The organism is Arthrobacter sp. TWP1-1 (assembly GCF_049897845.1).
GTDB lineage: Bacteria > Actinomycetota > Actinomycetes > Actinomycetales > Micrococcaceae > Specibacter.
The window spans coordinates 391,808-448,279 of sequence record NZ_JAFCXC010000001.1; the positions used below are offsets into that span (position 1 = coordinate 391,808).

Sequence of the window (56,472 nt, forward strand, 5' to 3'; positions counted from 1 at the left end):
CGGGAACGCGCAGTCCATCAATTCCAGAACAGTGCCCTCTGCCGCCTTGGCCGCCTGAGGAACCTCAAGGAGATTCAGCTTGACCGGGACATCAGGGCCCAGCATGGCGCCCGAGGCAATCCGGAACAGCAGCGCGTAACCAATTTGGCCTGCGGCCCCGGTGACCGTGACGGTGACGGGGGCTGGAGCATGTGCGTTCATGCAGCCAGTCTAGTCCCGCCGGTAGAATTGCTGGCGGGCTGCCGGGGGAGTGCAGTAACTACCAAAGGGGACTGGATGTCGCAGAGTCAGGAAACGCAGAGTCAGGGATCAATGGGTCAGGGATCCAAACGCACGTGGGGCGGCCGCGCCCGTGCCGTACCCGGCATATTGGCCAAGGCGCCATGGTGGGTTGTACTCCTAGCGGGCGTTCTGTGCGTCTGGTTGGGATTCACACTGGCCACCAAGCCGCTCTCTTCCTTGGGTGCCCTGACGTTCTATGTCGGCGCCAGCTTCATCGTCTCCGGAGTCTCCGACCTGATAGAAACTGAAAAATCCGGTTCCGGGGGCATCCGGATGGTGCTGGGTTGGGGATGGGTTGCCGCCGGCCTCGTGGTCCTGTTCTGGGCAGGTGGCGCCATGGCAGTGCTGCCCGTTTTCATCGCCGCCTCACTAATAGTCTCCGGCGTGATCCGCGGTATTGGCGCCATCCGCGGCAAAGGGCGCCCGGCCGATGAACGTGTCTCGGCAATCATCCTTGCGCTCGCAGACCTGATCTTTGGCGTGGTGGCGCTGGCCTGGCCGGACGTGACACTGCTCCTGGTAGCCGTCCTCTTTGGCGCCCGCACCCTGCTCTTTGGGCTGGGCCGCATGTGGAACGCCCTCGCCGAGGCTATAACGCTCTCGCGAGCACGACGGCGCACGGCCGCCGCTCCTGCTGTGGGAACCACTCCCGCCGTGGGAACTACCAGACCCAAGCCGTTCCGGCGCTGGATGCGAGTCATCGGTGCCGTGTTGTCGCTGGTCCTCGCCATAGCCGTAGCCGGACTTGGCGCGCAGCTGCGCAGTGGTGCGCCCAGCGTGGACGCGTTTTATGACGCCCCGGCCACGGTTCCCGATAAGCCCGGCCAGTTGCTCAAGAGCGAACCCTTCACCACGGGTGTCCCGGAGAACGCCAAGGCATGGCGGATTCTGTACACCACCACCCGCGACGACTCCACGCCGGCCGTGGCCAGCGCCGTCGTACTTACATCGCTGAAGCCCGCCAGCGGGCCGCGTCCCGTCATCACGTGGGCGCATGGCACCACAGGCTATTCAGAGCCGTGTGCGCCATCGAACCTGTCGGCATCCTTCGACTCGGGCGCCCTGCCAGCACTTGATCACGTTGTTGAGAACGGGTGGGTGCTCGTCACTACCGACTATGCGGGCCTGGGCACCAAGGGGCCGCAGCCCTATTTGATCGGTCAGGGTGAGGCCCGGTCAGTGTTGGATTCGGTACGGGCGGCGAAGGCGCTCGACGCCGAACAGGCCGAGTTGAGCATGGCCGAAGAAACTGTCGTGTGGGGCCATTCGCAGGGTGGTCAGGCCGCATTGTGGACCGGCGGATTGGCCACGAGCTACGCCCCCGATGTGAAGATCAGCGGTGTGGCGGCCATGGCCCCGGCCAGCGACGCCATCGGCTTGGTGGAAAACATGCCCAACATTGCCGGCGGCAGCGTGTTTGCCTCCTATGTTGCTGCTGCCTATGCCGACAGCTATCCAGACGTTTCCTTCAACGAATACATCACGCCGGTGGCCAGAACGTTTGTGCGTGAAATGTCCACACGTTGCTTGTCGGAGCCTGGGGTCTTGGTGTCCTTGATCAACGCCATTGCCATCGACAAAGACAAAACCATCTTCGCCAAGGACCCCACCACCGGCGCCATGGGGGAGCGGCTGCGCGAGAACACACCTGTGCTGGCCATTTCGGCGCCCTTGTTCATAGCCCAGGGCGCCGCTGATACTCTCGTGATTCCGGATGTGCAGGACGCCTACGTTGCCGCACGGTGCAAGGCCGGGCAGGAACTCGAATACAAGAAGTATGCCGGCAAGGACCACATGGGAGTTGTGTCCCCTGATTCGCCTCTGATCGGCGATCTGTTGTCCTGGACTCAGGACCGCATCGACGGTAAGCCTGCCACCAGCGATTGCGCGGACTTGCCCTAGAGCGCCAGTCTGCCCTAGAACGCCACCCTGATGCATAACGCCAGCGGGGCCCACCAAGGTGAATTGATGGGCCCCGCTGTAGCTTTAGCTGTGGGTTCAGCGGACGCCGGGAGCCTTTCCTCCGATGTTGATTTCGGCGCCGCCGGCAAATGCGTTGCCCGCAATGGAGTTCAATGCTGTGAGCTTCACGTAGCGGCCGACTTTCCCACCGGAAATAGCGGTGATCTGTGAACCGGTCACATCAAGGAACGTTCCGGAGGTAACCTTGGCGCCAAACTCGGTGGGGCTGTCGGATACGTAGAGTTCGAAGTCCTTGATCTTGCCATTGGAGTTGGACTGGCGCTGAGTGTATTCAAAGCCGGTGACAGCGTAGCTCTTGCCCAAGTCAATGACGACGCTGTGCGGGAACGGTGTGGTGCTGCCCTGCCACTGGGTGTGCCAGTAGCTGTCAATCTTGCCGTCCAACAAAGCCGTAGCTGGGCCGCTCGGTGCGGTTTCACCCGTGAGTTCCTCCGAGGTTACCGATGCAATACTGAGCTCGCTCTGGGGGATCTTGTTATCGAGCGGAACGAGCTTTGATTTGACCTTCAGACTGTCCTTGGCAGTACGTGTCCCGGTCGAGGAGACCTGGGTGGCGACGACGTCGAACTTACCGCTATACGTTGCGGGGTACACCGGCATCTGGAAGGTGAGCTTGCCTTCGGCGTCCGGCAGAACCGAGCCCACGCGGCTGCCGTCAAGGGTCAGCACTACATACTTTCCGGGCTCGAAGCCGCTTAGCGTGGTTTTGGCACGGTAACCGGCCTTGGTCGTGGCATTTGTGACGGCCAAAAGCGGCGTTTGGGAAGAGTCCCAAACAGCCGGCGTTGCAGGGTCGGCCGTGCCGACGGCGACAGCCACGGTGAAGCTCGCCGTCGTCCCGTTGCTTGCCGTCAGCGTTCCCGTGTAACTTCCCGCATCGGCGTAGGAATGCGTGCCTTGCAGCTGATACAGGCTGCCAGCGGCAAGTGAGTGACGTGCCTCGAGTGCAACGATCGTCGCCGGGGTGGCGGCGCTACCGTCGCCCCAGTCAACGCTCACGCCGAGGTTGCCGAGAATGCTTGAGGCGCTCACACCGTCAGCGTCATCAACGGTGTCGACAGCAATGGTCGAGCCGTCGGCGGATGCCTTCGTACCGGGGGCCGCCAGCTGGCCAACGTTGAGGGTCAGGTTCTTGCCCGGGGCAACGGCCACGGGCAGTCCGGCCATGGAGGAGCGCCATTTAGCCTGGTTGCCGTCGTAGAAGTTGGTGCCGGTGGCAAGCATGCGCTGACCCATGGAGGCCATCCGCACCTTGAAATCGTTCACGTTGCGCTGCGCCTGCGGGGTCCAGCCAATTTCGGCAAAGGAGACAACACGTGGGAACGCCATGAACTCAGCTTGAATCCCGCCGCGGATGGTCTCGGACCACTGGGCCGCTTCCACACCGAGCAGTGCCGAATCGGGCAGCTTGACCCCGGCATCCTTGACGGTTCCGGCCGGATCCCAGTCGTAGTACTTAGGGAAGTCCCCGGTGCCGGCCCAGGTCAGGCCGATCGGTGTCTTGGCGTTGTACTTCATGTCGATGTAGGAAGTGGAGCCGTTGGAGACCATGAGCTTGGCGCCCTTGTTCTTGATGGCGTTGAGGGTATCCGCCGTGCCGCCGGTCCAGTATTGGATGCCATCTCCTGCGGTGAGCCCACCAATGGCGGACTCATTCCAGCCGATCGGCTTCTTGCCCAGGTCGTGAATAATCTGCACGGTCTTGGTAACGAACTCGACGTAGTTGTCGTGGCCGGTCACGTGGGACTCGTCGCCGCCGATGTGGACGTAATCGCTGGTGGTCATGCCGGCGATCTGGCCGAACACGTGCTCCAAGAACGTCCAGGTCACGGGTGCGGCAACGTCAAGGGTGGAACCGCCCACGTTGCCGGTGCCGTCTGCGGGGACAACGCCCCACTCGTCCACGCCGGGCTTGGTTCCGGCGGTGTTCAACTCCGGGATGGCGTGGAGGATTGCGGAGGTGTGCCCGGGGACATCTATTTCCGGAATGATTTCAATGTGGCGCGAGGCCGCATAGGCCACGATGTCTTTGTATTCTTTCTGGGTGTAGAAACCGGTATGCCCGAGTTCATCCTGGTAACTGAGATTCTTCGTCACAGCCGTCTTGCCGGAGATGCCGGTCAGCAGTTCGTAGTCAATCGTGTCGCCCGCCGCCCTGCCGTCGTTGGTGATCTGGATGCGCCAGCCTTGATCGTCGGCCAGATGCATGTGGAGCGTGGAAATCTTGTAGGCGGCCAGGGAATCGATGATGTTCTTGACTTCGTCGGGGCGCTTGAAATCGCGGGCCACGTCAAGCATCATGCCGCGTTTGTCGAAGCGCGGTGCGTCAGAAATTTCGACGGCGGGTGCGCTCCAGTCCGCGATGACCTTCTGCTTGGATTCAATGAAGGCTGGGAATAGTTGGCGCAGCGTCTGGATGCCGTTGAAGACCCCGTCGCTGGTTGGCGAGGTGATCTTGACTCCTGTGGCGGCGTCCACCGTGAGCTTGTAGGCCTCGGACTGCAGCTGGGCACCGAGGTTGGGGATCTCGCCCGGTGTCTGAAGAAGCACGACGTCGTCCGCGTCACCTGAGGTGCCTGTCACCACTGGCAGCGCCAGCCCGGTGGAGGTGCGGAAAATCGCGGCCAAGTAGTCGGCGGTCTTCTTCGTCTCAGCGTTGTTCGCCACGATCCGGGAGCCGACGCCCAGCGTGAAGGGTGCCTCGTCCGGAGTTGCTAGATTGACCGGAAGCGGAATGAGATTCACGCCTTCGGAGGGTACCGGTGCAGCGGCTTCCGGCCCATCCCAAACCTCAAATTCCCACATGGACATACCGTACTTGATGCCGCCGATCGGCGTGCGGTCAATGCCCTGCATCCGGACGTATTGGTACGGTGTGGACGCGAGCGAGGCGAAGAGCTTCTGGGTGTCACGTGCGTCGCACGTAGGGGAAATGACGTCGGTGGCGTCCACAAAGGTGATTCCGTCGGTGGACACCTGAAGCTTGTATTTCGCTGCACACGCCGTTTCCCACTCGATACTGACATGGTCAATCACCGTTGGGGCCGCAAGCTTGAGAGTGATCCGGGCGTCGTTTGCCGCGTTGGAGGACCAACGCGTGGCGGGGTCGCCGTCGGTCGCCAAGGCTGTGCCGTTGCGTCCGGGCGTCTCATCGCCGGAGGAGGTGACGGCCGTGCCGGCCGAGGCCAGCGCAACATTCCTTGCGACGGGATTGCTTGCGACGGCGTTGTTTGCGACAGGATCGCTGGGGGCGGCCATCGACGGAGGCGCCGCCATCGTCAGCAGCATGGCCGGAGCCACCACCGCCATCGCTAAGGTCTTCTTCAACGGCGTCTTCCACGAGGAGTGCATGTGTTCATCCTTTTTCGAAATGAGGGATCTAGGTCACACTGCGCTCATGTTATCCATATCACACCCTTATGGGAAGGTTATTAACTGCCCGGCGGGCTCGTAGTACGGCGCCACAGCTTGAGCGTGGCATCTGAAATGGACGGCGGAGAGCGTCGGAGCCGTGAAAAAGCGCCATGCCATTACGCGGGTGATCGGCGCCCGGCGGTGCCGTTCGTGGATTGGGTACGCAAAAGCGCGCTGCCCTTCGTGAAAAACGAGGACAGCGCGCTTGCGAGAAGAGCAGTCCGCAGTCAGAGCTGCTGGACTGGAAAACAGTGGAACAGATTTACAACGTTACGGTGGCCAGGTCGAAGTCCAAGCGGTGCAGACGGTCGTGGGTGCTGGGCTGGCCGGCCGGCTTGCCCAGGTTGATCACCATGAAGGACTTGTGGGTGGAATCTGCGTTGAACTCGGCGTCAACACCGGCGGGGTTGAAGCCTGTCATGGGGCCAACTGCCAAACCTGCGGCGCGGGCTGCCAAGATGAAGTAGCCGGCCTGCACATGTGCGTTGTTGTTGCCCATTGTGGTGCGGCTTTCAGCGTTTGCCTCGAACATGGGCATCAGCATGTCGGCCATGTGCGGCGCCGTGGTGGGCAGCAGGGAGTGCCATTCGGTGTTGAAGCTCAACACTGCCACCATGTGAGCCGTCAGGGTCTTGGCCTTGTTGCCGTCCATCATGTGCTCAGCCAAGCGCTCGCGAGCCTCGGCCGATCGAACCCAGGTTATGCGCAGGGGCTGGGCGTTGAATGCGGTGGGTCCCATCTTGGTCAGGGCGTAAACGGCCTGCAGGGTTTCGTCTGAAATCTCCTCATCGGACCAGCTATTGGCCGTGCGGGCATCCAGGAACAGTGCCGCCGTGGCGTCGCTGTCGAGGGTGAGCTGCGAGTCAAGATCGATTTCGGTGGTGATGTCAATGCTCATGAGCCGGCTTTCTGTTGCTGAAGATGTTGTTCTCATAGATGCACAGCGTTGAAGAGCTCCCGCTTGTTTCCGCTTTAGGTGTGAGTTTCGGCACGGTCAAAGGGCGGACCTTGCTGGGCGGGCTCGCCGCACTATGTCATGATGCAGTGACGGGGCGAGGGTGCCGTGACGTGGTTAGCGCAAAGGAGCGGCAATTACATGACAGCTTGGATCATCCGTGATTTTCACCCGCAGGATGTTGAGGGCATCCTCCAGCTGTGGCAGTCGTTGCGAGAAAATGGTGTGGAACCCGTCTATGATCTGGCCGAGGTTCTAGCTTCCTGCGAAAAGGACCATGCCGTGGTGGCGGTGCAGGGCGAGTACGTTATTGGCGCCGCAGTAGGTAGGGCGGCCCACGATCAGGGTTGGATCGTTTTCCTAGCAACCCTGCCCGAGTTCCGGGGCAACGGCATTGGCACCTTGTTGCTGGCCGCCGTGGAAAACCGGATGGCCGCGCACGGCCTAAACAAACTCTCGGCACTCATGCCGGAGACGGAAACCCGTGTTGAGGCCTTCAGTAACCGCGGCTTCGTGGTGAAAAAGAACTTGCGCTATTTTGAGCGCCGCATCCCCGTCCAGCGAGCCGAACTCGCCGCGCTGGAGGAGCTGGGTGGCAGGCTTTTGCCCCGCGACCTCTGGGATCGGGTGGCCGGCATGGCCGCCGAAAAGGAACTCCTTGAGCGGCGCCTCGTCATGCCTCTGGCCGAGTCCACGCTGGCGGAAGAATTCGGTGTGGTGCCGCCCCGCGCCGTCGTACTTTTTGGCCCTCCCGGAACGGGAAAGACAACCTTTGCCAAAGCGATTGCCTCGCGTCTGGAGTGGCCGTTTGTTGAGGTGTTCCCATCGCGGTTGGCCGGAGAGCCCGGCGGCTTGGCCGGGGCCCTGCGCCGAACCTTCCTAGAAATTGCGGAACTGGAGCACGCCGTGGTGTTCATCGACGAGGTCGAGGAGATCGCTTCGCAGCGTTCGGGGGACCAGCCATCCCCCATGCAAGGCGTCACGAACGAGCTCCTGAAGATCATTCCGGCGTTTCGCGAGCAACCCGGGCGGCTGCTGGTGTGCGCCACGAACTTCATCCGCTCATTGGACTCGGCGTTCCTGCGGCACGGCCGCTTTGACTACGTCATCCCTATTGGACTGCCCGACGACGAGGCGCGCACAGCCATGTGGAACCGTTTCATTCCCGCGCACGTGCTGGAAAATATTGACGTGGCGACGTTGGTCAAGGCCAGTGGCGGGTTCTCACCTGCCGACATTGAGTTTGCGGCCCGCAGTGCGTCCCAACGTGCGTTGGAAAAGGCCATGTTCGACGGCGGTGACCCCGCCGGCCTCGCCAGTCGCCGATCAACAGTCCGAGGTCCGGTGACGGCCGATTACCTTGAGACCATTGCCGAGACGAAGGCAACCGTCAGCGATGCGGTGGCCGCGGACTTCCTGGAGGATATCGCCGCACTGGCTAGGACCTAGCCTGAATAGACCTAGCCTGAATAGACTTAGCCTGCGTAACAGCTAGAGCCAGGTCTTCCTCTTGAAGATGATGTACATGCCCAAGCCGACGAGGAACATCAGGGCCAAGGCGAAGGGGTAACCGAACGCCCAATGAAGCTCGGGCATGTGATCAAAATTCATGCCGTAGATGGATCCAACAAAAGACGGTGCGAACAAGATGGCGGCCCAGGAGGAGATTTTCTTCATCTGTTGGTTCTCTGCGGCACTCGCCTCGTTTTGACGGTTGGTAGTCAGTGTTCCGTCGACCGTTAGCGCGTTTTGCAACAACTGCCGAAACGAGTCTGCCCTGGCGGTCACTGATTCAACATGGTCTTCGACGTCGCGAAGGTAGCGCTGGAGCTCAACGTTGACCTGATACTTGGCGAAGCCGCCCTTGAGCCGCTCGAGCATGTCGCGCAGTGGATGGATGGCCCGCTGGAATTGGATGACCTCGCGGGAAAGTTGGTAGATGCGGCGGGAGACGTTGGGATCGCCGGCAAAGAGCTGGTCCTCGATCTCATCAATGTCATTTTCCAGGCCGTTGACCACCGGCTGGTAGTCATCGACCACTTGGTCCACGATCGCATAAAGCACAGCTTCGGGACCCATAGCCAAGAGTGCCGGATCGGCTTCGAGCCTGGTCCTGGTGGAGGAGAGACCAGGGGTTTCAGCGTGGCGAATCGTGACCACAAAGTCCTTGCCGGTGAAGATGTGTAGTTCGCCAAACTCCACCGTTTCATCCTCATCGATGTATCTGGCGGGCCGAAGCACGGTGAAGAGGACGTCGTCGTACCTCTCCAGCTTGGGACGCTGGTGAGCCATGATGGTGTCCTCAACCGCCAGCTCATGAAGCGAAAACTCGGCGGCGAGGGACTTCATCTCGGCAGCATCCGGGCGGAACATGCCGATCCAGGCCATTCCGCCGCAGGAGTCCATCACCTCATATGTCTGCTCGAGGCTGTGCGGGTTAGCGAAGCGCAAGCCGTCCACGTACACGGCATTATCAATGATGGTCACCTGCCCATTATGGATGAGCCGGGGCGAAAACGTGTGCGACGGCTCGGCGCCGCTTCGTCGAGTCAGTCCAGCGGGCCGGTGTGTCCCGGAATGTGCTTGAACACCAGGGTGGTTTCGGTGTGACCCACCACTGGATCGGTTGTCAGGTTATCCAAAACCCAATCGCGCAGGGCATCGGTGTCGCGGACGGCAATGTGCAGCAGGTAGTCCACGGATCCTGAGGTGTGAAAAGTGGAAAGCACCTCGGGCAGCAGGGGAACGCGTGCGGTAAAGGTATCGATCTGGTCCCTGTCGTGGGCGCGCAGCCGCACGGCGATCAGGGCCTGCACCGCCCTGCCAATCGAGGCAAGATTCAGCTTGGCCTCAAAGCCCTCGATGGCCCCGCGTTCCATGAGCGCGCGCGTGCGCATCAACGCGGTCGACGGCGCGATCCCCACAGCGTCCGCCAGGTCCCGGTTCGTGATGCGGGCATCCGAAACCAATGTGTCGATAATCTGGCGGTCGACGGCGTCCAGCGTCTCGGGTGTTTGGGGCCCCTGAGGCTGTTCTCGCCGAACGTTCTTCGTCGCTGATGCCATGGGATCCTCCAAGATTCATGATGATGCTGTCCATCTCCGCCGAGCGTGGCAGTCGATAGTTCGCCATACTAGCAAATTACCGAATAACCGAACAATGCGGGGCGGGTTCAGGGAATCTTAGAGGCCCTGCAGGAATTCCTTGATCACATCTGCTGCGGGCCCGCTTTGGGCGGACTTCCAGCCCGAACCTGCCCAAAGATTCAGGGCTCGCGGGTCCTGTGCGGCGGAAGCAGCCGCGCGCAAGGGAGCCGTCAGGAAATGTACTTCCGGGTAGGCGTGCGGTGCGGATTCTGAATGGTCGCGGACAAACTCATTGACAAGTGCGCGGGCCGGCTTGCCCGTGAAGGCTCGCGTCATGGCAGTGCGAGTGTAGAGAGGATCCGCCAGTGCGTCCTTGTGAAGGGGGCGTGCACCGCTTTCAGCTGTACGGATCAGGGCCGTGCCGATGGCTGCAGCCTCGGCACCAGCTGCCAAGACAGCCTTCACATCCGCTGCGCTGGCAATGCCGCCGGCGCCAACCAGAGGAAGCGTCACTGCGGCCCGGACGGCCGCAACGAGCTCCGGCAAGGTGGCGGTATCGGCCGCGCCTGCGCCCGGGAGAAACGCCGCGGTGTGTCCGCCGGCACTGGAATGTTGGACCAAGAGGGCATCGACGCCCGTTTCGACGGCGGCCCGCGCCTCCGCCACGCTTGTCACCGAGGCCACCACCTGGGTGCCCGCCTTCTGCAGTTGCGCCACAATCCGAACGGGCGCCAGACCGAAGGTGAAGCTGACCATGGCGACCGGATCGGCCAGCAGCAGATCGAGCTTCTCGGCCCAATAATCCTGGACCCGCGGATCGTCTTCCGCCAGAACCAGATCGGGCACCTCGGCACCATACCGCCCCGCTGTTTCACTTAATTCCGTGCGGTAGGCGGCCAAAGCTGCGGACTCGCTGGCAGTCGGTGGTGACGTTCGGGGGACAAACAAGTTCACGCCGAAGTCGATGCCCGCCGCGCGCAACGGCGCAAGGTGGGTGGCAAGCTGCCCAGCGCTCTTGTAGCCACCGGCGGCGAAGGCGAACGCGCCGGCGCCGTGGGTGGCCAAGGCGAGCTCCGCCGTCGTGGTTCCACCGGCCATGGGTGCGGCGATCAAGGGTGTGATGAACATGGCATTAGTCTAGTTCTGTGGACACTACCCCCCTAAACTCACCGAACTCACCGAAGTATCCTGCGCGCTTCGTAGGGCTTGATATTGGCGGCTCCAAAACCCGGGGCATCGTATGGACCGACGGCGCCGTCACCTCCGATTTCAGCGTTGGCAGCACCAACGTCCAGAACGTGAGCCCGGAGATAGCCCGGGAAAACATGACGCAACTTTTCGACACCCTTGACGCGAACGGCGCCACCGAGGTTTTTGCCGGTGCAGGCGGCGTTGACACGGACGACGACGCCGCAGCCTTGCGCGCCTTGATCACTCCTTTCGTGCCAGGCGCCAAGGCGACAGTTGTGCATGACACCCGCCTCTTGCTTGCCGCCGCGGGGGCAATCGAGGGTGTTGCAGTGATTGCCGGAACGGGATCGGCCGCATGGGGAGTCAACGCGGCTGGGGTTGAGGCCCGTGCCGGTGGCTGGGGATATCTGCTCGGCGATGAAGGCAGCGGCTATTGGCTTGGTCGGGAGGCGGTCCGCCACAGCTTGCGGCGCATGGACTCGGGCGAGCCGGCCGACGAACTCACAGTGGCGCTGCTGGACTATTGCGGGCTTGGCTCACCTGAGGAATTGATCGCCCACTTCCACCAGGGCACCACGCGCCGCTACTGGGCCGCTTCCTCACCTGTCATTTTTGCTGCTGCCGCGCGGGGCCACGAACATGCTCTGGCGTTGGTGGACCAGGCCGCCGCTGATCTGGCCGGGATGGCCGCAAAGGTCGCCGGTCAGTTGAGCATTTCCGGCCCCATCGTGCTTGGCAGTGGCCTGGGCAGTAATGTCCCGGCACTCCAAGATGCTTTCAGGGCTCACCTTTCCAAGCGGGGCATCACTGACGTGCATATTCTGGCCCAGGACCCCATCTTCGGCATCCCGCTGCTGGTTGCCCAGGCGCAGGCCTTGACTGCGGGGCCGAACTAGTCGGCTGTTAGCCCACAGCCAGCTGTTAGTTCTCAGCCGACGGGGGAGCGGTGCTGCCGCGGACCATCAAGGTTGGTGCCACCAAATCGTGGGTGCTGTTGATGTTGGGGTCGGCGATCTGGGCCACTAGGCGTAGCACGGCGCGTCGTCCGGTGTCCTCGAAGGATTGGCGAACTGTCGTCAGCGGCGGGTTTGAATACGCGGCCAGATCGATGTCATCGATACCCACCACGGAGACTTCTTCCGGAACACGACGGCCGAGTTCAGCCAGCGCCCGGAGCACTCCGAAGGCCATTTCATCGCTGGCAACAAAGATTGCCGTGACCTCCGGCATGCGGCCAAGGATGAGCCCGTTGTGATAGCCCGATTCGGGGCTCCAATCGCCATGCAGCTCGGGTGGAACCTCGCAGCCAGCTTCCAGGAGGGTCCGTCGCCAGCTGTTCAGGCGGCTTGCCGCATCCGACCATTCGTTGGGTCCGGCCACATGCCACACCGTTTTGTGCCCCAGGTCCAGCAGGTGCTGGGTGGCGAGAACGGCGGCGATGTCCTGATCCACACCCACCATGCGCTCGCCCATGCTCGAGGAACCATCGGTATTGATCGTGGGGATTCGGGCGGTGAGCTTATTGATCTGTTCCGCCGCCTCCTGCAGTGGGGCCGCAATGATGATGCCGTCCACGCCCTGGAGGACCAAGCGGCCAACGGCGTCCGTCAACCCCTGAACGGTGAGGTCGGAGGTCACGGCGTTGACGGTGTAACCGGCCTCGCGTGCGCCGAGCTCCACGCCGAGGGCCAGGGCGGCCTTCGAGAAATTGTTCGTGGCGAGGGTCAGCACGCCAATGGTCTTGGAGCGCCCGGTCACCAGCGCCCGGGCCGTGTTGTTCCTGCGGTACCCAAGCTCTTCGACCACGGCTAGCACCCGACGGCGGGTGCTTTCCTGCACGTTGGGATGATCGTTGAGCACACGAGAAATGGTCTGCGCGGATACCCCGGCTGCGGTCGCGACGTCACGCATTGACGGACCACGTGTGTATTGCTGCGCGCTCATTGAGTTCCTTCTCGGCTGGGCTAGGCTTGCGGGTTGGCGTCACCAACTGTGAAAAACTACCAGGGTGATTCCTGAATGTTTACTTGTAACATACCGTGAACTCATGCAGTTGGGCATGAATTCGTGACATTCATGGTCTGATAGTGCGTAATATTGTTATCGATAACAGAAGTTTTGCCCTCATTTCGAATCATTAGTTCGAATCACTAGTGCCAGGAGATTAGTTGTCTACTTTCGCCACCCTGCAAGATGCAGCTGCCCCGGCGCTGAGCTATGCCGATCGCCAGCTGTTCAAGAATGGTGAACCGCACCGCATCATCGCCGGAGCCGTCCACTATTTCCGGATCCATCCGGAGCAGTGGCAGGACCGCATCGATCGGCTCGTGGCGCTGGGCGTCAATACGCTGGATACCTATGTGGCCTGGAATTTTCACCAGCCCCACAAGGATGCCGCGCCTGATTTCACGGGGTGGAAGGATCTGGCCCGGTTCATTACCCTGGCCGGTGACGCGGGCTTGGATGTCATTGTCCGGCCAGGGCCGTACATTTGCGCCGAGTGGGACAACGGCGGATTCCCGGCGTGGGCCATTTCCAACCCGGAGATGGTGCTGCGCTCCTCCGACCCGCTATTCACCGGCGCCGTCGAGGAATGGTTTGCGCACCTGCTTCCCGTCATCGAGCCGCTTCAGGCCTGTCATGGCGGACCGGTCATCGCCGTCCAGATCGAAAATGAATACGGCAGCTACGGTGATGATCAGGCCTACCTGCGCTGGAACCGACAGGCTCTCATTGATGGCGGCATCAGTGAAATCCTGTTCACGGCCGACGGCGGCACGGACTATTTCCTTGACGGCGGCGCCCTGCCGGACACGTGGGCAACGGCTACGCTCGGCTCCCGTGGCCAGGAAGCCGACGAAATTTGGGAGCGCCGGCGACCCGGCGAGCCCTTCTTCAACGTGGAATTCTGGAATGGCTGGTTTGACCACTGGAGCGAAGATCACCACACCCGTGCCAGCGTAGAGGCGGCAGCGGAGGCCACAAAGATCCTAGATGTGGGCGGCTCGATCTGCCTGTACATGGCTCACGGTGGAACCAACTTCGGTCTGGGCTCCGGTGCCAACCACGACGGCGTCATTCAGCCAACAGTGACAAGCTACGACTCTGACGCGCCCATCGCCGAGGACGGTCGCCTGACCGAGAAATTCCACGCCATGCGTGCCGCCTTCCATGCGGCCTCGGGCCGTGAGCTCACTGCCGTGCCGGAACGCCTCCAACGTCCGGCACCCACGCTTCCTGCCGCCACCGTTGAGCTGACTCACCGAACGGCGCTGTTGGACTTTGTACGCGCCGAACATCCGGTGTCCAGCGTCAAGCCGCTGTCCTTTGAACAGCTTGGCCTCGATCGCGGCATGGTCCACTACAGTGCCAAGGCCGTCCTGCCATCGGGTGAGGGAACCATCAAGATCCGCGGTCTCCATGACCGGGCCTACATCTGGGTGGACAACGTCTTTGCCGGTGTTCTGAGCGATGGTACCGGAGAGACCGGCCTCACGGTCACAGGCGCAGGTGTGCCTGCCCGCCTTGAAATTCTCGTTGAGAATCAGGGCCGCATCAACTACGGGCCCTTCTTTGGCCAGGGCAAGGGCATCCTTGACGGTGTTCTGGTCAACCAGCGCTACGTCTTCCATTGGGAGCAGCGGGCCATCGATCTGGACAAGCCGCTGGCCGAGCTGCTGGAAATGGCGGCAACGGAGGCAACCGAGGTCGCGGAGGTCGCCGATGGCCCTGCGCTCGGTACGGGCTTCTTCCACGGCGAGTTGGACGTTGACGAGCCGGCCGATAGCTATGTGGCGCTTCCTGGCTTTGGCAAGGGGCTTATCTGGATCAATGACTTCCTCCTTGGCCGTTTCTGGGAAGTGGGGCCGCAGATCACGCTCTACCTGCCGGCGCCGCTGCTCAAAGCTGGAATCAACACCGTCACAGTGCTTGAACTTGAGCACGGTGGAACCCATGCTGAGTTCCGCACGGAACCTGACTTGGGCGCCGTCGGGGTAACGTATGTTGAGGATTTGGGCTAAGCAAGAAACCAGCCACAGACCAACTACAGACCAACGTCTTAGGAGAGGCCACAGTGCGTCGGAAGCTTGTGCATCGGAAGCTCGTGCACCCGAAAGTCGTGGCCGCACTAACGGTGGCTGTGCTCCTTGTGGGCACGGCCACCGCGTGCACTCCTGAGCCAATAGACAACATTCCGAGTGCCTCACAGGTGCCCGGTGAGACGGTCCTAAAGATCGGGACGCCGCAGGTGCCTGATGGTGTGGACCCCGCAGAAGGCGCCTTGTTGGCGCACGTTTATGCGGCCTCGCTCTACGCGGCGGGGGTGCAGGCTTCCGTGGTGGAAACTCCCGCAGCAGCCGGAACATTGTTGTCAGGAGTTGAGCAGGGCAGCGTGGATATTGTGCCCATCTACTCCCGGGTTGCCCTGACCGAGGTAGCCGAGCCGGCCACCGCAGAGACAGCAAGTGAGGCCCTGGATGCATTGCAGGCGGCTCTGCCCGACAGCCTGAAGCTTCTGGATCCCACCAAGGCAGAAGATCGGGACAGCATTGTGGTGACGGCCGTGACGGCCCAGAAATACCAGCTCAAGAGCCTCGCCGATGTAGGCAAGGTATGCGAGAAGCTCACCATGGGCGGCTCCTCGGCCTTCAAGACCAAGGAAGGCGGCCTTTCGGGATTGGGTAGTGACTACAACTGCATCCCGAAGAAGTACGAATCCTTGGATCCCACACTGGAGTTCGGTGACTCCAGCACCTTGTGGGCGCTGTTGCGTGATGACGTTCAAATGGCGGGGATTCACAGTTCCTCACCCGCCATTGCCGATAACGCCTTGGTGGTATTGAGTGATCCCAAGGGCCTGTTTCCCAGCCAAAACATCGTTCCATTAGTAGCAACAGCGAAAGTCAACGACGCTTTGCAGCAGGTCATCAACAAGGTCAGTGCAGCCTTGACTACCGAAGAGCTCAGCAACCTCAGCCGCCTATCCCAGGATGGCCATTACGCCACGTTGAGCGAAGCGGCGACCGCCTGGCTAACCCAACAGGGGCTGGTCAAGGCCAGTTCTTAACCATTGGCCCCAACCGATCGGCACGTTGCGGGCGCCAACACCCGGTGCCGTGTGCCATATTTGGTAAATGGCAGAATTCACTCAGTCCACCAAGCTCCACAACGTTCTCTACGACATCCGCGGTCCCGTCTTGGAACGGGCCCAAAAGTTGGAGGCCGAAGGCCACCGGATCCTGAAGCTGAACATTGGCAACCCGGCGCCCTTCGGCTTTGAAGCCCCGGACGCGATTCTGGTGGACATGATCCGCCACCTGCCCCATGCCCAGGGATACAGTGATTCCCGCGGCATTTTTTCGGCCCGTACCGCCGTTGTTCAGTACTACCAAACGCGTGGCATCCACAACATCCATGTTGACGATGTTTACCTTGGCAATGGGGTCAGCGAGCTCATCACCTTGTCCCTCATGGCGTTGCTGAACAATGGCGACGAGGTGCTGGTCCCCACGCCGGACTACCCCCTGTGGACAGCCTCCGTGAGCCTGGCCGGCGGGCGCCCCGTGCACTACATCTGCGATGAGGACAACGAATGGTGGCCGGATCTTGAGGATCTGGAAGCCAAGATCACGCCCAAGACCAAGGGCATGGTCATCATCAACCCCAACAATCCCACGGGCGCCGTGTACCCGCAGCACATTGTGCAGGGCATGGTGGATCTGGCCCGTAAGCACAGTCTGGTGGTCTTCTCGGACGAGATCTACGAGAAGATCCTCTATGACGGCGCCGAACACATCAATACGGCCACCATTACCGGTGACGAAGTGCTGTGCATGACCTTCAGCGGTCTGTCCAAGGCGTACCGGATCTGTGGTTACCGCTCAGGTTGGCTGGCCATTTCCGGACCTAAGTCCCGTGCCGCGGACTACCTCGAAGGCATCAACCTGCTCGCGAACATGCGCATGTGTGCCAATGTCCCCGGACAGCACGCCATCCAGACGGCATTGGGTGGGCATCAGAGCATTGAGGACCTGATTCTGCCCGGCGGCAGGTTGAAGGAACAGCGCGATATTGCGTACCGCATGCTCAACGAAATTCCGGGTGTCTCCGTCAACCAGGCCAAGGGTGCGCTGTACTTGTTCCCGAAGCTTGACCCCGAGGTGTACCCCATCAAGAGCGACGAGAAGTTTGCCTTGGACTTGCTGGAATCACAAAAGATTCTCGTTTCTCATGGCACCGCGTTCAACTGGATTCGCCCCGATCACTTCCGTCTTGTCACCTTGCCTAACGTCAAGGACCTCGAAGAGGCTATTGGCAGGATTGCCGAGTTCCTGAGTACGTACAAACCCTAAGGAAAGGTTCCACCCATGCCCCTGCCCGTTGGTTTTACCAAGCACCCCGCCGATTTGTTGCGCGTTGGACCAGAATTTTCGCTGGCCAAACAGCCCACCAATGCCTCGCCTGGCTTTTCTGGAAAGAAGGCCGACGGCGCTGCAGCCTTGACCGCACGGGCGCCCGTTCTGGCCGAGCTTCAAGAGAAGCTCTTTGCCCAAAGCCGTTTCGGTGGGACGAAATCAGTGCTCTTGATCCTGCAGGCTATGGACACAGCTGGTAAAGGCGGGATCGTTGGGCATGTGGTGGGATCGGTGGATCCTCAGGGCATCAAGCTGACAACGTTCAAGGCACCCACCGATAAGGAAAAGGCACACCATTTTCTGTGGCGCATTCGCCCCGGCGCGCCAGAGCCGGGCATCTTCGGCGTGTTTGACCGTTCGCACTATGAGGATGTGTTGATTCACCGAGTGCACGAATGGGCTGACGAGAACGAACTCGAGCGGCGCTATACGGCCATTAACAAGTTTGAGGAAAAGCTGGCTGCGGCCGGCACCACGGTAGTTAAGGTCATGCTCAATATCAGTCCGGCCGAGCAGTTGGAGCGACTCACCGCACGCCTTGGGGATCCCACCAAATATTGGAAGTACAGCCCCACGGATCTGGACGAACGTAAATTCTGGCCGGAATATATGGACGCTTACCAGCGGGTTTTTGAGAAAACCAGCACCGAAAATGCGCCGTGGTATGTGGTTCCGGCAGACAAGAAATGGTACGCGCGCTTAGCGGTTCAGGAAATCCTGATCCAAGCATTCGAAGGGCTAAAACTGGAGTGGCCCGTGGGCGACTACGACCTGGATAAGGAACGGGCGCGACTGAAGGACGCCGTCATCTAGCGTTAGTTGTAGTTATGAGTCCTCTGTGGCACGGGCGGCGTCAAGGCGTGCCTTGGCGCCTTCCAGCCATTCCTCGCAACGCTTGGCCAAGGCTTCGCCCCGCTCCCACAGTGCCAGCGAATCTTCAAGGCTTGAACTGCCGGCCTCGAGTTGATTGACCACGTTCATCAATTGTTCGCGGGCTTGTTCGTAGCTGAGCGCGGCGATGTCTGCAGTGGCGGGGTTCGGTGTTGGGGTGCTCATGGGGTTCCTTCTGTTGTGGCTGGGATCTGCGGACGTTAGCTAGTTACTTGAGGCGGTGAAATCGCCACCGGCCACGCGGATCATTAGGGGTGTTCCGGGGGAGACCTGTTCGGGCGCCCGGACGATGGTTCGGTCTTCGAGCTGGACCACGGCGTAGCCCCGGTCAAGGGTCTTTTGCGGCGACAGTGCACGGACCTGGGCCCGCAGGTGCGCCAATTGATCATGATGCCGGCCAACCTGGGTGCGTACAGCGTTCAGGGCACGGCCGCGCGAGGAGGCAACGTCGTCGTACCGGGTAGTGATCATGACTTCCGGGTTGGCCAGCACAGGCCGGGTACGGAGGTAGGCCAGCCGCTCGCTTTCACGCTCCAAAAGGTTCTCAATCCTGCGATTGAGCTGCGTCCGGGCTTGATTCACGCGGCGCAGTTCATCGCCCACGTCGGGCACGATGCGCTTGGCGGCATCGGTCGGCGTGGAGGCGCGGAGATCGGCCACCTCATCCAGCAGCGGCCGGTCTGCCTCATGGCCAATGGCGCTGACTACCGGTGTCTGGGCCGCGGCGACGGCGCGCACCAAGGATTCATGGCTGAACGGCAGCAGGTCCTCGAGGGAACCGCCGCCGCGGGCAATGACAATTACATCGATCCTGGGATCGGCATCAAGTTCGGCCAAAGCGCCGATGACCCCGGCCACGGCGTTGACGCCCTGGACGGGAACTTCGCGAACCTCAAACTCCACGGCAGGCCAGCGCAGGGCGGCATTGCGCAGCACATCCTTCATGGCGTCTGAATTGCGGCCGGTAATCAGGCCAATCCGATGTGGCAGCAAGGGTAGGGGTTTCTTGCGGCGGGGGTCGAAAAGGCCCTCGGCAGCCAAGGCCTGGCGTAATTGTTCAATGCGGGCCAGCAGGTCTCCCAAGCCCACCGGGCGGATGTCCTGACCCTGCATGGACAGGCGCCCGGTCTTGAGCCAAAAATCGGGTTTGAGTTGGGCCACTACGCGGGAGCCGCGTTCCAAGGGAGCCTCCAGTCGGCTCAGGACCGAACCCCATACCGTGACGCTCAGGGACACCTCGGCATCAATGTCTCGCAAGGTCAGGTAGCTGACGTTGGCGCGCTTGTTCAGCTCGATCACCTGCGCCTCGACCCAGGCAGGCGGCGCCTTTTCAATGTGGGACTTGAGCTTTTGGCTCAGCATCTGCAACGGCCAGGGGTTGTCAGGTGTGGTTTCGGCCGCCGTTGGTGCAAGGATCTTCTGCTCCGGGGTGTCCGCCATAACCGTATCGCCGTCCTTCGTTGCTAAGTGGTGCCTTGAAATAACCATATCTTCATGCACTGACACTGGCTCACCGCTGTCCACAGGCTTCGACTAGTCTGGAAAATCATAGTCAACACTTTTTCGTTGTTTGGGATGATTCATGCGCACTGCTGTTTCCGCTCTTCTTGTCATTCTGGCCCTTGTGGCCGCAGCCGTGGCCGGACCTGCCATGTGGTTGCAGAAAAACGTCATCGACCAGGCCGGGTTCGTCGAGTTGGCGGGACCATTAGGCAGCAACAAATCGTTCCAGGAGGGCCTGTCCGCCCTGGCTGCCTCGCAGGCGACGGCGTCCATTGACCTGCCATCCCAGCTCACCGACCTGGCCGCGGCCGTCATCCAAAGTGCGGCCCAGAGCATCTACACGGAACCCGGATACGACCAGGCCTGGACAGAAACCCTGCAGCGCAGCCATGCATTGACCTTTGCCGCGGCCGGCAACAAGGATATTCAGGGTGACCTGCAGTTGGACATTGCCCCGCTGGTGGCCCTGATAGCCATTAAGGTCAGCGACTCCACGGGTGTTGCCCTGCCCACGCCCAAGGACGTTGTTGTGGCCCTGGAACAACCCCGGCTAGCCCGTTTGTTGCCCGCGGCGACCACGCTCGGTGGTTGGGGAGGGTGGCTGGCGTTCATCGCCATCGACCTTTTGGTGCTTGGCCTCGTTGCCGCACGACGGCGTGCGCTGACGCTCATACTCGCTGGCGCAGGGCTGGCCACCGTGGCGCTGGTGTGGCTGTTCGCATCAGGAATTGTGCAGAGCGTACTGGCCGGCATGGCCACGGGCCCCGAGGCGGCCCAGCAATTTGGGGTGGAGCTGGGATCCTTGGCCCGGGAGAGCTGGCAGGGCGGGATCAACGCCACCTTTGTTATTGCCGGGGTGCTGGCGCTGGCCGGTGTTGCAACTCTCATCGTGAAGCGCAGGCGCACCACGTAGGATGGTGGGTATGAGTTCCACTGCCGTTTCCTTGTCCATGCCCGCCGTTCCGCGACGTCGCAGGTCGCCCGAAGAGGTCGCTGCCGCGGCCCCGGTGACCGGAGAAAAGCGCGTCTTGCTCGCCGCTCCGCGAGGATATTGCGCCGGTGTGGATCGCGCCGTCATCGCCGTGGAAAAGGCCCTGGAGCATTACGGTGCGCCTGTTTACGTGCGCAAGCAGATTGTTCACAACGTGCATGTGGTTTCTTCCTTGGAAGCCCGCGGTGCCATCTTCGTGGAAGAAAATGAAGAAGTTCCCGAAGGCGCATTGGTCGTTTTCTCCGCACACGGTGTCTCCCCGGCTGTGGTTCAGTCGGCCGCCGACCGCGGGCTGCGCACCATTGATGCCACCTGCCCGCTGGTGACGAAGGTGCACAAGGAAGCCGTCAGGTTTGCCAAGGAACAAAACCATATTCTCCTCATCGGCCACGAAGGCCACGAAGAAGTGGAAGGCACCTACGGCGAAGCGCCGGAGAGCACCACGATCGTGAACAATCCGGAAGAGGCTCGCACCGTTCAGGTCGCTGATCCGGACCACCTGATCTGGCTCTCACAGACCACCCTTTCGGTCGATGAGACGATGGAGATCGTCGACATCCTGCGTGAGCGGTTCCCGAAGTTGCAGAACCCGCCCAGCGACGATATTTGCTACGCCACCACGAACCGCCAGTCGGCCATCAAGGAGATCGCCCCACAGGCGGACCTCGTGATTGTGGTTGGTTCGGCCAACTCTTCTAACTCAGTTCGTCTAGTGGAAGTTGCCCTGGAATACGGCGCGAAGGCCTCCTACCGGGTTGATTTTGCCCACGAGATTGACGAGACCTGGTTTGAAGGAGTCGCCAGTGTCGGCGTCACGAGTGGTGCCTCTGTGCCTGAAGTTCTGGTCCAGGATGTGCTGGCACTGCTGGACGAATACGGCTTCACGTCCGTGAATGAGGTAGTCACCGCCAAGGAAGACATCCTGTTCTCGCTGCCCAAGGAATTGCGTGCAAAGCTCAAGGCTGCCGGAGATCCCGATTACAAGGGCGTCAAGAGCTCCAACCTCTTGTAGTGAGTTCCAGCAGTTAGCTCCTGTAGTTAACTCCATGAAGGATCGTTGAATTCCGGCGCAGTCAGGACCCGCGGCGTGACCTCGACGTGAACGGGGGATTCCAATGATTGCGGGTCAAGCGCATTGAGTTTTCGGGCCGTGGGCAGGACCCGGGCTTCCAGCGTCCCCACCAGCTTGTTGTAGCGGTCGACGCTTGTCTTCAGCGAGACACCCACGGCCGAAACCGCCTCACCCATAGTGCCAAGGCGCGTGTACAGCTGTGCCGACAGTTCAAAGAGCTCCTTGGCGCTTTCGGTCAGCACATCCTGTCGCCAGCTAAATGCCACGGACTTCAGGATTGCCATGAGCGAGATCGGGGAGGCGAGCACCACGTTCTTGGACATGGCGTAATCCAGCAGACCCGGATCGGCCATCAACGCAGCCGAAAGAATTGACTCAACCGGGACGAAGCAGATCACAAGTTCCGGGGAGTTCGTTGCCGACGCCCAGTAGGCCTTGCCGGCCAGAGCATCGATGTGGACCTTGACGGCTTTTGCGTGGCGCGCCAAGTGTTGCTGCGATTCCACGCCGTCCGGAGTGTCGGCGTCGTGCGCGTTAAGGAAAGAGGTCAGCGGCACCTTGGCGTCCAGAACCAGTTCCTTGCCGCCGGGCAGCCGCACCACCATGTCGGGGCGGTGCACGCCGTCGTCCGTTGCGGTGTGAACCTGCTCCTGGAAATCAACGTGGGACAGCATGCCGGCAGCTTCAACAACGCGGCGCAGCTGGACCTCCCCCCACTTTCCGCGGGCGCTGTTGGACCGCAGCGCGGAGGCAAGGGAAGAGGTGGTTGCCAATAATTTGGCGTCGGCTTCCTTGGCCTCACGGAGTTGTTCGGCGAGCTGGCCGTACTGCTCAACACGATCGCGCTCCAGCAAGGAAACCTGGCGCTGCACGGCATTGAGTTTCTCTGACACCGGGCCCAGCGCCTGAAGGACATTGGAATCGGTGCCCTGCCGTGCCGAGAGCGCATGGTTCTGCGAGGCGAGAAGCCTGCGTTCGGCATCCGCCGCGGCAAAATTGGCATTGAGCGCCGCCGCCCGCTCATGGGCCGCGTCAGCTTCCTCCGTTGCACCGCGCAGCCTTCGCAGCAGCACCCACGCCACCACGGCAGCACCCAGCACAGCGCCAACCAACAACATCAAGATGGCTACAAGCCAAGCGATTCCAGTCATGAAACCACCTTCGCATGAGGCTCCGACATTCTGGGGCGGGCGCTCAACGTGTGCTGGTGTTAATGGCAAAACAAGGTGTTCTAACTACCTCATTTGCGCCTAACACCAGCTCAAGTGTCCGCCGCGGTGGCAATGCCGGTAGAATCACTTACCGTGGCTCTTACTATTGGCATCGTCGGACTGCCCAACGTCGGCAAATCAACTCTTTTCAACGCACTGACGCGCAACAACGTGCTCGCAGCGAACTACCCGTTCGCAACGATCGAGCCCAACGTTGGCATCGTCAGCCTGCCCGATCCCCGCTTGGCAGAGCTTGCTAAGGTCTTCGGATCTCAGCGATTGCTCCCGGCAGTTGTGACCTTCGTGGACATCGCTGGCATCGTCAAGGGTGCTTCGGAAGGTGAAGGTCTGGGAAATAAGTTCCTGGCCACCATCCGCGAGGCTGAGGCCATCGCCCAGGTCATCCGTGTCTTTGATGACCCCGATGTAATTCACGTGGACGGCAAGGTGGATCCGCGCTCCGATATGGAGACCATCAACACCGAGCTGATCCTTGCCGATATGCAGACGGTTGAAAAGGCCATCCCGCGCATCGAAAAGGCCGTCAAGCTCAAGCAGCGCGATGCAGCCGAGCTGAAGGCCATCTTGGCAGCGCTTGCTGTCCTCGAACGAGGCGACACCATCTTCTCCTCCATCAAGAGCGACAAGCTTGAGCTGGAGCACCTGCAGGAGCTGAGCCTGCTGACGGCCAAGCCGTTTATCTACGTGTTCAACGTCGATGACGCTGTGCTGGGCAACCCGGAGCGTCAGGAAGAACTGCGCGCGCTCGTAGCTCCCGCCGACGCCATCTTCCTTGACGCCAAGCTCGAGGCTGACCTCGTTGAACTTGACGAAGAAGAAGCCCGTGAAATGCTGGAAATGAACGGGCAGGAAGAATCCGGTCTGGACCAGCTGGCTCGCGTTGGTTTCCACACCCTTGGCCTGCAGACTTACCTGACCGCTGGCCCCAAGGAAACGCGTGCCTGGACCATTCGCCAGGGCGATACCGCTCCGCAGGCTGCTGGCGTCATCCACACTGATTTCCAGCGTGGCTTCATCAAGGCTGAAGTTGTCCACTTCGATGACCTCATCGAGGCCGGCTCCATGGCCGAGGCAAAGGCCAAGGGCAAGGTCCGCATCGAAGGCAAGGAATACGTCATGCACGACGGCGACGTGGTGGAGTTCCGCTTCAACGTGTAATCATCAGTTCTTATGGAAAGGGCCAAGCTTGCGATTCGATGCAAACTTGGCCCTTTCCTCTTTGACGGAGATTCCCTAGTGGTCTTTGGAATCAGCGGAACCTTGAACTGTTTCGGATCACGAGGACGCGATGACTCGCCATCGGAACGTGACGTACGGCGCGGTGTAGGGGACGTCCGTGGTTTCCCTCCGCACGTCAACGATCTCAACGACGGCTAGTCGACCGTGTTCATTCATCAGCACAACGCTCTGGCCGGCGCTCGGAGTAACTGAGCGCCCTGGGACTAGATGTCGCTCCAGATCGGCATCGTCGGGCGTCCCGCCGCGAACGAGGCCCACAGCCGTCCCATAATCCTTGTAGACATATATAGAGTCATTGCTGTGTCCGCTGACAGTAAATGCGAAGTCAGAGTCCCCGAAGCCCCAGCGGAAGGTTTTCCCTGGTGCATCTTCATATGCGAAGCGAAACTCGCCCACCAAGTCTGGGTTCCGCCACTGCGAGGGCTCTTCACGCACGGCTTGTTGTTCCAAGCGCGTAGAGCGCTCCCGAAGCGTAGCGATCGGAGTCGCGCTGTCGCGGTTGGTCGGGAGCCCGGCGATCCAACGCCAGAGGTCTTCGACCTGTTCGGCTCCGGGGAACTGCTGAAGGCTGCCAGATGAGTGGTTGAAATCGAAGCCCTTCGGCATGGTATCGCCTAGCCACGAAGGCAACCTGCAACCGGGGTTATTGACGAACAGAGCTGACATCCAGTTGGCCTCATGGTCGCCATGCACCTCCGAGATCCAGCGGCTCTCCTTGCCGACGCCCGAATCTGGCATCGTGTCAGCCCTGTTGACGTAGTTCTGGTCGACAACGAGTAGCACGCGCTTGGAATCGTCCACGCGGCGCATGAAGCCGTTGAGGTCATTGCCATAATCGACATCGGCATCGATGAGCACGTCGAATCCGAGCGCCTTGAGCTGGGCTGCGAGTAGGCGTACCCACTCTCTGTGCTGGTCTGAAGTCCAGGCATACGAGATGAACAGATCCGCGCCCACAGGACTCCCTTTGTGAAATACTGCGGGCCCTGTGCGTGTAGGCACGGGCCTCGTCTGAGAAGTCTACAACGTGCTTCTCGCTGGACCAGGGTATGGGTGTTTTGGTGAGGTACCCCAAGCTACCCCGGCACCTGCCGGAGTATCTTGGGGTCGACCCCTCGAAAATGCGTCTGAGATCAGTGGCGTCGAGGAAGTCTCTGGTCACAGTCGAAGAAGTGCGAGGTCTCTCATCGGTTGGCGCTTTATCAGGGGAGCTGCACCATCAGCGCGCGGTCCTGGGCCGCTTCTAATCGAGGTCGCTGTACAGCTGGAATCGTTGAGCCGTCCATCTCACACGTCCGATGGAGTCGTTTCGGCGGTCTCGTTCGAAAGATCCACTACGAGTCCGTTGGGTCCGTGCCAACGTACCTCTCCGGAGGAGTAGTTAACCTTGCCGATCAGGCGAGAACTGAAGTGCCATTCGGTGAGGTCGGGCTCGTTGTATCCCTCCTCGGGTTTGAATCCCCAGGGGCGTCGTTCATCCCGGCGTACATTCGGCGCGGAGAAATGCGGCGGCACCGGGTAGTCCCCGCTGACGGAACACAGGGATCGCCGAACATACTCGATGTAGTTCAGCAGGTCACTGGCGTCGCGCCGCCGCAGGTCCTCGGAACGTTCAGGTTGCTCTGACTGATTGAAGCGGACTAGCCACGTCAGCGCATCCCATCGCGCGCGCAGTTCAGCCGGCAGTGCGTGTGAGTGGCTTGAACCCGATTGCAGTAGCACCGAGGCGCGACCGTTTCGTTCGCTATGAACGTCCGCTGTCGCCGCGAGTCGCACGAAGGACGCTGAGAGGTCCCTGTCGTCCCGCTTGACGGTCGTAAAGTCCGCGAGTGCCGCAATCAACTGATCGGCTGCGAAGGATCGCCGCCGATCCTCATCGGCGATCTGCGCTTCCCGCCTCTCTGTCGCTGCTAGTTCTGTCTCATGCTTCAAAACCTTGATGGTTTGTCGTGAGCCCACCCAAGCGGAGAGGACACCGCCAACGATCGCGCCTAAAAGGGCCGCCAGCATCTCAGTCATGCTGATGAGTATAGATTCCGGCACCGACAATGCTCAAGCGCAGTCGTTCTCCCGCTTCACGATCCGGTAGGGGGCGACCCGCTAGATACCGGGCATCTCGACGGCATCCTCGGCGCTGTCGCGAGAAGACTTGACGGGTTACCGGCTAACCTGGGCCGTGCTGAGCAACCTCTTGTCGATCTGGGTTTATATAGAGGAACGCTGCGACACTCTCCAGGCAGATACGTACGTTAACGAGATCAGGGAAGCGATTGCGCGCATCGCCGACAACCCCTCGCCGTGGTCGTGTCGTGGCAGTGAAGAGGTTGATATGTACCGGAACGTGGTTGAATTTAGATTTAATCTATAACCGCGTTCCGTCACTCATAGAACGTTTAGGGCGATTGAGCCCGTAGTTGCTCTCGCTAGGAGACGTTGTGGACTCAAACGCATGGTTAGGTTGGGCTGCGCTCCTTGTCGCAGCAACCGCGGTTCCGATAACGGTCTGGGCAACTCGCAGATGGGGAAATCGGAACGCGCGCCTCGAGCTCACTATAAAGGCGGCACCGATTCTGCCCAGAGGTGCTCGCCCAGGAGTCCTTGCTGTCACTTACCGCGAGTTTCCCATCGGGGATCCACATCTTGTGACCGTGGTTCTAAAGAACTCGGGGACGCGTGACTTGACGTCCGGGCATTTCGATGCCGGGCAGCCCGTGGTTGTGCGCTTCGATCGAACGTTCTATGGAATCACATACGTCTCTGGACATCCGCGAATTGTTTCTCCGAGTATTGGGGCTTCGGGAAACGAGGCCACCGTCTACATTGACCCGAGCTTACTAAAACGTGGCCACTCGTGGTCGTTTAGCGCGGTCGTGGAGGGACCAGCCGAGGTATCGGTGGAAGCACCGTTAATAGATACCGATATCAAGAGCATCGACAGCCTACCTGGGACAGCGTTGACAGTGCGATTGTCGCTCCGTGGAGTTTCGATAGACGCGCCGTTGCGACGTGGTTCTGACGAGTAAATTGTCAAGATTCTGCTCTGCTGTCGCGCGACTCATCTATGCGTGTCGGTGCCCGCCTGTAGAGTTCAACCAGCCTCACGATGAGCGTGAGTGCAAGAAAGGTTCTTGATGTCAACGCTGGCCAGCAACACGCGTAGGAAATGTTTCATCTCATATCATCACGCTAATGAAGCTGAAGTGCAGAGTTTCATCCAGGCCTTTGATCATGATCAGGATGTTCTGATTGCGCGAGGAATCGGCGCTAGCATGTCTGGTGACATTATCAATAGCGCGAACACCGATTACATTAAGGCTCAAATACGAGCAAAGTACTTCCGCGACACGACAGTGACAATCGTCCTAGTCGGACGTGAAACATGGGGGCGTAAATTCGTGGACTGGGAGGTGGGGGCATCATTGCGCAGTACCGCCACATCTTCGGCGAGCGGGTTACTTGCAATCACGCTTCCTTCGGCCGCAAATCAAACTGGTAGGCAGTTGCCCGCGAGGGTCAGCGATAACGTCAATGGTGAGATGGGGTATGCGCGTTGGTGGAAGTACCCGACTAGTGCTGCAAGCCTGGCAGAACTGATCGAGGAAGCCTACGTCGCAAGAACTTCGCGTGCGAATCTTCGAAACAACTCCCGCGACCTTCGTTCCCGAAACTCGTGACCGGGGAAGAACTGATTCTCTCGGATGCTGATCTGCCGGGAGTGTGGCGGGACGCTGACAGTTCATCTGCGCAAGGTCAACGATGGGCACTGATCCTTACTAGTGCAAAGGTGGGCGGGGGAGTGTTGGCTGCTCTGGGCGGTATTTTCGCGCTTCAGGATGGCGGAATTGGATTGGCACCATGGGTAGTGCTTATCGGGTTTGTTCTCGCACTCGTGAGTGAGATTGCCTCGTGGGTGTTCCAACCAGAGAAGAATTGGTACGACGGACGTGCCGTAGCCGAATCTGCGAAAACTCTCGCCTGGCGTTATGCCGTGGGAGCTGACCCGTTTCCGGCATCGATGGCCCGTGCTGTGGCAGAGGACCTATTCAGAGAGCGTATGTCTTCGGTAGCTGATCAGGTGTCAGATCGGATCGTGTTTGAGAGTGCGCATGCAGTGATTACGCCTCGGATGGATGAGCTCCGCCAAAGTTCATTCGAGGATCGCCGGGTGGTCTATGTCGAGGGAAGAACTCTAGACCAGCATCGCTGGTACTCCCGTAAGGCCCGAGAGAACCGTCATCGTGCGAATATCTGGCGGTTTCTCCTAATCGTTGCGGAGGTAGCAGCGGTATCGCTCGCCATTGGCCAAGTGTTCGGCGCGTGGGATGTCGATTTGGCCGGACTATTGGCTGCGGTCATCGGTGCTGGGACTGCATGGGTTGCTGTGAAGCAGTTCTCACCTCTCGCTTCCGCGTACTCAGTCGCGACGAAAGAACTGGCGTTGCAGGAGGTTAAGCTGCGAACAGTTTCAGAGGAACTATGGCCGCTCATGGCAGCTGATGCCGAGGAGGCAATCAGCCGTGAACACACAACTTGGGTCGCCTCCCGGACCGGACGCGCGACCTCACGTGGCTGAAGAACACAAAGGAGCAGGATATGGCTGGCATTTTCTTGTCGCACAGGTCAAGTTCTGAGAGGCGCGTGAAGGAGTTCGTTGGGCACTTTCTGGTCCGAACCTGTGGAGTCGATCCGTGGCATGTGTTCACCACATTCCAAGGAACCGAGGTTCCTCCGGGATCGATGACATACCCTCGAATAATGGGTGCGCTCATGGATGCACCCATTATCGTATTGTGGGCCGACCAGGAGTACTTCAAAAGCCTTAACTGCCTCGCAGAACTCGGTGCATCGATCGCAGCAAGAGGTGAGGTCTACTGTCTTTTGTCGCCGGAAATATCGATCGACCAGGTCCCAGCAGAGTTTCAATGGATGAGCTGGCGCTATGCGCACGATCCTGACCTCCTCGAAGGTCTGAGATCATCGATCGAAGGATCACCGGATATTGACCGGGCGCTGCATCTCCAGGAAGCGGACCGCCCATGCTGGTACGAGGGCATCGACGGACAGGCCGCAATGCACCTCGAGGAGTTTCAGCGGGCCTGGCCAAAACTTGTTGAGCATCGGCCGTTTCACTTTTCGGCCGGTCGGAAGAACGCGGCATTCGGTCTGTCAGTGTGGATTCTCGCCGACCAGCGAGTCGTTCCGGTTGTGTATGCGGACCGCGATCAAATCAGCGTGCTCAACTCTGACGCGTTGGTTGCGTATTTGAAGCAGAAGTACTCGGTCCCAGAAATCTATGCGCTCTGGCCCGAAGAGGAAACAGGGGTTAGTGCGCATGCGGGCGATGGCAGGATGCGACAACACGTTCAGCATGAACTGATCGCAATGGGAATTCCTCTGCCTCAAACGTCTCCCGTTGCGGAGCTCCGAACAGAGAAGAACTACTGGGCGCCGGGGTGGTTCGTGGCTTGGGCGGACACGGCCAGCACTTAGAGTCGCACAGGAGAGAGCCTCTGCTTGTCGGGTTGCGCTTTACGCGCGGCAATCCGGAGAGAGCCCGGACGGCATGGACCGTCAGAACCTTCGGCTAGCTACGCTCGCACAACTGGGCGGTTGGACGGTGGTCGGTAACTACACCGACAACGATGTATCGGTTTCCAAAGTCCGCTGTCGGAGCACCTGCAGGGGCAGATGCTTGCAGACACAAACACAGATGCAGGCAAAATCAATGCCGTTCTTGTAACCGACTTAGACCGGCTGATGCGCAGTGCCCGTCAGTTGAATGTCCTATCGACCTGTCCACAGCCGAGGGCGAGTTCCGTGCCACCGTGCCGCTGGCATTGCTTGGTTCGAGATACGTAGTAGGAGTGAGCACCAAACACAGGCCTACGAGCAGCCCGCCGTTCAGGGAAAAGTACCCAAGCGTATGCGTCCGCTGTGGTACGCCACCAACGGTGAAGAGATCGCGCACGGGGCAGCGGCGCTCCGTGATATCGATAGGTTGCTCTCCATTGCTGGCGCACCCTCGTTGGTCGCCAGCGGCACTGGTCTTTCCGGCAGGCCTGGTAAGCGCATCATCGTGACATTGCCACGATTGCCCAAGCACAGACATACGGTGGTACTCGAGCGAAACACTGAGCGTGTGGCTCAAGCACTGTAGCTCAAAACAGTTCCTGCGGGCGGGCACTGGAGTACGTCAACCGTCTGCGGTGTCTTGCGCAATCCTTGCTACGCCGGCTATTCGCTCTACACCGACCGGACTTACAGTTTCGAGGACAGCCTGCGCTCGCAGTTGTACGGGCAGATTCAGCGTGGTGGGCATGGGCAACCAGTGCGAGGCCAGGGGGTGCCAAGCATCAACGAGTTCCTCAGGCACGCAGTCTAGGATCGTTCGAACGACCGGTCGGAGGTTGTGTACCGTAGCGGCAACTTCAAATGCGGGCACTTGGGGTCCGAGCTGTACCTCTGTAGCGTTTGCGATGCCCGGCACCGGGTTGCTCACGGTCGCGGCGTTCGCTGCTGACGCGAGCGATTTGTTCGGTGTCGAGGTTGATGTGGTGACCGACGGCGGCTTGGATGCCGGTCATGAGATATTGGCGACGGCTGTCGCGGTATGAACAAGTGCGATGATGCGGCCTGACGGAGATCGTCCGGCTGTGTGGCGTCGGCGCGAATTTCGTGGCAGGCAGAGACGAGTGGTATCTCGGTGCCCCAGACGACGTTCCGGGTCTGGCGCCAGAGTTACTGATCAACAGGATTGGCGAGAATGTGGCTCGTCTAAGCTACGCCACGACCGACCCGCATTCCGACGTGTCTTGGTCCTTGATCAAGCGGATGCGGGAGCACCTGGCGCATCCCTAAGAGGGCGCCGACTACGGTACGGTTTGGGACACGCTGATCGTTGACCTGCCGGAGTCAGCAGATACATCCAGTCGCTGTCAGCAGAGTGAGATCGCGAGACCCGTCGGAGTAAATGTTGCTCCGTGCCGGAACGCAGTTGCATTTAGGTTCAATTTGTAGGTCCCGACATCCTTGAAACCTTTTGCGTATGGCCGCTAAGAACACGTGTTCTTAGCGGCCATACGTTTTTCCGAGCGGTTACCAAGTCGAAATGATGGCGTCCGCAGAGGACGAATCAACGCAGCTCAGCCAGCGAAGCCCGTAAGCGTCATTCCCTTAGAACAGCGGCCAGGGGACCGCAGGCATCTCACCGCTCGGAGGCGGAAACTGTCTTGCCAAGCGCAACCGGGCGCAGCGCGCAGCGAGGGAGTCGATTTCATCGGTGCTGAGCAAGTCCGCTAGATTTTGGCCCAGTTCACCGTGCAGTCCTTCGCTGACACGGTCGATGCCGTCGAGTTCCTCCTCAGATAAGGCGTCTCCCAGCCATCCCCATAGCACCGTGCGCAGCTTGGGGTCATGGTGAAAGGTGAGCCCATGATCCACGCCATGCCGGTGTCCGCCAGGCATGGCAAGAATATGGTCGCCTTTGCGGTCGGCGTTGTTAACGACGATGTCGAACACGGCCATGCGTCGGAGCGCTTTCGAGTCTTCGTGAACGAGGGCGACCATCCGGCCGTTCTCATCTTGTCCCTCGAGAACGTGTTTCCAGCCCGTCTCCGGCACCTGGTCCGCCGCAACGAGGTCGACGGCGTTTTGGGTGGGGTCTTGCTCCTGCCAGAGCTGCACCATTCCTTCGCCCATCGGACCATCGCGCAGCCAGGTGCGCGGCACCACGTCCCAGCCGAAGACCTGCGAGACCAGGTAGGCAGCCACCTCCCGGTGAGCCAGGGCCCCGTCGGGAAAATCCCACAACGGACTTTCGCCTGCAATAGGCTTATAGACGACCATTGCGTCGCCGATGCTCCCCAGAAACGTAGCGTTTGAAGCCGTTGTGATGCGGCCGGTGAGCGTCAGCTCGTCGGTCACTAGGTCCGGCGTCGACATCAGACCTCTGGAAGGGTGCAGATGTGCCCGTCCGCGTCTATGGGGTAACCGCAGAGAGGGCACGTCGGACGCCCAGCGCCCACAATCTCGCGGGTGCGTTTGGCGAATGCGCGGGCGGTGCCTACTGGCATTCGCACCAGCAGCATTTCGATCTCGTTGGTGCCGTCTTCATCAAGCGATTCGTCGTCTTCAGCATCGGTATCGGTGATGGGGTGGGCCTCAATGACGACCTGGGCAGTGGTTGGATCCCAGCCTAGGCTCATGACGCCAGCGCGAAACTGCTCCTGGACGGCCTCGAGCTGGTCATTGTCGACAAGTTCGATGGGAGTGCTCGTGGGAACGCTGAAGCGGTTGCCCTCGACGGTCATGAGCTGGTCGAGAATTTCGTCGATATTCTCCGCGAGCAGAGCCGACTGTTGCTTCTCCAGGGCAATACTCACGATCTGCTTCCCTGTGCGCACCTGCAGATAGAACGTGCGTGCCCCCGGAAGGCCAATGGTGCCAACGACGACCCGATCGGGCCATGAAAACTCGTGAATAAGTGTAGGCATGTCAATATTCTAGGCGCATGAGCTTCATGGCGTCTTTGTCCCTGCACCGCCACCCACGGGCGCATCGCCAGAGTGGATGTGGCTCGACAGCCACGCGAGATCACCCGCGTCGGTGTTGGTCGCGTAGACGCTCGGCCGACTGGGGCCGTAGCGCACGATCGATACGGAGGCGGGGCCCACGTTAATGCGCTGGAACAGGTCAAGGTGCATGCCGAGTGCGTCGGCGAGGATTGCCTTGATGATGTCTCCGTGACTCACGGCCGCCCATACGGCCCCAGTCCCGTGCTCGGCTTCGAAGGCTGCATCGTGGCGTCGAATTGCTGCCACTGACCGAGCCTGCATCGCTGCCATGGATTCTCCGCCGGGAAAGACGACGGCGGATGGTTGGGACTGCACGACGGGCCACAATTCCTCGGTCGCGAGATCACTGAGCGTCCGGCCCTGCCACTGGCCGTAATCGCACTCGGTGAGATCAGCTTCGATCGGCGCGTAGGGCGCGCCCGTCTGGCGATCGAGGATGAACTGGGCGGTCTGCTGACAGCGCTCAAGGGGGCTCGAGACCACCCCGACTAACGGCACGGCCGCGAGTCGGTCTCCGGTCAGAGCCGCCTGGTCCCGCCCGATCTGGTCCAGAGTGACGCCGACGGCGCGACCGGCCAGCAGTCCAGTGGCATTTGCTGTGGTGCGGCCGTGCCGCACGAGAATAACTGTCGCCATCCACACAGCCTAGCCACCCGGCGTCGACGAACCCATCCGGGAAGCCGAGTGTCACCAACATGATGACCAATCAGAGCTAACCGGTTCAGGTGAAGCCCTTGATCTCGTAACGCGTTCGCGCACTGATCGAGGCGGTTTCTGGTCACCTGCCTTCAAAGTGATTGCAGTTGGAAATCACTCTGGACTAGGGTTCCAGTAATTCCAGATTTCAACTACCCAGGGAGTTGCCATGGTTCGGACGCGGGTACACAGCTTGTTCGTTTCTTCGGATGGATTTGCTGCAGGTGATTATGTGACGCTCGAAAAGCCGATCGGTGAAGCTGGAGCGCTTTTCAGTAAGTTCGACGGACGCGTCATCCATGGCATGGACGATCCGGTGACTGTGGATCGGGCCATGTTCAGCATGTGGGGCCAGGGTATCGGGGCGGAGATCATGGGCCGCCGTAAGTTTGGCCCGCAGTCTGGCGAATGGCCCGACGACGGCTGGGAAGGGTGGTGGGGCGACGAACCGCCCTTCCTCACTCCGGTGTTCATCCTGACTCACTATCCTCGTAAGTCACTCGAGTTTGCCAACGGCACGAGCTTCCACTTCGTGGATGAGTCGCCGGAGAAGGCCCTCCGTCTGGCGCAGGATGCGGCTGGCGGCTTGGACGTTCGGATTGGTGGCGGACCGTCGACAGTGAGCGAATTCCTCCAGTCTGATCTCATCGATTTCATGCATGTGGTGATCGTTCCGGTCGTGCTCGGCGCCGGTGTCCGGATCTGGGATCATTTGGCTGGCTTGGAAGACCGGTTCAGCGTCGAATCGATCAGCACCTCCAGCGGACTGACGCATCAGCTGTGGAACAGGAAGGACCGGGTGTGAAGTTTCGCTTCAACTTCGGCCCGGCCACGTTCTGCGGGAACTAGAACGCACAGACCCCTAGCGGGCCTCATTTGGAGGCCCACGAGGGGTCTGTTTTTGTGGGGCTCGGCCGCACATCTCGGCGGCAACCGAGTCCCTATGGACGGATGAGAACTTTCAGTGCTTCGCGGGAGTCCATCAGGCGGTAGCCCTCGGCGATGTCGTCGAGAGATAGCTCGCGATCGAACACCCTGCCTGGGTTGATGGTGCCGTCGATAACCTGCGGGATGGCGGCTTCCAGATACGCGCGAATAGTGGCGGGTCCACCGGTGAGGGTGGCGTTCTTGCCAAACAGCGACATGAATCCGACTGCTGCGTCTTCGTATTGGGGAACACCAACGCGGGAGATCACACCGCCGGGGCGGACAATGCCGTAGGCCTGTTCGTAAGCTGGCATGTGTCCCACGGCTTCGAGAACTACATGCACGCCTTCGCCGTCGGTCAGTGCCAGAACGTTTGCCACGCCCTCTTGGCCACGTTCGGCGACGACGTCAGTGGCGCCGAATTCGCGACCGAGGTCTGTGCGGGCGGTGTGGCGGCCCATCAGAATGATCTTTTCGGCGCCCAGCTGCTTAGCGGCCAGAACGGCGGAAAGTCCGACGGCGCCGTCGCCGATCACTGCCACTGTCTTGCCCGGCTCCACACCACCGCGAATAGCGGCGTGGTACCCGGTGAGGTACACATCCGAGAGGGTGAGCAGAGACGGCATGAGTGCTTCGTCGGTGCCAGCGGGGATGGCCACAGCGGTGCCATCTGCATACGGGATACGGAGCTTCTCGGCCTGGGTAGCTGAAGGCGCGGCGTCGAAGAAGCCACCGTGCACACAGGATGTGGTGATCCCGTCGAGGCAGAACGCACAGGTGCCGTCGGACCACGCGAATGGCACGATCACCGTGTCGCCGATAGCGAGAGTGCTGACCTCGTCACCGATTTGTTCGACGACGCCGATGGCCTCGTGACCCATGTGGCGTCCCTCGGGGGTATCTCTGAGATCATGGTACGGGTGCAGGTCAGAGCCGCAGACGCAGGCATAGGTGACGCGAATGATTGCGTCCGTCGGGGCTTCGATCGTGGGTTCAGGAATGTCGACGACGCGAACGTCGCCGGCACCGTACATAAGTGCTGCGCGCATGAAAATTTCTCTTTCAGGTAGGGACGGTAGTTCTCGGTGGGAGCCGTATATTGCGAGCTCTTCGATGCAGTGTTTAGCGCACCCGGGTCCAGGAGCCGTGCAGCTGCACGAATTCTCCGCCGATTACTGAGGACGCCATGCAGGCGCCGTTGGTGTAGTCCTCGATGTGGGTTACGTGGTCAAGGGAATCCGGTTCGGTCCACCGGACTACAAAAAGTCCGTCGCGAAGTTCAGTGGTGGTGTAGTCCATCGTCTCGGTGCGGCCCTTGATGGCGCCGCCGGTGACCAGGAATGACACGCGGGTGGCCGTTTCGAAAGTGATCTCTACGGTGAAGTGGCCCATCGGGGTGTCTGGTCCGAGGTCAGCGAGCCAGGTCTGTCCAACGCTGGGAAGTGTGGCAGTGGGATTCATGATGTTTCCTTAGTCGTTAGGGGTTGGGTTTAGTTGGCGCGGGTGACGTTGATGTTGAAATCAAACGTCCCGAATGCGTTGTAAAGGGTGAAAAAGAGGCGGGCGTACATCTCTACGCCGCGGGCACCGGTAATGTCGCCCAGATCGATGATCGAGCTAGCCGGCCAGCCGAACTCGCTGAGCAGACGTTCCACAGTGCGTTTCGCATCGAGATCGTTCCCGGCCACGAAAATGCTGTGCGGGCCAGGTACCCGGCTTGGGTCGATCATGACTTGGTAGTAAACGGAGTTCAGCGACTTCACCACCCGAGACTTCGGGTAGGCGCGTTGGATCTGCTCGCCGAGGCTGTCAGCGTTGGCGATCGTGAGAGTGGGCGGAAAGCCCTGGGATAGATCCAGCGGGAGCGCCAAATCTAGTAACACCTTTCCTGCGAGCGCTTCCGCGCCAACTCCTGCGAGTGCATCGAGCGCGTTCTGCCCGTTCGCGGCGTTGAGAACCACGTCTCCGTGCGTTCCGGCTTCGCGCAGAGTCAACAAGCGAACGGAGAGATTCTCCTCTTGCCACTGCGCATACGGGGGTGTGCCCATGTTGTCGGTCTCGGTGCGGGCAAGGGTATCGGCGATGTTGCGTGTACCGATAACAACATCATGACCGAGCTCGGACAGACGTCCGGCGAGGCCGCGACCCACCATCCCGGTGCCGATGACTGCGATCTTCATAGTGGTGCTCTTTTCGTGGCTTATGCGTTGGGGCTAACAGGACCGTTATGGGCCGAAATCCATGTTGCTCCGGTTCTCGTGCGGGTACCAGTCCCTGATAGGGACCCTCAACGGCGGAATACCCAAGGTAGTCTCAGAACATGCAGATTGAGCACGAGATCAGGGACTTTCTGATGAGCCGGCGGGCGCGGATTACCCCCGCGCAGGCTGGGCTGCCATACGTCAGTGGTATGCGACGCGTGCCAGGACTGCGCCGCGAGGAAGTCGCGATGCTGGCCGGACTCAGCGTCGAGTACTACACGCGAATAGAGCGCGGCACGGTCGGTGGGGCTTCAGAGAGTGTGCTTGACGCGATCGCCCGAACCTTGCAACTGAGTGCGGACGAGAGAAGACATCTAGAGAACCTTTCGAGCAACCTGACTCCTAGCCCACGCCAGAAGAGATCGATAGGCAGCCAACCGATCACGGCCTCGGTCCAGCAGGTTTTGGATTCCATGGCTGTGCCCGCGGTTGTCCAGAACGAACGCCTCGACGTCCTTGCGGCAAATCCCCTTGGACGCGCGCTGTACGAGCCACTGTTCTCCGGCCAACTTCAGCCAAACTTCGCCCGGTTTGCATTCCTTGATAGCCGGGCCGGGGACTTTTACGTGAATCTCGACGACGCTCGGGAACTGTGCGTGGCCGTCCTGCGCGCGACAGCCGGTGGTGATCCGAAGGATCAGAAAACAACAGAGCTCATCGATGACCTCTCGCTCCGAAGTATTGACTTCCGGGAGCGGTGGGCCAAGCACAACGTGCACCGCCACCTGCGTGGACGGAAAGTCATCAATCACCCCATCGCAGGTCTCCTGGACGTCACCTACAACGACTTCGCCCTGCCTGGGGACCCGAGTGTTTCGATCACCACATACACGGCGGATCCCGGCACCCCAAGTGCAGACAATCTCACCCTGCTTGATGCCTTGGTAGCCGCCCGGACACGATCGTCTGCTCTTGCCGTATTAGCGTAGCTGGAGCTCGATGAGCGGGTGATCCGCGAAGATTTCTAGTATGAGCTCGAAGTACGTCTTCCCGAGTCCGTTCCGCAGCTCGTCAAGATCCGACTGGATGCGTTGCTGGTTGAAGGAATTCGGTTGTGACAACTTGTTCGCCAGCCACCGCTGCGTCTCCTCGAATCCGAGCGCGTCACGGCTGTGGGCATGGTCGATCCAGACGAACGTAGCAGGATCACCCTCGCGGATCTCACCATCAACCCGGTAGAGAATGTCGTTGAACCCATCCAGGCTCTGACCGAGGCGCCAGTGTTCGTCCGCCATCAGCTCTCGGTTGAACTGCTCGTAGAGGTCGGAGATGCCGTGCACCTCGGCACCGTCGATTCGGTACTGCTTCATGGCCTAGGTTCCTTCCGCGTATCTGTCCCCTTATCTGTTCACGACAATAATCCACGATACGTACTTGCCGCTTAAGCCACATCGAAAGACCAAGTCCCCGCATTGCGGATGGAGGTATCCTGAGCAAAATGCATTGTTGCGCGGCCGAGAGGAACTCCCTTGCCCTTACGTGTTCCCGAACCCCTGATTCCGGTGTTCCTTCGAGTGACCCGCGCCAACCGTGCGTTTGTGAGCGAGGCGGGCGCACATCAGCGTATTCGCGAACGCGCTTTGCGTCCTGAACCCTACGGTCCGCCGACGCGTCTGGAAGGTGTGCGTGTTGACCGCCGGTTGCCGAATCCACTCGGGTGGCCCGTGTATGACGTGGTGCCGGTGGACGGAGCCCCAAATCGCGCGGGGCGTACATCCGTAGTCGTGTACGTCCATGGCGGAGGTTGGGTCAATGAAATTCGGCTCCAGCACTGGCAACTGACCGCTCGCGTGGCGCGAGAATCAGGGCAACGCGTCGTGGTGCCCATCTATCCACTCGTGCCCTTTGGCACGGCGCGCGAGGTGAGCGACGGCGTCGTCGAACTTGTCAGGGCAGAGCTCGACGCCGGCAATGAGGTGCGGCTGGCAGGTGACTCGGCCGGTGGCCAGATTGCGCTCTCGGTGGCCCTGAAGCTTCGCGATCAAGGGATCGTGCTTCCCTCCACCACCTTGCTTTCGCCTGCCTTGGACCTCAGCTGGAAGAACCCGCGGATCGATGCCGTGCAGCCTAGCGACCCGTGGCTGGGGCGCCCCGGGGGACGTGTGCTGGCGGAGGCTTGGCGGGGTGCCGATCCAATTGAAGACCCCGTGGTCAGTCCGCTGTTCGGGGACATGTCCGGGCTTGGTCCGCTGACCGTCCTCACCGGCACGCGCGACGTCCTGAACCCAGACGCACAACTCTTGCGGGAGAAGGTGCGTGCGGCGGGAGGCCAGATGGCGTGGCACGAGGCCGAAGGGCAATTGCATGTGTATGCGCTTCTTCCCACCGAGACCGGGGAACAGGGCATGCGAACCATTGTCGAAAGCCTGCAGCCCGCGGATGGCATGCTCGGTGCCACCATATGAGGACTCAGCTAAAGAAAGATGATGCCTTAGCGCGCTGGAGCCCAACCTAGGGCAGGGCCCAGCTTGGTCGCGATATTGGTGAGGATCTGGACATAGTCTTCATGGTCGAAGCTGAAGGGCAGCGCGAACGCAACCTCATCGACCTCCTGGAAGCCTGCGTGTGCATAAAGCTGCTCGGCAATCTGATCGCTGGAACCGATGAGATCACGGGCAAACAGCATCCGCCGTGGCCCTTGCGGTGTGAGAGTTCGGGGCGTGCGCTCGTCGACGTACCGCTGGTACTTTTCCCGTTGCTTCGGTGTCGCCGAATCCGTGGGGATTACCACCAGGCCTTGGGAAACCCGTGCTGGTCGATCAGCTCCAGAGGATGCCGCGGCTTCACGGAAAGCACGGATCTGAGATTGTTGGATGTCAGCAAACGATGGTTCCTGATCTGATTCTGGGAAGATCACGCTGCTGGAGAGCAGATTGAACCCATTAGTCCCGGCCCAGATAGCCGATTTTGCGCTGGCCGCCCCGTACCAAAGCCGTTGTCGCAGCCCGGCGGAGTGCGGCTCTACGCGGTTGGAAAACTCCTCAACAACGCCCTGCTTGCCCGAAAATTCCCGAACAGGTTCTCCCGCAATCAAACGGGCCAAGCGGTCCACGCGTGCGTAGCTGAAATCTTCCTGCTCGGCAGAATCAGGGTACAACTCATGCTTCACGGTGTCGTAGTGCATTGGTTCGCCTACGCTCAGGCCCGGGTTGATTCGCCCACCAGCCAGTAGATCCACTGTGGCCAGATCCTCGGCCAGGCGCAACGGGTTTTCCCAGCCCATCGGGGTCACCGCGGTGCCAAGCTCGATGCGGGAGGTGCGCTGGCTGGCCGCAGCCATGATCGCTATAGGGGAGGAGATCCCGAACTGCAGATGTCGGTGGCGCAGCCAGGCGCTGTCGAAGCCAAGCTGCTCGCCCAGTTCGATGACCTGCAACGTTGACTCGTGCCCCGCTGCTGGATCTGCCGGGTCAAACAAGCCAATAGTGAGGAATCCGAGCTTGCGCAAAGGCTGCGAGGAGAGTGGCATGAGCTACTTTCATGAAGAAGGGCGGTAACTGTTCCTCATATTAGGTGCGGGCGCTACAGGGGCAACCCTAAGGAGTCGAAACATTACCTTTCGGCTACACCGCATAGGATGTTTTCTGCCTAGTTTTTTTATACGCCACAACCGCAAGACCCAAGGAGTGCACCATGTCTGTTGGCTTGCTCGCCATCGTTGATGACATTCTGACCGCCGCGTTGAAGGCGTCTGCCAAATCAGCTGGCGTGGTGATTGATGACGCCGCCGTCACCCCGCAGTATGTTGCAGGCCTGACGCCCACGCGTGAACTGCCCGTCGTGTTCAAGATCGCCCGCGGCTCGCTCATCAACAAATTCGCCATCATCATTCCGCTGGCCCTGCTGCTGACGCAGTTTGCGCCGTGGGTGCTGCCGTACCTGTTGATTGTCGGCGGCATCTACCTGTGCTTCGAGGGTGCTGAGAAGGTGACCGAGTGGTTTGGTCACGTCCATGCCCACAAGGAAGACGGGGCGCGCGATGAGAAGGCACTCGTTGCCGGTGCTGTGCGCACCGACTTGATTCTTTCCACCGAGATCATGCTTATCTCACTGTCCAACCTTGACCCGGAGATGGGCTTCTGGCCGCGGCTCGGTTCGCTTGTGGTGATCGCGCTGGTGATGACTGCGCTGGTTTATGGTGCGGTTGCGCTGCTGGTCAAGCTCGACGACGTCGGCATCAAGATGGAGGGCAGCAAGATCGGCAGCACGCGCAGGATCGGTGCCGGAATCGTCCGTTCCATGCCGACTGTGTTCCGTGTGATCGGCATTATCGGCACCGTGGCAATGCTTTGGGTCGGTGGCCACCTGGCCATCCTCAACCTAGGTGAGGTGGGCTGGCACTTGCCCGTAGACCTGCTGCACACCGTGGAACATGCCCTTGAGCCCCTGGGTGCTGTCATCACCTGGTTCGGCGATACTCTGGTTTCCGCGGTGGCCGGATTGCTGATCGGCCTGATCGCCGTCGGTGTCATGCTCTTGCTCCAAAAGGTACGGCCGAAGCGCGACCACGCGGAAGCTTAGGCTCGCCCGGCTCAACTGAATAAAGCTCGACGTCGGCACCCTAGGTGGGTGCCGACGTCGAGCTTTATCGGGTTAAGGGGCCGTGGCGAATTACAGCTCGATGGCGACGTCCCACGAGGAGTGAATGGCGCCGTGGATGTAGTTGACCGCGCCGGCATCGCCAATGACGTCATGGCTGATGCCGGCGTCCTTGAGCTTGTCGGCGAGGGGAGCGGCCGCCGTCGTGCCGTCTGCGTAGACCACCATGGCCGCCGGGGCACTGAACGATTCAGCGCCCTCGGTCCACTCAACGGACTTGGGCGTGATGCGCGTGATGGCGACGTTGCGGTGAATCTTGACGCCGTGCGCCAGCGAATCCTTCACAGCGGTCCAGCGACGCGGCATGGCCAAGGGGAGGCCGAGCTGCTGCTTCTCATGCAGGAGCGTGACGTTGCGGCCGCGCTCCGCTAGGAACTCGGAGAGCTCCAGACCAACGAGCGATCCGCCGATGACGACGACATTCTTGCCCATGGGCAGCCAGTACTTCGTGAACTGGCGGACAAACTCCGGGCTCTTGGTCAGGCCCGAGAGACGCCCTACCTTGCCAAGGTTGCTGAGAACGAAACCAGCTTCCTGGGCGGTCGCCGTCCCTAGCATCATGGCACGCAGCGTGTCGCCGGTCTGCACGTTCGGCAGGTCTCCTCCGGGGAAGTCCGGCTTGGGGCGGACGGCTCCGGTAGCGACGATCACGTGATCGGCGTTCAGCGCCCGGATCGTCTCGACGGTGGCCGGCGTGTTCAGCTTGACCGCGATGCGCAGGCGCTTGATCTCGGCCTTGAACCAGCGCAGCAGGCGCTCATTGTCCGGGGTGGTCATGGTGGAGAACCACATGGTTCCACCCAAACGATCGGACTTGTCGATCACGGTGACGCGGTGGCCACGTTCCGTCAGGACGCGGGCGCTCTCCAAACCGGCGGGACCGGCGCCAACAACAACCACGTGCTTTGAGGCGGACGCCGGCTTCAGGGGGAGCAGCGCCTCGTTGCCTAGGGCAGGGTTGACCGCGCAGAACGGGGTGTCATCGAAGAAGTTCTCTGCGACGCACAAATAGCAGTTGATGCAGGGGCGCACCTGATCTGCCTTGCCCCCGCGGAGCTTGTTCGGCAATTCCGGGTCCGCGAGCAGCTGGCGTCCCATTGCGGCGAAGTCGATCTTGCCTTCGGCGATGGCCTTCTCGGAGATGTCCGGGAGCATCCGTCCCACGGCAATCACGGGGATGCCCACGTGCTTCTTGATCGTGGCCGCGTTCTCCAAGTAAGCGCCAACCTTGCTAGGCAGCGGGCCGTCAGTGAAGTTATCGAACGGGTTCCGCCCCCACCCGGTCACGTGGATGGCGTCGGCGCCAGCCTGCTCGAACAGCTTCGAGGCATCGATGGACTCCTCGAGCGAGAGTCCGCCTTCTTGCCCGTACTCCTCGCCGGAAACTCGAACCAGGATGGCCAGCTTGTCGCCGACCCGTTCCTTGACGGCCCTGATGACCTCGCAGGCCAGACGGGCCCGGTTGGCCAGCGGGCCGCCGTATTCGTCCGTACGCTTGTTGTCCCGCTGGTTCAGGAACACCCCAAGGATGTAGCCGTGCGCTACGTGGATCTCGATGGCGTCGCAGCCGGCCTTGGCGATGCGTTCGGCGGCGTCGGCCCAGTCGGAGATGAGCCCGGAAATATCATCGGCACTCATCTCTTTGTACGTTGCCTGCTTCCCGGCGGTGGCCGCACCCATTCGGCGGAGCTCATCCGGGGTGCTATCTGCCAGTGCCGACATGTTGTAGCTGTAGTCAGGCTTGTTGGGCGCCAAGACCGGGCGATCGTTGGCGACGTCAACGCGGGCCACCTTGCCGTGGTGTGTGGACTGGATGCACAGCTTGGAACCCGCTGCGTGGATTGCGTCTGCGAGTGCCTTGAGCCCCGGGATGAACTTGTCATCCGAGAGGCCCGGCTCCTTCAAGGAGGCTGCGCCAAACGGGAAAGCGATGGCGCAGGCGCCGGTGATGATCAAGCCGGCGCCACCCGCGGCGCGAGCCACGTAGTGATCAATCTCGGTCTGCTCAATTTCGCCGTGTTCGGAGACGTTCATGTCCATGGCAGGGAGAACAATACGGTTGGGTGTTTGCAGCCCGCCGATACGTCCGGGAGCCATCAGGTGGGGGTATGTCTTTGCGGTCATACAGCAAATATACTTGCCTCAGGACAGTAAATTGTTCTTCGGGCGGGAATCCGTGCCTAGGATCTCAGTGTTAGTGGCTACAGGGCGGCCTTTTCAGCCTCGGTCAATGACCGCAAGATACAGAACTCGTTGCCTTCCGGGTCTGCCATGACCACCCATGTGACGTCGCTGCCCTGGCCGATATCAACCCGGGTGGCGCCCAGAGATTCCAGACGAGCGATCTCGGCGACTTGGTCCGCTGGGCGCAGATCAAGATGTAAGCGGTTTTTGACAGCCTTGGTCTCCGGGACTCGCAGGAACAAGATGTCTGGGAGCACCCCGAATTCCGGGCTGCCGGGGGCTGGCTGCACGGCAATTTCATCGTCGTCGCCGTCTTCGGCAATCCTCCAGCCCAGCGCCTCTGCCCAGAACTGCGCGGTCTCAAACGGGGACGTGGAATCAATGGAGATGTTTTCGATGCGAAATGTCATGCCGCCATTCTGCCGTCTTGGCATCGCTTGCCGCTAGAGGCCGGGTTGAATCGGGAGCTCAGAGTCCCTCAAAGAGATCACGGAGTAGTGGCTGCCCGGCGGCGCGCGGCGGCCACACCAGGACCGATGGCTCACGGGAGACCACACGTTCCCAGTGGTCCACACTTGAGCCCGGATCGATCAGGACATCACGCTGGCTGCGGTGCTCCATCAGTCCGGCAACAATGCGTGAACTTACCGCTGAGGTATCGACCTCAATGCCGATTTGCTCGTCGGGGACAGGACGGAGATGGTATTCCATGGTGGGGTTCCACCCCGGCAGCCCAGCCTGTTGGCGTGCCACATTCCAGCGTTCAAAGGTGGAAGCGCGCAGTGCCCCGTGGACCAGCCGGCGCAGGCCCGGTCCGGGTGTGTGCCGGGCACGCTCAAACGCCTCGTCGGTGGCGCGGCCAATCATGATGTGGTCGCGGTGCCCGGTGATCCCATCCGGCCCAAAGGTGGCAACCACCTGGGGCCGCTCGGTCAGTAGGATTTCCAACACGCGCTGCACCAATTCCTCGAATCCCACCTGCGGCAACCGCCCGTCGTCGTAGCCGAGCCATTCGTGGCGCACCGGAATCGTTCCGTGCGCGCGCCATGCATTGGCGCTCTCCACCCGGCGGTAGGCGCCAAGTGTTTCGGGGGTGGCCGGAATCCCGGCGGAAATCTGGCCGGCGGCCCCATCGGTGGCCAATACCAAAACAAAGCGGAACCCGGGATCGTGCTCATGCAGGGCGATTGATCCGGCGCACCCATAGGCATCATCGTCGGGATGAGCGACGATGACAGCGATGGAATGCGGCTCATTCATGGGCATATTTTACTCCCAAGGGCTGCCACACAGTAGGGGCCCAAGGCCAGAACTAGAGACTCGATAGCGTGCAACACACCAAGACGGCAGCACTGTCATGGCGATGAGTACTTGTGGAATGGTAGTGCCATGGACCTCATCAACGACCGCACCCCTGAAGTGCCTGACGCCCGCACTGGCCCGCCGTTCATGGCGGGGGAGCGGGAGTCGCTGGAGGCATGGCTGGAGTTTTACCGGATCACCTTGCCCATCAAGGTTGGCGGACTCACGCCGGAGCAGCTTTGCCGGCCGGCAGTGCCGCCCTCGAAGCTGACGGTGGTGGGGATTGTCCGGCACCTGTCCGACGTCGAACGGTATTGGTTTTCAAATGTGGTGGCCGGCAGCACCCAGGCTGCCCGGTATAAGGCGGTAGATCCCGACGCGGACTTCACCGGATACACCGAAGACGGCGCCCTTGCAGACGTTGCCGCTTATGGGGAAGAGCTCGTGCACGCCAGAGAGTTGGCGGCGGCGGTCACCGATCTGGACGCGCCGTTGCCCGGGCTCCGGCGCGGACAGGAGCTGAATCTGCGCTGGGTGTACACGCATATGATCGAGGAATACGCCCGCCACTTGGGGCACCTGGACCTGCTGCGCGAGTGTGTTGACGGCACCACCGGATATTAATGTTCGACGCCGGGCACCAGTCCACAGCGCACGCTCAAACTGCTGCGGTAATCTAACAAGCAGGCTTATTCCCGGGACTGGCGCTTGCCAACGAATTCCCGGACGGACCATATTGAAGCGAAGAACCTGGAGGTGGAATGCGGCCCGGACGCATTTCCAAAGTACTGGCTGCGGCCGCGGTAGTGGCGTTGGCCCTGGCGGCATGCACACCCACGCCACCGACCCCCACTGAAACTACCGCGTCTGCCACAGCGGTCGACGGCGGAAACCTCACCGTTTTGGAGGGCGCAGCCTTCACCTCGTTTAACCCAACAAGCGTCACCGGCAATACCGTGACCAATACGCGCATTGACTCGGCCACGCATTCGGGGTTCAACTCCGTAGACAGCGCCTTGAACATCGTCAAGAATGAGCAGTTTGGCAAGTATGAGAAGGTCAAGGATGATCCGCTGACCATCAAATACACCATCAATAGCGGTGTTCAATGGTCAGACGGTGCCCCGGTGACGGCCGACGACCTGCTCCTTGAATGGGCGGCAGCCTCGGGCTATTTCAATGATGCAACTCTGGATGCGAACTTTGCCGTCAAAACCGGTACGGCCTATTTCCATACGGCAGGGGATAACTCAGGACTCGAGCACACGGCGCTTCCCGTGGTGAGCGACGATGGTGCGTCCCTCACGCTGACCTACACCACGGCGTTCTCCGACTGGGAGACGGCACTTGGCTCCACCGTCAGCATTCCGGCCCACATTGTGGCAGTTCGGGCCGGGCTCAAGGACGCCAAGGCGCTCACCGCACTGTTGAAAAGTGTTGGCAAGGGTGATCCGGCCAAACCCGTCGCGGTCAACCCAACGCTGCGCAAGGTTGCAGATTTCTGGAACACCGGCTTCGACACCAAGAGCATGCCCGATCCAACTTTGGCCCTGTCCAACGGCCCCTACCTGGTCAAGGACATCACGGCGGACAAAGAACTGGTCCTGACCCGCAATGCCGATTACGCATGGGGTGCTGCTCCAAAACTGGATACCCTCACGGTTCATTATGAGAACGATCCTGACCAGCAGATCGCGGCGCTGGAAGCGCAAACAGCGGACGTGATCTCACCAGCTGTGACGCCGGAGCGCCTCACGAAGCTCACCGCATTGCACGAGACCGGTGTTGCTCTGCAGCAAGGCCAAGGCCTGGGCTTCGATCAGGTGGTGCTCAACTTCAAGGGTGTCCTCGCCGATCCGGATCTACGCGCGGCTTTCCTCCATACCGTGCCTCGCCAAGAGATTGTGGATCAGGTGGCCAAGCCACTTGATCCCAAGGCAGAGGTCCTGAATTCCTTCGTTTTCCGCCCTTCACAAATTCCCTACAAGGAATCGGCACGGAGCAACGGCGTGGCCAGCTTCTCGGCTCCAGCCGTGGAGGCCACCGCAACTCCGTCGCCTGACAAGGCCAAGGAACTGCTCGACGGCGCCAAGCCCACCGTGCGCATCCTCTACAACTCGAGCGATCCTGAGCGGGCCTTGGAATACTCCTTGATTGCCGCCGCCGCAACGAAGGCCGGTTTTGTTGTCACAGATGCCGGCAAGAGTGCCGATCAGTGGCTTTCCGCGCTCAAGGGTGGTGCCTTTGATGTTGCGCTGTACGGGTGGACAAGTAATCCCACAGGCTCGGCCCAGGTGCCGCAGGTGTTCAAGACCGGCGGGATATCTAACCTGAACAACTTCTCCAACACCGTGGTGGACCAGCTCACGGAGCAGCTGGCTCTCAACCCGGACGCGGCCAAGCAGAACGCCCTGAAGATGCAGATCGATCAGCTCGTCATGGAGGCCGGCTACGGATTGCCGCTCTTCCAACGCACAGCCCTGAGTGCCAGTGGCCCGCACGCCACAGGAGTGACATACTCGCCGCTGGCCATCGGCCCGTGGCAAAGCGTTGCGCAGTGGGCCTACGTCAAGTAGGAGGATAGCGAGACCAGCCACTTAGCCGTTTATCCGATGGAATAGATCAGACCCATGCGCCTGGCCGCTAACTCGGCGGTGAAATACGCTGCATCTGCCACATAATATTCAACGCTGTCGCGGCGTCCGTCCATGATTGCAGCCCAATCGGGGGAGTGCTGCGGCAGGCAATCTTGATAGAGCTTGCGTATGTCCGCCTGCGCTAGATCGCTCGCAATCAAGGCAACTTGCGCGGGATCAAGGACACGGTCAAAGGGGTGGATATCCATGCCAAAACACTGTATTTGACCTCGGACCAATTCATAGGCTGGCCGTGGAGGGTCTTGCCCGTTTGGGTCGAAGAGGTCCTGCATATCTCTCCACGCCTTGTCCAGAAACAAAGTTTCGGGGTGTCGCCGCGAGGACTCCCAGACCCGCCAAAAATGCGCATCGTGCAGAAAGGCACCCGGATTGATCTGCGCAATGGCGACCAGGCCGGGCGGCACTGGGCGTGCAAAGTATCTGATTCCCATGAAGCAATTCTTCCAGCCCTCCGCCGTTACTGCTTGAAGTTATCCACAGCCCCCTCGGTGCTGTCCCGTCACCTCGCGCCCGCGTGTTCCTGAAGCACGACGACGTCAGGTGACTTTCATCACGAAAACCTAGCTGGCGCCGTCGTACCTTTTGGGCGGAAAACCGCTGCCGTGGCCGGACTGGGTGTCCAAGGTACGCCTTGGATGGCAAAAAAATGGGGAATCATGAGCTAAAGTGGCTAGGCCGTATTTGTCTGTGCGACTAGAATGGTGTTATCTGCCGATTCTTCACGGCCAATCATCAATGTGACTTTCTGCTTTAGCCCTACCGGGCCTGCAGCCGGGCCCAACTGAAATGAGTCTTAACGTATGAGCGATCTTTCCCTCAATACTGCCTCGCGCAACGACCTGCGCAACGTCGCCATTGTGGCGCACGTTGACCATGGAAAGACCACACTGGTCGATGCCATGCTTCAGCAGACGCACGCATTCGCTGCTCACGGCGATGTTACCGAGCGCGTTATGGACTCCGGTGACTTGGAGCGCGAAAAGGGCATCACCATCTTGGCTAAGAACACCACCGTTGCTTACAACGGTCCTTCGGCTAACGGTGTCGCCATGACCATCAACGTTATTGACACCCCGGGTCACGCTGACTTCGGTGGCGAAGTTGAGCGCGGCCTGTCCATGGTTGACGGCGTTGTTCTGCTCGTAGACGCTTCTGAAGGCCCGCTGCCGCAGACCCGCTTCGTGCTGCGTAAGGCACTGGCTGCAAAGCTCCCCGTAATCCTTTTGGTCAACAAGACCGACCGTCCCGATGCTCGCATCGACGAGGTTGTTGCCGAGTCCATGGACCTGCTCCTGGGCCTCGCCTCCGATATGGCCGACGAAGTTCCGGACCTGGACCTCGACGCCGTTTTGAACGTTCCGGTTGTTTACGCATCCGGCCGATTGGGCCGCGCTTCTTTGACGCAGCCCGATAACGGTGCCGCCCCGGACAACGAAGATCTTGAGCCGCTGTTCAAGGTCATCATCGACCACATCCCGGCCCCCACCTACAACCCGGATGGTGTCCTGCAGGCGCACGTCACCAACCTGGATGCTTCACCGTTCCTGGGCCGTTTGGCTCTGCTGCGTATCTTCAACGGCACCCTGACCAAGGGTCAGACCGTTGCCTGGTGCCGTGCCGATGGCACCGTCAAGCCTGTCAAGATCACCGAACTGCTCGCCACGAAGGCACTGACCCGTGTTCCGGCCGAGTCCGCTGGCCCCGGTGAAATTGTTGCTGTTGCCGGTATCGAGGACATCACCATTGGTGAGACCCTGACCGACTTGGAAAACCCGCAGCCGTTGCCGCTGATCACGGTTGACCCGCCGGCCATCTCCATGACCATCGGTATCAACACCTCCCCGATCGCCGGCCGCATCAAGGGCCACAAGGTCACCGCACGCCAGGTCAAGGATCGCCTGGACAAGGAACTCGTTGGTAACGTTTCCTTGAACGTTCTCCCCACCGAGCGTCCCGACGCTTGGGAAGTTCAGGGCCGTGGCGAATTGGCTCTGTCTATCCTCGTTGAGCAGATGCGTCGCGAAGGCTTCGAGCTGACCGTTGGCAAGCCGCAGGTTGTTACCAAGCTGGTTGACGGCAAGGTTCACGAGCCGATGGAACACATGACCATCGACGTACCCGAGGAATACTTGGGCTCCGTGACTCAGCTGATGGCCGCACGCAAGGGCCGTATGACCAACATGGCCAACCATGGCACCGGCTGGTGCCGCATGGAATTCGTTGTTCCGGCCCGTGGCCTGATCGGTTTCCGTACCCGCTTCCTCACCGACACCCGCGGTGCCGGTATCGCAGCCTCGCTGGCCGAAGGCTACGAGCCGTGGGCCGGTCCCATCGAGTACCGCACCAACGGTTCCATCGTTGCTGACCGCTCTGGCGTTGTCACCCCGTTTGCGATGATCAAGCTTCAGGAACGCATGAACTTCTTCGTGCAGCCCACCTCCGAGGTTTACGAGGGCATGATCGTTGGCGAGAACTCACGCGCCGATGACATGGACGTGAACATCACCAGGGAAAAGCAGCTCACCAACATGCGTGCAGCTTCCTCGGACACCTTCGAGAACATGACCCCGCCGCGCAACCTCACCTTGGAAGAGTCCCTCGAATTCGCTCGCGAAGACGAGTGCGTTGAGGTGACCCCGGAGGCCGTGCGTATCCGTAAGTTGATCTTGAACGCCGGAGACCGCGCCAAGCAGTACCGCTCACGCGCCAAGAACTAATACGTTCCACAAAAGCCCGTCCCAGCACATGCTGGGGCGGGTTTTTTGTCGTTTGAGCCAGGGCAAACCGGGACAAGAATTGTGGTTTAGGTCTCATCTCGATAAAGATCCTGCCAGAATGTGGCCTTGTTTACTTGCAGGTAACATATTGCGGATACGCTCATTGAGTATGAGTTGAAACACTGCCCGCCCAACAAGGAGCCGGGAAATCTGGGGTTTTGCTCGCGTCCATATCATAAACAAGGAGGCGGAATGCGTTTCTCACGCACTTCCAAAGCATTGGGTCTGGCTGCAGTTGTTGCCTTGTCCCTGTCGGCGTGTGGTGGCGGTACTGGTGGAGAAACCACCGCAACCGGCGACACAACCAAGGTCATCACCGCTAATGGCACCGAGCCCGAAAACGGCCTGCTGCCCGCGGACACCAACGAAGTTGGTGGCGGTCGCGTCATGGACCTCATCTTCAGCGGCTTGGTCAGCTACGACGCAGACGGCAAGCCCGTCAACGAGGTTGCCGATTCTATCGAATCAAGCGACTCCGTCAACTACACCATCAAGCTGAAGGCCGGTAAGACCTTCAGCGATGGCACCCCCGTCACGGCTAAGAGCTTCGTTGACGCGTGGAACTTCGGTGCGGCCGCTAAGAATGCACAGAAGAACTCCTACTTCTTCGAGTCCATCAAGGGCTACGCTGCGGTTTCCGCAGAAGGCGCCACTGTTGACACCATGGAAGGTCTGAAGGTTGTCGATGACACCACCTTCACCGTGGAACTGGCCCAGGCCGAGTCCGACTTCCCGTTGCGCCTTGGCTACACGGCGTTCTTCCCGCTGCCCGAGGCGGCTTTCGCTGACCCGAAGGCATTCGGCCAGAACCCCATCGGTAACGGCCCGTACACGATCGCAGCCGATGGCTGGAAGCACGATGTTTCCATCGAACTGGTTCCGAACGCGAAGTACGAAGGCCCGAGCAAGGCACAGAACGGTGGCGTGACCTTCACGCTGTACGCCTCCTTCGATGCCGCTTACACGGATGTTCAGTCGGACAACTTGGATGTTCTGGATCAGGTGCCGCCGAGCAACCTGCAGAACTTCGCCACCGACTTCGAAGGTCGCAACATCAACCAGGCTTACGCCGGTAACGCCACCATGACTCTCCCGAGCTACATGGAAGAGTTCAAGGGTGAGGCTGGCACACTGCGTCGCCAGGCGATCTCGATGTCCATCGATCGCCAGCAGATCATCGACAAGATCTTCTTCGGCAACAAGAAGGTCGCCACAGAATTCACGTCACCGGTCATTGATGGTTACGAAGCAGCCCTGCCCGGCTCCGATGTCCTGAAGTTCAATGCCGAAAAGGCAAAGGAACTCTGGGCCAAGGCTGAAGCCATCAGCCCGTGGCCTGCCGGCAAGACCCTCACCATCTCCTCCAACATTGATGGTGCCGGCAACAAGGAATACATCACGGCCATGGCCAACCAGATCTCCACCACCCTGGGGATCAAGGCCGAGCTGAACCCGATCGCCACCTTCAAGGAGATGCGCGCACTGGTCAACTCCAAGAAGCTCACCGGTGCATCACGCGCCGGCTGGCAGGCTGACTACCCGTCGCTGTACAACTTCCTGGGCCCGCTGTACGGCACCGGCGCAGGTTCCAACGACGGCGACTACTCCAGCCCCGAGTTCGATGCCAAGCTGAAGTCCGGCCTGGCAGCAACCAGCGTTGAAGAAGGCAACAAGATCTTCAACGAAGCTCAGGAAATCCTGCTCAAGGACCTGCCGGTTGTACCCCTGTGGTACCAGGCAGTCCAGGGTGTCTGGAGCAACAACGTCACCAACGTGAAGTTTGGTTGGAACGGCGTCCCGATTTACAGTGAAATTACCGCTAAGTAAGTAGTTTTTCTTACTGCCGTGGATTTATAGGGGGAACTCGGCCTACGAGCCGGGTTCCCTCTTTTTCGCGGTTTACACAAGTTTTTTTGCTATATTCCGTACGGACATCTGCGGTGGATCCCGTCAGCTGCCAGTACCGACAACTATTGAACAGGTAATTTCATGAACGCATTGCGATCGGAAGCCTGGCGAAAGGGGACACCGCAATGTTGATGTTCGCTTTTCGCCGCTTCCTGCAGCTGATTCCCGTATTTTTCGGGGCAACGCTGTTGGTTTATTTTTTGGTCTTCGCCACTCCTGGAGACCCCATTTCCGCCCTTTCAGGTGGCAAGCCGATGGCCCCCGCCGTCGAAGCCGCGCTCAGGGCCCAGTACAACCTAGATCAGCCTTTCTGGGTCCAGTACGGTTTGTACCTGAAAAACTTGGTCACCTTGAACCTCGGCCAAACTTTCTCAGGCCAGGAAGTCTCGGCAGTTATTGCCCGGGCCTACCCTGTAACGGCCCGCCTAGCCATCATGGCCTTGGCCATTGAAGCCATCTTTGGCGTCTTCTTCGGAGTCATTGCCGGCCTGCGCAAAGGCAAACTCTTTGACAGCACCGTTCTGGTTGCGTCCTTGATTGTCATCGCCGTCCCCACATTCGTTCTGGGCTTCGTCCTCCAGCTTGTTGTTGGCGTGAAGCTCGGATGGGCCCGCCCCACCGTCAGCGGTGGAGCGCCCTGGAATGAACTTCTACTGCCCGCCATTGTCCTTGGCCTGGTCTCGCTGGCGTACGTCATTCGACTTACCCGCACCTCCATCGCCGAGAACATGAACGCCGACTATGTGCGCACCGCAACGGCAAAGGGCCTGAGCCGACGCCGCGTAGTGGTGGTGCACATTCTGCGCAACTCATTGATCCCCGTGATCACTTTCCTCGGTGCCGACTTGGGGGCCCTGATGGGTGGCGCCATCGTCACGGAGGGAATTTTCAACGTTCCCGGTGTGGGCAATCTGCTCTACAAGGCCATTCTTAAGGGCGAGAGCGCCACCGTTGTGGCCGTCGTCAGCATCTTGGTCATTGTCTTCGTGGTAGCCAACCTCGTTGTGGACTTGTTGTACGCGTGGCTCGACCCAAGGATTCGCTATGTCTGAGAACTTCACACCCGAAAATGACCTGACCAAGCCGGCGACCCCGGCTGCCCGTCAGGGAAAAGTCTCCACGCGTGTCATCGAGCACTATGTGGCACCTCTGGAAGAGACACCGCTGGCAGCCGTCGACAAGGTCGATGTAACAGCGGCACCGTTGAGCCTCTGGGCCGATGCCTGGAAGAACCTGCGCAAGCAGCCCTTGTTCATCATCTCGGCGTTGTTGATCGTCCTCGTCGTTGTGGTGGCTGCGTTCCCGCAGTTGTTTGCCAACGTTGAACCCACCAGTTGCACCTTGGATGATTCTGGTGAGGGGGCCCGTGCGGGCCATCCGCTGGGCTTCACCCTGCAAGGCTGTGACGTCTACGCACGCGTCATCTACGGCACACGCGCATCCCTCATGGTTGGCATCTTCACCACCATCGGCGTTGTTGTCTTGGGTGGCATCATGGGTGCACTCGCCGGCTACTACGGTGGCTGGCTCGATGCGATTCTGGCCCGCTTGGGCGATATCTTCTTCGCTCTGCCCCTGATCCTTGGTGCCATCATCATCATGCAGTTGCCCGCATTCCGCGACAACCGCAGCGTCTGGACAGTCATTGTGACCCTCGTGGCGTTTGGTTGGCCGCAGATTGCGCGCATCACCCGTGGTGCCGTCATTGAGAACCGCAATGCAGACTTCGTCACGGCCTCCAAGGCCCTGGGTTTGTCTTCATTCCGGGCTCTGGTCAAGCACGTCATCCCCAACTCGATGGCGCCTGTCATCGTTGTGGCAAGCATTTCCCTGGGTACCTTCATTGTCGCCGAGGCAACCCTGTCCTTCCTTGGACTTGGTCTGCCGCAATCTGTCATGTCATGGGGCAACGACATCTCCGATGCGCAACCTCAGGTACGTAATAACCCGGCAGTGCTGCTCTGGCCCGCTGTGGCGCTCTCCATCACTGTGCTGAGCTTCATCATGCTCGGTGATGCACTGCGTGATGCGCTGGATCCCAAAGCAAGGAAGCGGTGACGGACATGTCAGTCAATGAAAGAAATTCCTCCATGAAAGCCGCCGCTACACGTGACGCCGATACTCCGTTGTTGGAAATCCGCGATCTGGCCATCACCTTCGACACCGCCAACGGGCCGGTCAACGCGGTGCGCAATGCGCACCTGACCATCATGCCCGGCGAGACGGTTGCCATCGTTGGCGAATCTGGCTCCGGTAAATCAACCACTGCTCTCGCCGCGATTGGCCTGCTCCCGTCCAATGGTCGGGTCAGCGGCGGCCAGATCATTTTTGATGGCGAGGACATCACCAACGTCAGCGAAAAGCGCATCATTGAGCTGCGAGGCAACTCGATCGGCATGGTTCCCCAGGATCCCATGTCCAACCTGAACCCGGTCTGGAAGATCGGTTTCCAGGTGAAGGAAACGCTCAAGGCCAACGGCCTGGCCGGATCAAACTCCAAGGAACGCGTGGCGGAGGTGCTGGCTGAAGCAGGTTTGCCTGATGCCGCAGCCCGTGCCAAGCAGTATCCGCACGAGTTCTCCGGTGGTATGCGCCAGCGTGCGTTGATCGCCATCGGCCTGGCCTGCCGGCCGCGCCTGTTGATCGCCGATGAGCCCACGTCTGCGTTGGACGTCACCGTCCAGCGTCAGATTCTGGACCACCTGGACACCATGACGACCGAGCTGGGCACGGCCGTGCTGCTCATTACGCACGATCTTGGCCTTGCTGCTGAGCGTGCCGAAAAGGTTGTTGTCATGTACAAGGGGCAGGTGGTTGAATCGGGTCCCGCACTGGAGATCCTGCGCAACCCGCAGCACCCGTACACGCAGCGTCTGGTGAACTCGGCGCCGTCGTTGGCTTCACGCCGCTTGCAGTCTGCCAAGTCCCAGGTGGCCTCAACGGAGGTCACCGAGACGGCACCTGTTTTGGTACCCAAGCCTGTTGCTGCCAACGCCGATGATCACATCCTGCAGATCAAGAACCTGAGCAAGGTCTTCAAGATCCGTGGCGCCCTGGGCAAGGCCGCCAACTTCAAGGCAGTGGATGACGTTTCCATCAACGTGCCCCGTGGTACCACCACGGCAGTTGTGGGCGAGTCCGGCTCGGGCAAGTCGACGGTGGCACAGATGGCGTTGAGCCTGTTGGCGCCCACCGAGGGAAGCATCCTCTTCGATGGTGTGGAAGTTAACACCCTCAAGGGGAAGGCGCTCTTTGACTTCCGCCGCCGGGTACAGCCCATCTTCCAGGACCCTTACGGTTCCCTGGATCCGATGTTCAACATCTTCCGAACCATTGAAGAACCGTTGAAGATCCACAAGATCGGCGATGCCAAGTCCCGTGAGAAGAAGGTGCGCGAATTGTTGGACCAGGTCTCCATGCCTGCGGCCACCATGCACCGCTACCCGAACGAGCTCTCCGGTGGCCAGCGCCAGCGTATCGCCATTGCGCGTGCCTTGGCACTGAACCCGGATCTGATCATTTGTGATGAGGCCGTCTCGGCTCTGGACGTTCTGGTGCAGGCGCAGGTTCTGAACCTGTTGGCTGAACTTCAAGAAGACCTGGGCCTGACATACCTTTTCATCACTCATGACCTCGCCGTTGTTCGCCAGATCGCGGACACCGTGTGCGTCATGCAGAAGGGTCGCGTTGTTGAGTCGGGTACCACCGATGAGATTTTCGCGAACCCCACGCAGAAATACACCCAGGATCTGCTCAATGCCATCCCGGGAGCAACGCTCCTGGCCTAAGGCATCTGCACGATCTGCACAGCATAGGCCGGTTCGCCTCGAAGGAAACTTCAGGGCGAACCGGCCTTTGCTGTCTCTGGCGGTAGATTGGACTTCATGGAAATACCTGCTTTGCTGCCCGGAACCGGACCGGATGCCACCGTGCTTTTTGTGCACGCCCACCCAGACGATGAAACCATCGTCACTGGCGCTACCATGGCAGCTTCGGCGTCAGCTGGAGCCAACGTTGTTCTGGTTACGTGCACTCGAGGCGAGCTTGGCGAGGTCATCCCGCCGGAGTTGGCGCACCTTGAAGTGAAATCCTCCGACCTCGTTGCCGACGCTTCTGGCGCTTCCGAGCTTGGAGCTGGGCTGGCGTTGGAACGGGAACGGGAGCTGGCTGCCGCCCTGCGCGCACTCGGCGTGGACCGGCACATCTGGCTGGGCCAGGACCTGACCGCACCGGCTGGCGGCCCCGTTGTCTTCCGCGACTCGGGCATGCAGTGGGGGCCCGATGGCCGAGCCATGGCCGCCTCCACGATTCTGCCCGGCTCATTCTCCCGGGC

The 56,472-nt window shown here is 60.4% G+C and carries 52 protein-coding genes (2 of these 52 only partly in view); 27 read left to right on the forward strand and 25 right to left on the reverse strand.

The window, feature by feature from the left end; translation table 11 throughout:
* A protein-coding gene (locus ACP7B9_RS01870) for a malate dehydrogenase (protein ID WP_425860218.1) crosses the window boundary here: on the reverse strand, positions 1 to 201 show its beginning. It extends 795 nt beyond the left edge of the window; 201 of the gene's 996 nt are visible here — the first part of the coding sequence; the start codon lies at positions 199 to 201; its stop codon lies off the left edge, out of view.
* Positions 202 to 276: 75 nt separating this feature from the next.
* Between ACP7B9_RS01870 and ACP7B9_RS01875 the strand changes: the two genes are divergently transcribed.
* Positions 277 to 2,184: a lipase family protein gene (locus tag ACP7B9_RS01875; protein WP_425860219.1), complete on the forward strand. Its 1,908-nt coding sequence runs from the start codon at positions 277 to 279 to the stop codon at positions 2,182 to 2,184.
* A gap of 96 nt (positions 2,185 to 2,280) precedes the next feature.
* Here the strand turns inward: ACP7B9_RS01875 and ACP7B9_RS01880 are convergent, their stop codons facing one another.
* Together ACP7B9_RS01880 and ACP7B9_RS01885 are read right to left on the reverse strand one after the other, a co-directional pair.
* A complete protein-coding gene (locus tag ACP7B9_RS01880) occupies positions 2,281 to 5,616 on the reverse strand; it encodes a family 20 glycosylhydrolase (RefSeq protein WP_425860221.1) in 3,336 nt (1,111 codons plus the stop codon).
* Positions 5,617 to 5,941: 325 nt separating this feature from the next.
* Positions 5,942 to 6,577 (reverse strand): malonic semialdehyde reductase, encoded by a 636-nt coding sequence (locus tag ACP7B9_RS01885; RefSeq protein ID WP_425860223.1) that lies wholly within the window; start codon positions 6,575 to 6,577, stop codon positions 5,942 to 5,944.
* Between the two features lie 198 nt (positions 6,578 to 6,775).
* On the opposite strand from ACP7B9_RS01885, the gene ACP7B9_RS01890 reads away from it, so the two are divergent.
* On the forward strand, positions 6,776 to 8,083 hold the full coding sequence (locus ACP7B9_RS01890; RefSeq protein ID WP_425860225.1) for an ATP-binding protein: 1,308 nt from the start codon (positions 6,776 to 6,778) through the stop codon (positions 8,081 to 8,083).
* Positions 8,084 to 8,125: 42 nt separating this feature from the next.
* Here the strand turns inward: ACP7B9_RS01890 and corA are convergent, their stop codons facing one another.
* The 3 genes from corA to ACP7B9_RS01905 all read right to left on the reverse strand — a co-directional run bounded on the left by corA (position 8,126) and on the right by ACP7B9_RS01905 (position 10,848).
* Positions 8,126 to 9,121 (reverse strand): magnesium/cobalt transporter CorA, encoded by a 996-nt coding sequence (gene corA, locus ACP7B9_RS01895; protein ID WP_425860227.1) that lies wholly within the window; start codon positions 9,119 to 9,121, stop codon positions 8,126 to 8,128.
* A gap of 62 nt (positions 9,122 to 9,183) precedes the next feature.
* The gene (locus tag ACP7B9_RS01900) at positions 9,184 to 9,699 is read right to left on the reverse strand and encodes an Lrp/AsnC family transcriptional regulator (RefSeq protein WP_425860228.1); all 516 of its coding nucleotides are present in this window, start codon (positions 9,697 to 9,699) and stop codon (positions 9,184 to 9,186) included.
* A gap of 117 nt (positions 9,700 to 9,816) precedes the next feature.
* Positions 9,817 to 10,848, reverse strand: a complete 1,032-nt coding sequence (locus tag ACP7B9_RS01905; protein ID WP_425860230.1) for a nitronate monooxygenase — start codon at positions 10,846 to 10,848, stop codon at positions 9,817 to 9,819.
* Between the two features lie 17 nt (positions 10,849 to 10,865).
* Between ACP7B9_RS01905 and ACP7B9_RS01910 the strand changes: the two genes are divergently transcribed.
* Positions 10,866 to 11,807 carry an N-acetylglucosamine kinase gene (locus ACP7B9_RS01910; protein ID WP_425860232.1) on the forward strand — a complete coding sequence of 314 codons (942 nt, stop codon included), beginning with the start codon at positions 10,866 to 10,868 and terminating at the stop codon, positions 11,805 to 11,807.
* Between the two features lie 25 nt (positions 11,808 to 11,832).
* On the opposite strand, the gene ACP7B9_RS01915 is transcribed toward ACP7B9_RS01910, so the two are convergent.
* The gene (locus ACP7B9_RS01915) at positions 11,833 to 12,855 is read right to left on the reverse strand and encodes a LacI family DNA-binding transcriptional regulator (protein WP_425860234.1); all 1,023 of its coding nucleotides are present in this window, start codon (positions 12,853 to 12,855) and stop codon (positions 11,833 to 11,835) included.
* Positions 12,856 to 13,079: 224 nt separating this feature from the next.
* Here ACP7B9_RS01915 and ACP7B9_RS01920 point away from each other — a divergent pair, with 224 nt between their 5' ends.
* The 4 genes from ACP7B9_RS01920 to ACP7B9_RS01935 all read left to right on the forward strand — a co-directional run bounded on the left by ACP7B9_RS01920 (position 13,080) and on the right by ACP7B9_RS01935 (position 18,140).
* Positions 13,080 to 14,933 (forward strand): glycoside hydrolase family 35 protein, encoded by a 1,854-nt coding sequence (locus tag ACP7B9_RS01920; protein ID WP_425860235.1) that lies wholly within the window; start codon positions 13,080 to 13,082, stop codon positions 14,931 to 14,933.
* Between the two features lie 53 nt (positions 14,934 to 14,986).
* Complete coding sequence (locus tag ACP7B9_RS01925; RefSeq protein WP_425860237.1) at positions 14,987 to 15,979, forward strand: ABC transporter substrate-binding protein; 993 nt, start codon at positions 14,987 to 14,989, stop codon at positions 15,977 to 15,979.
* Positions 15,980 to 16,046: 67 nt separating this feature from the next.
* Positions 16,047 to 17,264, forward strand: a complete 1,218-nt coding sequence (locus tag ACP7B9_RS01930) for a pyridoxal phosphate-dependent aminotransferase (protein WP_425860239.1) — start codon at positions 16,047 to 16,049, stop codon at positions 17,262 to 17,264.
* A 15-nt stretch (positions 17,265 to 17,279) separates the two neighbouring features.
* Positions 17,280 to 18,140 (forward strand): PPK2 family polyphosphate kinase, encoded by an 861-nt coding sequence (locus ACP7B9_RS01935; RefSeq protein WP_425860241.1) that lies wholly within the window; start codon positions 17,280 to 17,282, stop codon positions 18,138 to 18,140.
* Positions 18,141 to 18,152: 12 nt separating this feature from the next.
* Here the strand turns inward: ACP7B9_RS01935 and ACP7B9_RS01940 are convergent, their stop codons facing one another.
* Both ACP7B9_RS01940 and xseA read right to left on the reverse strand, forming a co-directional pair.
* On the reverse strand, positions 18,153 to 18,383 hold the full coding sequence (locus tag ACP7B9_RS01940) for an exodeoxyribonuclease VII small subunit (RefSeq protein ID WP_425860243.1): 231 nt from the start codon (positions 18,381 to 18,383) through the stop codon (positions 18,153 to 18,155).
* A 39-nt stretch (positions 18,384 to 18,422) separates the two neighbouring features.
* The gene (gene xseA / locus ACP7B9_RS01945) at positions 18,423 to 19,658 is read right to left on the reverse strand and encodes an exodeoxyribonuclease VII large subunit (protein ID WP_425860718.1); all 1,236 of its coding nucleotides are present in this window, start codon (positions 19,656 to 19,658) and stop codon (positions 18,423 to 18,425) included.
* A 142-nt stretch (positions 19,659 to 19,800) separates the two neighbouring features.
* On the opposite strand from xseA, the gene ACP7B9_RS01950 reads away from it, so the two are divergent.
* On the forward strand, positions 19,801 to 20,634 hold the full coding sequence (locus ACP7B9_RS01950) for a hypothetical protein (protein WP_425860245.1): 834 nt from the start codon (positions 19,801 to 19,803) through the stop codon (positions 20,632 to 20,634).
* 10 nt (positions 20,635 to 20,644) lie between these two features.
* Positions 20,645 to 21,724, forward strand: coding sequence for a 4-hydroxy-3-methylbut-2-enyl diphosphate reductase (locus ACP7B9_RS01955; protein ID WP_425860246.1), 1,080 nt, complete (start codon positions 20,645 to 20,647; stop codon positions 21,722 to 21,724).
* Positions 21,725 to 21,750: 26 nt separating this feature from the next.
* Here ACP7B9_RS01955 and ACP7B9_RS01960 read toward each other — a convergent pair whose 3' ends face one another.
* Complete coding sequence (locus tag ACP7B9_RS01960) at positions 21,751 to 22,935, reverse strand: DNA recombination protein RmuC (protein ID WP_425860248.1); 1,185 nt, start codon at positions 22,933 to 22,935, stop codon at positions 21,751 to 21,753.
* 153 nt (positions 22,936 to 23,088) lie between these two features.
* Between ACP7B9_RS01960 and ychF the strand changes: the two genes are divergently transcribed.
* The gene (ychF, locus tag ACP7B9_RS01965) at positions 23,089 to 24,174 is read left to right on the forward strand and encodes a redox-regulated ATPase YchF (RefSeq protein ID WP_425860249.1); all 1,086 of its coding nucleotides are present in this window, start codon (positions 23,089 to 23,091) and stop codon (positions 24,172 to 24,174) included.
* Between the two features lie 117 nt (positions 24,175 to 24,291).
* Here the strand turns inward: ychF and ACP7B9_RS01970 are convergent, their stop codons facing one another.
* Together ACP7B9_RS01970 and ACP7B9_RS01975 are read right to left on the reverse strand one after the other, a co-directional pair.
* The gene (locus ACP7B9_RS01970; RefSeq protein ID WP_425860251.1) at positions 24,292 to 25,212 is read right to left on the reverse strand and encodes a toll/interleukin-1 receptor domain-containing protein; all 921 of its coding nucleotides are present in this window, start codon (positions 25,210 to 25,212) and stop codon (positions 24,292 to 24,294) included.
* Positions 25,213 to 25,542: 330 nt separating this feature from the next.
* A complete protein-coding gene (locus tag ACP7B9_RS01975; protein WP_425860253.1) occupies positions 25,543 to 26,274 on the reverse strand; it encodes a hypothetical protein in 732 nt (243 codons plus the stop codon).
* Positions 26,275 to 26,404: 130 nt separating this feature from the next.
* On the opposite strand from ACP7B9_RS01975, the gene ACP7B9_RS01980 reads away from it, so the two are divergent.
* From ACP7B9_RS01980 to ACP7B9_RS01995, 4 genes are all read left to right on the forward strand, one after another.
* Positions 26,405 to 26,623 carry a type II toxin-antitoxin system RelE/ParE family toxin gene (locus ACP7B9_RS01980; protein WP_425860255.1) on the forward strand — a complete coding sequence of 73 codons (219 nt, stop codon included), beginning with the start codon at positions 26,405 to 26,407 and terminating at the stop codon, positions 26,621 to 26,623.
* A gap of 763 nt (positions 26,624 to 27,386) precedes the next feature.
* Entirely contained in the window at positions 27,387 to 27,929 is a 543-nt protein-coding gene (locus ACP7B9_RS01985) for a TIR domain-containing protein (RefSeq protein WP_425860257.1), read from the forward strand.
* Between the two features lie 41 nt (positions 27,930 to 27,970).
* On the forward strand, positions 27,971 to 28,828 hold the full coding sequence (locus ACP7B9_RS01990; RefSeq protein ID WP_425860720.1) for a DUF4231 domain-containing protein: 858 nt from the start codon (positions 27,971 to 27,973) through the stop codon (positions 28,826 to 28,828).
* Positions 28,829 to 29,022: 194 nt separating this feature from the next.
* Complete coding sequence (locus tag ACP7B9_RS01995; protein WP_425860259.1) at positions 29,023 to 29,745, forward strand: hypothetical protein; 723 nt, start codon at positions 29,023 to 29,025, stop codon at positions 29,743 to 29,745.
* 703 nt (positions 29,746 to 30,448) lie between these two features.
* On the opposite strand, the gene ACP7B9_RS02000 is transcribed toward ACP7B9_RS01995, so the two are convergent.
* Positions 30,449 to 30,628: a hypothetical protein gene (locus ACP7B9_RS02000; protein WP_425860261.1), complete on the reverse strand. Its 180-nt coding sequence runs from the start codon at positions 30,626 to 30,628 to the stop codon at positions 30,449 to 30,451.
* 103 nt (positions 30,629 to 30,731) lie between these two features.
* Here ACP7B9_RS02000 and ACP7B9_RS02005 point away from each other — a divergent pair, with 103 nt between their 5' ends.
* Complete coding sequence (locus ACP7B9_RS02005; protein WP_425860263.1) at positions 30,732 to 30,869, forward strand: hypothetical protein; 138 nt, start codon at positions 30,732 to 30,734, stop codon at positions 30,867 to 30,869.
* 559 nt (positions 30,870 to 31,428) lie between these two features.
* Here the strand turns inward: ACP7B9_RS02005 and ACP7B9_RS02010 are convergent.
* The 3 genes from ACP7B9_RS02010 to ACP7B9_RS02020 are packed head-to-tail and all read right to left on the reverse strand — an operon-like array spanning position 31,429 to position 33,464.
* Positions 31,429 to 32,196 (reverse strand): SCO1664 family protein, encoded by a 768-nt coding sequence (locus tag ACP7B9_RS02010; RefSeq protein ID WP_425860265.1) that lies wholly within the window; start codon positions 32,194 to 32,196, stop codon positions 31,429 to 31,431.
* Entirely contained in the window at positions 32,196 to 32,747 is a 552-nt protein-coding gene (locus tag ACP7B9_RS02015) for a DUF3090 domain-containing protein (protein ID WP_425860267.1), read from the reverse strand. Before ACP7B9_RS02015 ends, ACP7B9_RS02010 begins: the two co-directional genes overlap by 1 nt.
* A 24-nt stretch (positions 32,748 to 32,771) precedes the next feature.
* Positions 32,772 to 33,464, reverse strand: coding sequence for a histidine phosphatase family protein (locus tag ACP7B9_RS02020; protein WP_425860269.1), 693 nt, complete (start codon positions 33,462 to 33,464; stop codon positions 32,772 to 32,774).
* Between the two features lie 229 nt (positions 33,465 to 33,693).
* Between ACP7B9_RS02020 and ACP7B9_RS02025 the strand changes: the two genes are divergently transcribed.
* Positions 33,694 to 34,329, forward strand: coding sequence for a dihydrofolate reductase family protein (locus tag ACP7B9_RS02025; protein ID WP_425860271.1), 636 nt, complete (start codon positions 33,694 to 33,696; stop codon positions 34,327 to 34,329).
* Positions 34,330 to 34,465: 136 nt separating this feature from the next.
* Here ACP7B9_RS02025 and ACP7B9_RS02030 read toward each other — a convergent pair whose 3' ends face one another.
* The 3 genes from ACP7B9_RS02030 to ACP7B9_RS02040 form a co-directional block, all read right to left on the reverse strand.
* Entirely contained in the window at positions 34,466 to 35,500 is a 1,035-nt protein-coding gene (locus ACP7B9_RS02030; RefSeq protein WP_425860273.1) for a zinc-binding dehydrogenase, read from the reverse strand.
* Between the two features lie 73 nt (positions 35,501 to 35,573).
* Positions 35,574 to 35,912, reverse strand: a complete 339-nt coding sequence (locus ACP7B9_RS02035; RefSeq protein WP_425860275.1) for a MoaF-related domain-containing protein — start codon at positions 35,910 to 35,912, stop codon at positions 35,574 to 35,576.
* Between the two features lie 29 nt (positions 35,913 to 35,941).
* Positions 35,942 to 36,631: an NADPH-dependent F420 reductase gene (locus ACP7B9_RS02040; RefSeq protein WP_425860277.1), complete on the reverse strand. Its 690-nt coding sequence runs from the start codon at positions 36,629 to 36,631 to the stop codon at positions 35,942 to 35,944.
* 140 nt (positions 36,632 to 36,771) lie between these two features.
* Between ACP7B9_RS02040 and ACP7B9_RS02045 the strand changes: the two genes are divergently transcribed.
* Complete coding sequence (locus tag ACP7B9_RS02045) at positions 36,772 to 37,641, forward strand: helix-turn-helix transcriptional regulator (RefSeq protein WP_425860279.1); 870 nt, start codon at positions 36,772 to 36,774, stop codon at positions 37,639 to 37,641.
* Here the strand turns inward: ACP7B9_RS02045 and ACP7B9_RS02050 are convergent.
* Entirely contained in the window at positions 37,633 to 38,022 is a 390-nt protein-coding gene (locus ACP7B9_RS02050) for a barstar family protein (RefSeq protein ID WP_425860281.1), read from the reverse strand. The genes ACP7B9_RS02045 and ACP7B9_RS02050 overlap by 9 nt on opposite strands.
* Positions 38,023 to 38,181: 159 nt before the next feature.
* Between ACP7B9_RS02050 and ACP7B9_RS02055 the strand changes: the two genes are divergently transcribed.
* Positions 38,182 to 39,117: an alpha/beta hydrolase fold domain-containing protein gene (locus ACP7B9_RS02055; protein ID WP_425860283.1), complete on the forward strand. Its 936-nt coding sequence runs from the start codon at positions 38,182 to 38,184 to the stop codon at positions 39,115 to 39,117.
* A gap of 26 nt (positions 39,118 to 39,143) precedes the next feature.
* On the opposite strand, the gene ACP7B9_RS02060 is transcribed toward ACP7B9_RS02055, so the two are convergent.
* Positions 39,144 to 40,181 (reverse strand): LLM class flavin-dependent oxidoreductase, encoded by a 1,038-nt coding sequence (locus tag ACP7B9_RS02060; protein ID WP_425860285.1) that lies wholly within the window; start codon positions 40,179 to 40,181, stop codon positions 39,144 to 39,146.
* A 164-nt stretch (positions 40,182 to 40,345) separates the two neighbouring features.
* On the opposite strand from ACP7B9_RS02060, the gene ACP7B9_RS02065 reads away from it, so the two are divergent.
* The gene (locus tag ACP7B9_RS02065) at positions 40,346 to 41,233 is read left to right on the forward strand and encodes a DUF808 domain-containing protein (RefSeq protein ID WP_425860287.1); all 888 of its coding nucleotides are present in this window, start codon (positions 40,346 to 40,348) and stop codon (positions 41,231 to 41,233) included.
* 90 nt (positions 41,234 to 41,323) lie between these two features.
* Here the strand turns inward: ACP7B9_RS02065 and ACP7B9_RS02070 are convergent, their stop codons facing one another.
* The 3 genes from ACP7B9_RS02070 to ACP7B9_RS02080 all read right to left on the reverse strand — a co-directional run bounded on the left by ACP7B9_RS02070 (position 41,324) and on the right by ACP7B9_RS02080 (position 44,755).
* Positions 41,324 to 43,435: an FAD-dependent oxidoreductase gene (locus tag ACP7B9_RS02070; protein WP_425860289.1), complete on the reverse strand. Its 2,112-nt coding sequence runs from the start codon at positions 43,433 to 43,435 to the stop codon at positions 41,324 to 41,326.
* Between the two features lie 77 nt (positions 43,436 to 43,512).
* Positions 43,513 to 43,905: a VOC family protein gene (locus ACP7B9_RS02075; protein WP_425860293.1), complete on the reverse strand. Its 393-nt coding sequence runs from the start codon at positions 43,903 to 43,905 to the stop codon at positions 43,513 to 43,515.
* Positions 43,906 to 43,963: 58 nt separating this feature from the next.
* Positions 43,964 to 44,755 (reverse strand): PIG-L deacetylase family protein, encoded by a 792-nt coding sequence (locus ACP7B9_RS02080; RefSeq protein WP_425860295.1) that lies wholly within the window; start codon positions 44,753 to 44,755, stop codon positions 43,964 to 43,966.
* A 129-nt stretch (positions 44,756 to 44,884) separates the two neighbouring features.
* Here ACP7B9_RS02080 and ACP7B9_RS02085 point away from each other — a divergent pair, with 129 nt between their 5' ends.
* The gene (locus ACP7B9_RS02085) at positions 44,885 to 45,421 is read left to right on the forward strand and encodes a DinB family protein (RefSeq protein WP_425860297.1); all 537 of its coding nucleotides are present in this window, start codon (positions 44,885 to 44,887) and stop codon (positions 45,419 to 45,421) included.
* A 137-nt stretch (positions 45,422 to 45,558) separates the two neighbouring features.
* The gene (locus ACP7B9_RS02090) at positions 45,559 to 47,373 is read left to right on the forward strand and encodes an ABC transporter substrate-binding protein (RefSeq protein ID WP_425860299.1); all 1,815 of its coding nucleotides are present in this window, start codon (positions 45,559 to 45,561) and stop codon (positions 47,371 to 47,373) included.
* A gap of 29 nt (positions 47,374 to 47,402) precedes the next feature.
* Here ACP7B9_RS02090 and ACP7B9_RS02095 read toward each other — a convergent pair whose 3' ends face one another.
* Positions 47,403 to 47,885, reverse strand: coding sequence for a hypothetical protein (locus ACP7B9_RS02095; RefSeq protein ID WP_425860301.1), 483 nt, complete (start codon positions 47,883 to 47,885; stop codon positions 47,403 to 47,405).
* Between the two features lie 369 nt (positions 47,886 to 48,254).
* Here ACP7B9_RS02095 and typA point away from each other — a divergent pair, with 369 nt between their 5' ends.
* From typA to ACP7B9_RS02125, 6 genes are all read left to right on the forward strand, one after another.
* Positions 48,255 to 50,171, forward strand: coding sequence for a translational GTPase TypA (gene typA / locus ACP7B9_RS02100; protein ID WP_425860303.1), 1,917 nt, complete (start codon positions 48,255 to 48,257; stop codon positions 50,169 to 50,171).
* Positions 50,172 to 50,423: 252 nt separating this feature from the next.
* On the forward strand, positions 50,424 to 52,058 hold the full coding sequence (locus ACP7B9_RS02105) for a peptide ABC transporter substrate-binding protein (protein ID WP_425860305.1): 1,635 nt from the start codon (positions 50,424 to 50,426) through the stop codon (positions 52,056 to 52,058).
* Positions 52,059 to 52,264: 206 nt separating this feature from the next.
* Positions 52,265 to 53,191, forward strand: a complete 927-nt coding sequence (locus ACP7B9_RS02110; RefSeq protein ID WP_425860306.1) for an ABC transporter permease — start codon at positions 52,265 to 52,267, stop codon at positions 53,189 to 53,191.
* Complete coding sequence (locus tag ACP7B9_RS02115; RefSeq protein WP_425860308.1) at positions 53,184 to 54,197, forward strand: ABC transporter permease; 1,014 nt, start codon at positions 53,184 to 53,186, stop codon at positions 54,195 to 54,197. The genes ACP7B9_RS02110 and ACP7B9_RS02115 overlap by 8 nt, the downstream gene beginning before the upstream one ends.
* 5 nt (positions 54,198 to 54,202) lie before the next feature.
* Positions 54,203 to 55,927 (forward strand): ABC transporter ATP-binding protein, encoded by a 1,725-nt coding sequence (locus ACP7B9_RS02120; RefSeq protein ID WP_425860310.1) that lies wholly within the window; start codon positions 54,203 to 54,205, stop codon positions 55,925 to 55,927.
* Positions 55,928 to 56,023: 96 nt separating this feature from the next.
* On the forward strand, positions 56,024 to 56,472 hold the 5' portion of the coding sequence (locus ACP7B9_RS02125; RefSeq protein ID WP_425860312.1) for a PIG-L family deacetylase. It continues 430 nt past the right edge of the window; only the first 449 of its 879 coding nucleotides appear in the window; it begins with the start codon at positions 56,024 to 56,026; the stop codon falls past the right edge of the window.

Bases quoted from the DNA above. Each gene is read 5' to 3' on its own strand.
- ACP7B9_RS02075 (WP_425860293.1), bottom strand. From the start codon at position 43,905: ATGACATTTCGCATCGAAAACATCTCCATTGATTCCACGTCCCCGTTT.
- ACP7B9_RS02085 (WP_425860297.1), top strand. From the start codon at position 44,885: ATGGACCTCATCAACGACCGCACCCCTGAAGTGCCTGACGCCCGCACT.
- ACP7B9_RS02080 (WP_425860295.1), bottom strand. From the start codon at position 44,755: ATGAATGAGCCGCATTCCATCGCTGTCATCGTCGCTCATCCCGACGAT.
- ACP7B9_RS02115 (WP_425860308.1), top strand. From the start codon at position 53,184: ATGTCTGAGAACTTCACACCCGAAAATGACCTGACCAAGCCGGCGACC.
- ACP7B9_RS02050 (WP_425860281.1), bottom strand. From the start codon at position 38,022: ATGAAGCAGTACCGAATCGACGGTGCCGAGGTGCACGGCATCTCCGAC.
- ACP7B9_RS02110 (WP_425860306.1), top strand. From the start codon at position 52,265: ATGTTGATGTTCGCTTTTCGCCGCTTCCTGCAGCTGATTCCCGTATTT.
- ACP7B9_RS01975 (WP_425860253.1), bottom strand. From the start codon at position 26,274: ATGACTGAGATGCTGGCGGCCCTTTTAGGCGCGATCGTTGGCGGTGTC.
- ACP7B9_RS02060 (WP_425860285.1), bottom strand. From the start codon at position 40,181: ATGCCACTCTCCTCGCAGCCTTTGCGCAAGCTCGGATTCCTCACTATT.
- ACP7B9_RS01935 (WP_425860241.1), top strand. From the start codon at position 17,280: ATGCCCCTGCCCGTTGGTTTTACCAAGCACCCCGCCGATTTGTTGCGC.
- ACP7B9_RS01955 (WP_425860246.1), top strand. From the start codon at position 20,645: ATGAGTTCCACTGCCGTTTCCTTGTCCATGCCCGCCGTTCCGCGACGT.
- ACP7B9_RS01915 (WP_425860234.1), bottom strand. From the start codon at position 12,855: ATGAGCGCGCAGCAATACACACGTGGTCCGTCAATGCGTGACGTCGCG.
- ACP7B9_RS02015 (WP_425860267.1), bottom strand. From the start codon at position 32,747: ATGCCTACACTTATTCACGAGTTTTCATGGCCCGATCGGGTCGTCGTT.
- ACP7B9_RS02090 (WP_425860299.1), top strand. From the start codon at position 45,559: ATGCGGCCCGGACGCATTTCCAAAGTACTGGCTGCGGCCGCGGTAGTG.
- ACP7B9_RS01940 (WP_425860243.1), bottom strand. From the start codon at position 18,383: ATGAGCACCCCAACACCGAACCCCGCCACTGCAGACATCGCCGCGCTC.
- ACP7B9_RS01985 (WP_425860257.1), top strand. From the start codon at position 27,387: ATGTCAACGCTGGCCAGCAACACGCGTAGGAAATGTTTCATCTCATAT.
- ACP7B9_RS02105 (WP_425860305.1), top strand. From the start codon at position 50,424: ATGCGTTTCTCACGCACTTCCAAAGCATTGGGTCTGGCTGCAGTTGTT.
- ACP7B9_RS01905 (WP_425860230.1), bottom strand. From the start codon at position 10,848: ATGTTCATCACACCCTTGATCGCCGCACCCATGGCCGGTGGAACCACG.
- typA (WP_425860303.1), top strand. From the start codon at position 48,255: ATGAGCGATCTTTCCCTCAATACTGCCTCGCGCAACGACCTGCGCAAC.
- ACP7B9_RS01950 (WP_425860245.1), top strand. From the start codon at position 19,801: ATGCGCACTGCTGTTTCCGCTCTTCTTGTCATTCTGGCCCTTGTGGCC.
- ACP7B9_RS01875 (WP_425860219.1), top strand. From the start codon at position 277: ATGTCGCAGAGTCAGGAAACGCAGAGTCAGGGATCAATGGGTCAGGGA.
- ACP7B9_RS02095 (WP_425860301.1), bottom strand. From the start codon at position 47,885: ATGGGAATCAGATACTTTGCACGCCCAGTGCCGCCCGGCCTGGTCGCC.
- ACP7B9_RS02040 (WP_425860277.1), bottom strand. From the start codon at position 36,631: ATGAAGATCGCAGTCATCGGCACCGGGATGGTGGGTCGCGGCCTCGCC.
- ACP7B9_RS02010 (WP_425860265.1), bottom strand. From the start codon at position 32,196: ATGTCGACGCCGGACCTAGTGACCGACGAGCTGACGCTCACCGGCCGC.
- ACP7B9_RS02035 (WP_425860275.1), bottom strand. From the start codon at position 35,912: ATGAATCCCACTGCCACACTTCCCAGCGTTGGACAGACCTGGCTCGCT.
- ACP7B9_RS02005 (WP_425860263.1), top strand. From the start codon at position 30,732: ATGCCCGGCACCGGGTTGCTCACGGTCGCGGCGTTCGCTGCTGACGCG.
- ACP7B9_RS01900 (WP_425860228.1), bottom strand. From the start codon at position 9,699: ATGGCATCAGCGACGAAGAACGTTCGGCGAGAACAGCCTCAGGGGCCC.
- ACP7B9_RS02020 (WP_425860269.1), bottom strand. From the start codon at position 33,464: ATGGCGACAGTTATTCTCGTGCGGCACGGCCGCACCACAGCAAATGCC.
- ACP7B9_RS01930 (WP_425860239.1), top strand. From the start codon at position 16,047: ATGGCAGAATTCACTCAGTCCACCAAGCTCCACAACGTTCTCTACGAC.
- xseA (WP_425860718.1), bottom strand. From the start codon at position 19,658: ATGGCGGACACCCCGGAGCAGAAGATCCTTGCACCAACGGCGGCCGAA.
- ACP7B9_RS01885 (WP_425860223.1), bottom strand. From the start codon at position 6,577: ATGAGCATTGACATCACCACCGAAATCGATCTTGACTCGCAGCTCACC.
- ACP7B9_RS02120 (WP_425860310.1), top strand. From the start codon at position 54,203: ATGTCAGTCAATGAAAGAAATTCCTCCATGAAAGCCGCCGCTACACGT.
- ACP7B9_RS01890 (WP_425860225.1), top strand. From the start codon at position 6,776: ATGACAGCTTGGATCATCCGTGATTTTCACCCGCAGGATGTTGAGGGC.
- ACP7B9_RS02065 (WP_425860287.1), top strand. From the start codon at position 40,346: ATGTCTGTTGGCTTGCTCGCCATCGTTGATGACATTCTGACCGCCGCG.
- ACP7B9_RS02045 (WP_425860279.1), top strand. From the start codon at position 36,772: ATGCAGATTGAGCACGAGATCAGGGACTTTCTGATGAGCCGGCGGGCG.
- ACP7B9_RS02025 (WP_425860271.1), top strand. From the start codon at position 33,694: ATGGTTCGGACGCGGGTACACAGCTTGTTCGTTTCTTCGGATGGATTT.
- ACP7B9_RS02030 (WP_425860273.1), bottom strand. From the start codon at position 35,500: ATGCGCGCAGCACTTATGTACGGTGCCGGCGACGTTCGCGTCGTCGAC.
- ACP7B9_RS01880 (WP_425860221.1), bottom strand. From the start codon at position 5,616: ATGCACTCCTCGTGGAAGACGCCGTTGAAGAAGACCTTAGCGATGGCG.
- ACP7B9_RS02070 (WP_425860289.1), bottom strand. From the start codon at position 43,435: ATGACCGCAAAGACATACCCCCACCTGATGGCTCCCGGACGTATCGGC.
- ACP7B9_RS01960 (WP_425860248.1), bottom strand. From the start codon at position 22,935: ATGACTGGAATCGCTTGGCTTGTAGCCATCTTGATGTTGTTGGTTGGC.
- ACP7B9_RS01995 (WP_425860259.1), top strand. From the start codon at position 29,023: ATGGATGCACCCATTATCGTATTGTGGGCCGACCAGGAGTACTTCAAA.